The sequence below is a fragment of the Pseudomonas sp. D3 genome (genome assembly GCF_029320995.1).
GTDB lineage: Bacteria > Pseudomonadota > Gammaproteobacteria > Pseudomonadales > Pseudomonadaceae > Aquipseudomonas > Aquipseudomonas paraveronii.
In genome coordinates this window covers 5,427,970-5,482,352 of sequence record NZ_CP119772.1, presented here as the reverse complement: position 1 = coordinate 5,482,352, position 54,383 = coordinate 5,427,970, and the positions used below count along the sequence as shown (strand labels likewise).

At 61.0% G+C, this 54,383-nt stretch carries 61 protein-coding genes and 1 tRNA gene (1 of these 62 running past the window's edge); 34 read left to right on the top strand and 28 right to left on the bottom strand.

Annotated features, from left to right (window positions below; all coding sequences use genetic code 11):
- Window positions 1–79: 79 nt before the first annotated feature.
- The 12 genes from P3S72_RS25340 to fliE all read right to left on the bottom strand — a co-directional run bounded on the left by P3S72_RS25340 (window position 80) and on the right by fliE (window position 11,666).
- Window positions 80–502, bottom strand: a complete 423-nt coding sequence (locus P3S72_RS25340; protein ID WP_276194782.1) for a hypothetical protein — start codon at window positions 500–502, stop codon at window positions 80–82.
- A gap of 2 nt (window positions 503–504) precedes the next feature.
- On the bottom strand, window positions 505–2,325 hold the full coding sequence (locus tag P3S72_RS25335) for a flagellar biosynthesis protein FlhF (protein ID WP_276194781.1): 1,821 nt from the start codon (window positions 2,323–2,325) through the stop codon (window positions 505–507).
- Complete coding sequence (gene flhA, locus P3S72_RS25330; protein WP_247402813.1) at window positions 2,322–4,409, bottom strand: flagellar biosynthesis protein FlhA; 2,088 nt, start codon at window positions 4,407–4,409, stop codon at window positions 2,322–2,324. Before flhA ends, P3S72_RS25335 begins: the two co-directional genes overlap by 4 nt.
- A gap of 5 nt (window positions 4,410–4,414) precedes the next feature.
- The gene (gene flhB / locus P3S72_RS25325; RefSeq protein WP_247402816.1) at window positions 4,415–5,584 is read right to left on the bottom strand and encodes a flagellar biosynthesis protein FlhB; all 1,170 of its coding nucleotides are present in this window, start codon (window positions 5,582–5,584) and stop codon (window positions 4,415–4,417) included.
- Between the two features lie 102 nt (window positions 5,585–5,686).
- Window positions 5,687–6,541, bottom strand: a complete 855-nt coding sequence (gene motB, locus P3S72_RS25320) for a flagellar motor protein MotB (protein WP_247402819.1) — start codon at window positions 6,539–6,541, stop codon at window positions 5,687–5,689.
- Window positions 6,542–6,543: 2 nt separating this feature from the next.
- Window positions 6,544–7,416 carry a flagellar motor stator protein MotA gene (gene motA, locus P3S72_RS25315; RefSeq protein ID WP_276194780.1) on the bottom strand — a complete coding sequence of 291 codons (873 nt, stop codon included), beginning with the start codon at window positions 7,414–7,416 and terminating at the stop codon, window positions 6,544–6,546.
- 409 nt (window positions 7,417–7,825) lie between these two features.
- Entirely contained in the window at window positions 7,826–8,377 is a 552-nt protein-coding gene (flhC, locus tag P3S72_RS25310; RefSeq protein WP_247402826.1) for a flagellar transcriptional regulator FlhC, read from the bottom strand.
- Between the two features lie 3 nt (window positions 8,378–8,380).
- Window positions 8,381–8,716, bottom strand: coding sequence for a flagellar transcriptional regulator FlhD (gene flhD / locus P3S72_RS25305; RefSeq protein ID WP_247402829.1), 336 nt, complete (start codon window positions 8,714–8,716; stop codon window positions 8,381–8,383).
- 330 nt (window positions 8,717–9,046) lie between these two features.
- Window positions 9,047–9,418: a flagellar protein FliT gene (gene fliT / locus P3S72_RS25300; protein WP_247402832.1), complete on the bottom strand. Its 372-nt coding sequence runs from the start codon at window positions 9,416–9,418 to the stop codon at window positions 9,047–9,049.
- 2 nt (window positions 9,419–9,420) lie between these two features.
- Complete coding sequence (gene fliS / locus P3S72_RS25295) at window positions 9,421–9,822, bottom strand: flagellar export chaperone FliS (RefSeq protein WP_247402835.1); 402 nt, start codon at window positions 9,820–9,822, stop codon at window positions 9,421–9,423.
- 23 nt (window positions 9,823–9,845) lie between these two features.
- Window positions 9,846–11,252: a flagellar filament capping protein FliD gene (fliD, locus tag P3S72_RS25290; protein WP_276194779.1), complete on the bottom strand. Its 1,407-nt coding sequence runs from the start codon at window positions 11,250–11,252 to the stop codon at window positions 9,846–9,848.
- 99 nt (window positions 11,253–11,351) lie between these two features.
- Window positions 11,352–11,666: a flagellar hook-basal body complex protein FliE gene (gene fliE, locus P3S72_RS25285; protein ID WP_253398833.1), complete on the bottom strand. Its 315-nt coding sequence runs from the start codon at window positions 11,664–11,666 to the stop codon at window positions 11,352–11,354.
- A 235-nt stretch (window positions 11,667–11,901) separates the two neighbouring features.
- On the opposite strand from fliE, the gene fliF reads away from it, so the two are divergent.
- The 15 genes from fliF (at window position 11,902) to P3S72_RS25210 (ending at window position 23,168) form a co-directional block, all read left to right on the top strand.
- Window positions 11,902–13,629 carry a flagellar basal-body MS-ring/collar protein FliF gene (fliF, locus tag P3S72_RS25280; protein ID WP_276194778.1) on the top strand — a complete coding sequence of 576 codons (1,728 nt, stop codon included), beginning with the start codon at window positions 11,902–11,904 and terminating at the stop codon, window positions 13,627–13,629.
- Window positions 13,622–14,620, top strand: a complete 999-nt coding sequence (fliG, locus tag P3S72_RS25275; protein WP_247408537.1) for a flagellar motor switch protein FliG — start codon at window positions 13,622–13,624, stop codon at window positions 14,618–14,620. Before fliF ends, fliG begins: the two co-directional genes overlap by 8 nt.
- A complete protein-coding gene (locus tag P3S72_RS25270; protein ID WP_276194777.1) occupies window positions 14,613–15,287 on the top strand; it encodes a flagellar assembly protein FliH in 675 nt (224 codons plus the stop codon). Before fliG ends, P3S72_RS25270 begins: the two co-directional genes overlap by 8 nt.
- Window positions 15,284–16,651, top strand: a complete 1,368-nt coding sequence (fliI, locus tag P3S72_RS25265) for a flagellar protein export ATPase FliI (RefSeq protein WP_276194776.1) — start codon at window positions 15,284–15,286, stop codon at window positions 16,649–16,651. Before P3S72_RS25270 ends, fliI begins: the two co-directional genes overlap by 4 nt.
- Before the next feature lie 19 nt (window positions 16,652–16,670).
- The gene (gene fliJ / locus P3S72_RS25260) at window positions 16,671–17,141 is read left to right on the top strand and encodes a flagellar export protein FliJ (protein ID WP_276194775.1); all 471 of its coding nucleotides are present in this window, start codon (window positions 16,671–16,673) and stop codon (window positions 17,139–17,141) included.
- A gap of 8 nt (window positions 17,142–17,149) precedes the next feature.
- Entirely contained in the window at window positions 17,150–18,349 is a 1,200-nt protein-coding gene (locus tag P3S72_RS25255; RefSeq protein WP_276194774.1) for a flagellar hook-length control protein FliK, read from the top strand.
- A gap of 123 nt (window positions 18,350–18,472) precedes the next feature.
- Window positions 18,473–18,943 carry a flagellar basal body-associated protein FliL gene (gene fliL / locus P3S72_RS25250; protein ID WP_276194773.1) on the top strand — a complete coding sequence of 157 codons (471 nt, stop codon included), beginning with the start codon at window positions 18,473–18,475 and terminating at the stop codon, window positions 18,941–18,943.
- A 2-nt stretch (window positions 18,944–18,945) separates the two neighbouring features.
- Window positions 18,946–20,001 (top strand): flagellar motor switch protein FliM, encoded by a 1,056-nt coding sequence (gene fliM / locus P3S72_RS25245; RefSeq protein ID WP_253398805.1) that lies wholly within the window; start codon window positions 18,946–18,948, stop codon window positions 19,999–20,001.
- Window positions 19,994–20,464: a flagellar motor switch protein FliN gene (gene fliN / locus P3S72_RS25240; protein ID WP_253398799.1), complete on the top strand. Its 471-nt coding sequence runs from the start codon at window positions 19,994–19,996 to the stop codon at window positions 20,462–20,464. The genes fliM and fliN overlap by 8 nt, the downstream gene beginning before the upstream one ends.
- Window positions 20,461–20,865, top strand: a complete 405-nt coding sequence (gene fliO / locus P3S72_RS25235; RefSeq protein WP_276194771.1) for a flagellar biosynthetic protein FliO — start codon at window positions 20,461–20,463, stop codon at window positions 20,863–20,865. Before fliN ends, fliO begins: the two co-directional genes overlap by 4 nt.
- Window positions 20,862–21,554: a flagellar type III secretion system pore protein FliP gene (gene fliP, locus P3S72_RS25230; protein WP_247406253.1), complete on the top strand. Its 693-nt coding sequence runs from the start codon at window positions 20,862–20,864 to the stop codon at window positions 21,552–21,554. The genes fliO and fliP overlap by 4 nt, the downstream gene beginning before the upstream one ends.
- Window positions 21,555–21,568: 14 nt before the next feature.
- Window positions 21,569–21,838, top strand: coding sequence for a flagellar biosynthesis protein FliQ (gene fliQ, locus P3S72_RS25225; protein ID WP_247406249.1), 270 nt, complete (start codon window positions 21,569–21,571; stop codon window positions 21,836–21,838).
- A gap of 6 nt (window positions 21,839–21,844) precedes the next feature.
- Entirely contained in the window at window positions 21,845–22,633 is a 789-nt protein-coding gene (fliR, locus tag P3S72_RS25220) for a flagellar biosynthetic protein FliR (RefSeq protein WP_247406246.1), read from the top strand.
- Between the two features lie 135 nt (window positions 22,634–22,768).
- Complete coding sequence (locus P3S72_RS25215; RefSeq protein ID WP_276194770.1) at window positions 22,769–22,939, top strand: hypothetical protein; 171 nt, start codon at window positions 22,769–22,771, stop codon at window positions 22,937–22,939.
- Between the two features lie 58 nt (window positions 22,940–22,997).
- Window positions 22,998–23,168 carry a hypothetical protein gene (locus P3S72_RS25210; protein WP_276194769.1) on the top strand — a complete coding sequence of 57 codons (171 nt, stop codon included), beginning with the start codon at window positions 22,998–23,000 and terminating at the stop codon, window positions 23,166–23,168.
- Window positions 23,169–23,404: 236 nt separating this feature from the next.
- Here P3S72_RS25210 and flgL read toward each other — a convergent pair whose 3' ends face one another.
- The 11 genes from flgL to flgB form a co-directional block, all read right to left on the bottom strand.
- The gene (flgL, locus tag P3S72_RS25205; protein WP_276194768.1) at window positions 23,405–24,601 is read right to left on the bottom strand and encodes a flagellar hook-associated protein FlgL; all 1,197 of its coding nucleotides are present in this window, start codon (window positions 24,599–24,601) and stop codon (window positions 23,405–23,407) included.
- A gap of 24 nt (window positions 24,602–24,625) precedes the next feature.
- Window positions 24,626–26,236, bottom strand: a complete 1,611-nt coding sequence (flgK, locus tag P3S72_RS25200; RefSeq protein WP_276194767.1) for a flagellar hook-associated protein FlgK — start codon at window positions 26,234–26,236, stop codon at window positions 24,626–24,628.
- 65 nt (window positions 26,237–26,301) lie between these two features.
- The gene (gene flgJ / locus P3S72_RS25195; protein ID WP_276194765.1) at window positions 26,302–27,225 is read right to left on the bottom strand and encodes a flagellar assembly peptidoglycan hydrolase FlgJ; all 924 of its coding nucleotides are present in this window, start codon (window positions 27,223–27,225) and stop codon (window positions 26,302–26,304) included.
- The gene (locus P3S72_RS25190) at window positions 27,225–28,343 is read right to left on the bottom strand and encodes a flagellar basal body P-ring protein FlgI (RefSeq protein ID WP_276194763.1); all 1,119 of its coding nucleotides are present in this window, start codon (window positions 28,341–28,343) and stop codon (window positions 27,225–27,227) included. Before P3S72_RS25190 ends, flgJ begins: the two co-directional genes overlap by 1 nt.
- A gap of 11 nt (window positions 28,344–28,354) precedes the next feature.
- Complete coding sequence (locus tag P3S72_RS25185) at window positions 28,355–29,008, bottom strand: flagellar basal body L-ring protein FlgH (protein WP_276194762.1); 654 nt, start codon at window positions 29,006–29,008, stop codon at window positions 28,355–28,357.
- Between the two features lie 23 nt (window positions 29,009–29,031).
- Window positions 29,032–29,814: a flagellar basal-body rod protein FlgG gene (gene flgG / locus P3S72_RS25180; protein WP_276194760.1), complete on the bottom strand. Its 783-nt coding sequence runs from the start codon at window positions 29,812–29,814 to the stop codon at window positions 29,032–29,034.
- 31 nt (window positions 29,815–29,845) lie between these two features.
- Window positions 29,846–30,586, bottom strand: a complete 741-nt coding sequence (locus P3S72_RS25175; protein WP_276194759.1) for a flagellar basal body rod protein FlgF — start codon at window positions 30,584–30,586, stop codon at window positions 29,846–29,848.
- Window positions 30,587–30,590: 4 nt separating this feature from the next.
- Entirely contained in the window at window positions 30,591–31,739 is a 1,149-nt protein-coding gene (gene flgE / locus P3S72_RS25170; protein ID WP_276194758.1) for a flagellar hook protein FlgE, read from the bottom strand.
- A gap of 27 nt (window positions 31,740–31,766) precedes the next feature.
- A complete protein-coding gene (locus P3S72_RS25165; RefSeq protein ID WP_276194757.1) occupies window positions 31,767–32,444 on the bottom strand; it encodes a flagellar hook assembly protein FlgD in 678 nt (225 codons plus the stop codon).
- Between the two features lie 3 nt (window positions 32,445–32,447).
- Window positions 32,448–32,855 (bottom strand): flagellar basal body rod protein FlgC, encoded by a 408-nt coding sequence (gene flgC, locus P3S72_RS25160; RefSeq protein ID WP_101272877.1) that lies wholly within the window; start codon window positions 32,853–32,855, stop codon window positions 32,448–32,450.
- A 15-nt stretch (window positions 32,856–32,870) separates the two neighbouring features.
- Window positions 32,871–33,284: a flagellar basal body rod protein FlgB gene (gene flgB / locus P3S72_RS25155; RefSeq protein WP_247407945.1), complete on the bottom strand. Its 414-nt coding sequence runs from the start codon at window positions 33,282–33,284 to the stop codon at window positions 32,871–32,873.
- Window positions 33,285–33,446: 162 nt separating this feature from the next.
- Here flgB and flgA point away from each other — a divergent pair, with 162 nt between their 5' ends.
- The 3 genes from flgA (at window position 33,447) to P3S72_RS25140 (ending at window position 34,932) form a co-directional block, all read left to right on the top strand.
- Entirely contained in the window at window positions 33,447–34,106 is a 660-nt protein-coding gene (gene flgA, locus P3S72_RS25150) for a flagellar basal body P-ring formation chaperone FlgA (protein WP_276194756.1), read from the top strand.
- A gap of 88 nt (window positions 34,107–34,194) precedes the next feature.
- Window positions 34,195–34,473, top strand: a complete 279-nt coding sequence (gene flgM / locus P3S72_RS25145; protein ID WP_247399303.1) for a flagellar biosynthesis anti-sigma factor FlgM — start codon at window positions 34,195–34,197, stop codon at window positions 34,471–34,473.
- A 27-nt stretch (window positions 34,474–34,500) separates the two neighbouring features.
- Complete coding sequence (locus P3S72_RS25140; RefSeq protein WP_247399298.1) at window positions 34,501–34,932, top strand: flagellar protein FlgN; 432 nt, start codon at window positions 34,501–34,503, stop codon at window positions 34,930–34,932.
- An 82-nt stretch (window positions 34,933–35,014) separates the two neighbouring features.
- On the opposite strand, the gene P3S72_RS25135 is transcribed toward P3S72_RS25140, so the two are convergent.
- Window positions 35,015–37,345 carry a TonB-dependent receptor gene (locus P3S72_RS25135; protein ID WP_276194755.1) on the bottom strand — a complete coding sequence of 777 codons (2,331 nt, stop codon included), beginning with the start codon at window positions 37,343–37,345 and terminating at the stop codon, window positions 35,015–35,017.
- A gap of 426 nt (window positions 37,346–37,771) precedes the next feature.
- On the opposite strand from P3S72_RS25135, the gene P3S72_RS25130 reads away from it, so the two are divergent.
- A complete protein-coding gene (locus P3S72_RS25130; protein WP_276194754.1) occupies window positions 37,772–38,308 on the top strand; it encodes a dihydrofolate reductase family protein in 537 nt (178 codons plus the stop codon).
- Between the two features lie 545 nt (window positions 38,309–38,853).
- Here the strand turns inward: P3S72_RS25130 and P3S72_RS25125 are convergent.
- Together P3S72_RS25125 and P3S72_RS25120 are read right to left on the bottom strand one after the other, a co-directional pair.
- Window positions 38,854–39,834 carry a GyrI-like domain-containing protein gene (locus P3S72_RS25125; RefSeq protein ID WP_276194753.1) on the bottom strand — a complete coding sequence of 327 codons (981 nt, stop codon included), beginning with the start codon at window positions 39,832–39,834 and terminating at the stop codon, window positions 38,854–38,856.
- Window positions 39,835–40,043: 209 nt separating this feature from the next.
- Window positions 40,044–40,421: a c-type cytochrome gene (locus tag P3S72_RS25120; protein WP_276194752.1), complete on the bottom strand. Its 378-nt coding sequence runs from the start codon at window positions 40,419–40,421 to the stop codon at window positions 40,044–40,046.
- Between the two features lie 412 nt (window positions 40,422–40,833).
- Here P3S72_RS25120 and P3S72_RS25115 point away from each other — a divergent pair, with 412 nt between their 5' ends.
- Entirely contained in the window at window positions 40,834–41,142 is a 309-nt protein-coding gene (locus tag P3S72_RS25115; RefSeq protein ID WP_276194751.1) for a DUF3077 domain-containing protein, read from the top strand.
- A 163-nt stretch (window positions 41,143–41,305) separates the two neighbouring features.
- Here P3S72_RS25115 and P3S72_RS25110 read toward each other — a convergent pair.
- Window positions 41,306–41,390: transfer RNA gene (locus P3S72_RS25110), tRNA-Leu, on the bottom strand.
- A 108-nt stretch (window positions 41,391–41,498) separates the two neighbouring features.
- Here P3S72_RS25110 and queA point away from each other — a divergent pair.
- From queA to P3S72_RS25080, 6 genes are all read left to right on the top strand, one after another.
- Entirely contained in the window at window positions 41,499–42,563 is a 1,065-nt protein-coding gene (queA, locus tag P3S72_RS25105) for a tRNA preQ1(34) S-adenosylmethionine ribosyltransferase-isomerase QueA (RefSeq protein WP_276194750.1), read from the top strand.
- A gap of 5 nt (window positions 42,564–42,568) precedes the next feature.
- Window positions 42,569–43,684 (top strand): tRNA guanosine(34) transglycosylase Tgt, encoded by a 1,116-nt coding sequence (tgt, locus tag P3S72_RS25100; protein WP_276197995.1) that lies wholly within the window; start codon window positions 42,569–42,571, stop codon window positions 43,682–43,684.
- 43 nt (window positions 43,685–43,727) lie between these two features.
- Window positions 43,728–44,066, top strand: coding sequence for a preprotein translocase subunit YajC (gene yajC, locus P3S72_RS25095; RefSeq protein WP_076017553.1), 339 nt, complete (start codon window positions 43,728–43,730; stop codon window positions 44,064–44,066).
- Window positions 44,067–44,128: 62 nt separating this feature from the next.
- Window positions 44,129–45,997 carry a protein translocase subunit SecD gene (secD, locus tag P3S72_RS25090; protein WP_247399230.1) on the top strand — a complete coding sequence of 623 codons (1,869 nt, stop codon included), beginning with the start codon at window positions 44,129–44,131 and terminating at the stop codon, window positions 45,995–45,997.
- 9 nt (window positions 45,998–46,006) lie between these two features.
- Window positions 46,007–46,921, top strand: coding sequence for a protein translocase subunit SecF (secF, locus tag P3S72_RS25085; protein ID WP_247399227.1), 915 nt, complete (start codon window positions 46,007–46,009; stop codon window positions 46,919–46,921).
- Window positions 46,922–47,045: 124 nt separating this feature from the next.
- Window positions 47,046–47,588 carry a glycine zipper 2TM domain-containing protein gene (locus tag P3S72_RS25080; protein WP_276194748.1) on the top strand — a complete coding sequence of 181 codons (543 nt, stop codon included), beginning with the start codon at window positions 47,046–47,048 and terminating at the stop codon, window positions 47,586–47,588.
- 209 nt (window positions 47,589–47,797) lie between these two features.
- Here the strand turns inward: P3S72_RS25080 and suhB are convergent, their stop codons facing one another.
- Window positions 47,798–48,613 (bottom strand): inositol-phosphate phosphatase, encoded by an 816-nt coding sequence (gene suhB, locus P3S72_RS25075; protein WP_276194746.1) that lies wholly within the window; start codon window positions 48,611–48,613, stop codon window positions 47,798–47,800.
- 145 nt (window positions 48,614–48,758) lie between these two features.
- Here suhB and trmJ point away from each other — a divergent pair, with 145 nt between their 5' ends.
- The 8 genes from trmJ to hscA all read left to right on the top strand — a co-directional run.
- Window positions 48,759–49,529 carry a tRNA (cytosine(32)/uridine(32)-2'-O)-methyltransferase TrmJ gene (gene trmJ / locus P3S72_RS25070; RefSeq protein WP_276194745.1) on the top strand — a complete coding sequence of 257 codons (771 nt, stop codon included), beginning with the start codon at window positions 48,759–48,761 and terminating at the stop codon, window positions 49,527–49,529.
- 2 nt (window positions 49,530–49,531) lie between these two features.
- The gene (gene cysE / locus P3S72_RS25065) at window positions 49,532–50,314 is read left to right on the top strand and encodes a serine O-acetyltransferase (RefSeq protein WP_247399826.1); all 783 of its coding nucleotides are present in this window, start codon (window positions 49,532–49,534) and stop codon (window positions 50,312–50,314) included.
- A 304-nt stretch (window positions 50,315–50,618) separates the two neighbouring features.
- Window positions 50,619–51,110, top strand: coding sequence for a Fe-S cluster assembly transcriptional regulator IscR (gene iscR, locus P3S72_RS25060; RefSeq protein WP_003194020.1), 492 nt, complete (start codon window positions 50,619–50,621; stop codon window positions 51,108–51,110).
- Between the two features lie 50 nt (window positions 51,111–51,160).
- Window positions 51,161–52,375 (top strand): IscS subfamily cysteine desulfurase, encoded by a 1,215-nt coding sequence (locus P3S72_RS25055; RefSeq protein ID WP_276194736.1) that lies wholly within the window; start codon window positions 51,161–51,163, stop codon window positions 52,373–52,375.
- Between the two features lie 99 nt (window positions 52,376–52,474).
- Window positions 52,475–52,861, top strand: coding sequence for a Fe-S cluster assembly scaffold IscU (iscU, locus tag P3S72_RS25050; RefSeq protein WP_010565229.1), 387 nt, complete (start codon window positions 52,475–52,477; stop codon window positions 52,859–52,861).
- A gap of 28 nt (window positions 52,862–52,889) precedes the next feature.
- Window positions 52,890–53,213, top strand: coding sequence for an iron-sulfur cluster assembly protein IscA (iscA, locus tag P3S72_RS25045; RefSeq protein ID WP_276194733.1), 324 nt, complete (start codon window positions 52,890–52,892; stop codon window positions 53,211–53,213).
- Between the two features lie 8 nt (window positions 53,214–53,221).
- Window positions 53,222–53,743, top strand: a complete 522-nt coding sequence (gene hscB / locus P3S72_RS25040) for a co-chaperone HscB (RefSeq protein ID WP_276194731.1) — start codon at window positions 53,222–53,224, stop codon at window positions 53,741–53,743.
- Window positions 53,744–53,794: 51 nt separating this feature from the next.
- A protein-coding gene (gene hscA, locus P3S72_RS25035) for a Fe-S protein assembly chaperone HscA (RefSeq protein ID WP_276194729.1) crosses the window boundary here: on the top strand, window positions 53,795–54,383 show its beginning. It continues 1,274 nt past the right edge of the window; the window shows 589 of its 1,863 coding nt (coding positions 1–589); it begins with the start codon at window positions 53,795–53,797; its stop codon lies beyond the right edge, outside the window.

The window sequence follows — 54,383 nt, the reverse complement described above, 5'->3', positions numbered from 1 at the left end:
GCCAGGTGACGTATTCGCTGCTTAGCCCACGGTGAATGGAATGAAATGTGGTCGGCAGGACAACGCCGCTGCGGTGTTCTCAGGATTTGCGAGTCTCATCGATCACCAACAACCGCATCCCCAGATACCGCTGCGCGGCCTCGCGCAAATTGTTCAGCAGGCCCTGCTGGGAAAAACCGGTGTGCAGCGCCAATACCTGCGCGGGGCCACCCTGTTCGCGTAACAGGCTCAACGCGCTGAACGTGCGGCAGAAGGCACCCAGGTCGCTGTCGACCCACACACTCCAGCGCTCGGGCAGATCGCGGTGATAGTTATCCACCGCCTGAACGCGCCAGCGCGCGGGGTCGCCGACCCAGCGATGACCTTGGCAGTGCCAACGCTCCAGGGTTTTGTGCGCCTGGACGGTCGCTTGTGCCGAGCCGAATAGCATCAGGGTGCGATCCACGACCGGAGCCTGTTGTTGCCTGGCCCAGTGGCGCAGGCCGGTGGCCTGGTCGTGCATGCTCAGAGGCTGCCCGTGACGGCGGACAAGTGCAGCAAGCCTTCGAGGATTTCGCCGGTTTGGCCCCTGGTTTTTTTCGGCAGCAGGCCAAGCAGTTGCGTGCGGGCCTGGAAAGCCCAATCGTCACTGGCGTTGGCCAGGCGCATGGCGCTGGCGGCGAGCCCGGCGGCCAGGTACAGGCGCAGTTCGGCGTGCAGATGCGCAGACATGGCGAGTAACTGCGTCTTGCCGCGTGCAGTCAGGCTGGCCAGTTCATCGTGCTTCAACTGCAGCAGGAGGTTGGCGGCCTGTTCCTTCAACCCTTGCGACTCCACGCTCAGCCAGTAGCGTTGGCCCAAGTGTTGACCGCTGTGGCTGTCTTGCAAGGTGCCGAACCAGGCGCGCGCGGGGGCATTTTTGAGCACCACCGGCAGATGGCTTAAGGTCAGTCGCGCAGTGCGGTTGCGGTAGCGCAACTCGCGGATGCCGAAGGCTTCAGCGTGCCCGGCCAGGTTGCCCAGGCGTTGGCGTTCACCTCGATACACCACGCGCTGGCTGCTCTGGGTCGCGGTGACCCACACCGCTGCAACGGGCGCGCTGGGTTCTTGCGCGCGGATAAACGCGTCCCAGCGCGCAGGTTGCTGCGCCGCCGGTAACGCCATCAACGGCCAGGCGTCGAGCAACGGGCCGAAGCCGTCGACGTGCGCGATCAGGCTGTCGCGCAATGCCAACAGCGCCTTGCGCTGCCCCATCAACCCGCGCACCAGCGCATTCAAGCGTTGGCTCGCCGACGTGCCGGGGGCTGAGGCAAACCGCGAAGGCCGGGACGTATCCAGCGCTTGCTGCAAAAAGTTCGACGTGCTGGGCAATTGCAGGTCTTCCGGCACTTGCTGGCCCGTCGACAAATAGTTCAGCCGCAAGTCGTGTCGAATCAACGTATCCAGTACCGGTCCAAGCCGCGCAGCCTCATCGCACTTGCTGACGATGCAGTCGTCCAGGCGGCAACCGGCGGCGTGCGCGGCTTCGCGGTAGGTGTGCAGCACTTCATCGAGGGTATCGCCATGGCTGGCGGCGTTGAGCACCAGCATCAGGCGCACCGCGCGACCACTGCCGCCCAGTTGATGGATTTGCGTCACCAGGCGTGCGTCGCGCTGGCTCATGCCGACGGTGTCGATGAGCACCAGGCGCTTGTCGGCCAGCCCGCCCAGCAGCGGGCCAAGCGGCGCATCAGGCTCCAGGGTGTGCAACTCGACCCCCAGCAGTTGCGCATAAATGCGCAGTTGTTCGTGGGCACCGATCCGAAAACTGTCGGTGCTGACCAATGCCACCTGGTCGGGGCCATGGCGCATGACATAACGCGCCGCCAGCTTGGCGGTGGTGGTGGTCTTGCCCACGCCGGTGGGGCCGACCAGGGCAATCACGGTGGGCTCGTTGAATAACTCGGCTTCATCGGCCAGTTGGTTCAGTTGGCTGTCCAGTCGTTGCATCAGCCAGGTCTTGAGCCGTGCCGGTGTGGCATCGGGCAACGGCGGCGGGCTGTGGCCCAGCAACTCCTGGCTGAGGCTGGCGCTGAAGCCGGCGTCGAGCAGCCATTTGAGCAAGGGCGAGGGTTTCCCCCGGCTATCGATCAACTGGCGCATAGCCTGAATTTCACTCAGCAGGCGTTCACTCAACGCGGCGAAATCCGCAGAGGCCGGCGCGGGCAGCTCTTCGGCCAGCGCCAGGATTTCCACGCCGGCATCGGTCATGCGGCTCGACAGGATCAACGCGTCTTCACCCAGGGCCAGGCGTACCTGGTTCATGGCTTCGCGGCTGTTGGCGCCGATAAATCGTTGAGTGCTCACTTGGGTTTGCCTCCGATCACGTTAGTCATGCGCAGGGTGCGGTCGTCGGGTATTTCGCTCAGGGCAATCACCGTGAGCTGGCGCAGGCGCCGCCGCAGGAAGCGCGACAGCACCGGACGCAGCTTGTTGGGCACCACCAGCACCGGCGGCTCGCTACTGTTTTCCTGACGCTTGAGGGTCAAGGTGGTCTGCTGCATCAGGTTGTCCGCCAGGCTCGGCTCCAGCGCGCCGCCATTGCCCACCGCCTGCATCAAGACCTGCTCCAGGTTGAAGTCGAGGCCGATCACTTTCAGTTCGGTTTTGTTGCCAAACAGCTGATTGACGATGGAGCGTCCCAGGGCCACGCGCACTACCGCCGTCAGCTCCTGCACATCCGGCGGTTGTTGTACGCCACCGTGTTCAGCCAGGGCATCGAGGATGGTGCGCATGTCGCGGATCGAGACGTTTTCTTCGAGCAGGTTCTGCAGCACGCGCTGCAACACCGTCAGCGACACCAGCTTGGGCACCACTTCGTCGACCAGGCCTTTGCTGTCGGGGCCGAGCTTGTCCAGCAGCTTCTGCACTTCGCCACGGCCAAGCATGTCCTTGGCGTGCTGATGCAGCAGGTGGTTGAGGTGGGTGGCGGTCACGGTGCTGGCGTCGACCACGGTGTAGCCATAGATCTGCCCGTGCTCGCGCAGGTTCGATTCGATCCAGATCGCCGGCAGCCCGAACGCCGGGTCCACCGCCGGCGTGCCTTCCAGCTCATGGGTGACCTTGCCGGGGTTGATCGCCAGCCACTTGCCGGGGAACACTTCGCCGCGGCCGATTTCCACGCCCTTGAGGCTGATGATGTAAGTGTTGGCGGCCAGTTCCAACTTGTCGCGTACATGCACCACCGGCGGCAAAAAGCCCACGTCCTGGGCAAATTTTTTGCGCAGGCTTTTGATCCGGGTGATCAGCTCGCCTTGCTGGCGCGCATCCACCAACTGGATCAGGCGATGGCCGACGCGCAGGCTCAGGGTGTCGACCAACTGCACATCGTCCCAGGAGGCTTCGCTGCTTTGCGAGGCCGATTTGGGCAGCAGGGTCTGCACCGGGGAGCCTTCCGGGGCCAGTTCCTCCTGTTTGGAGAACCACCAGCCCAGCCCGGCCAGTAGCCCGGTAAGAATCAGGAACACCAAGTTGGGCATGCCCGGTACCAGCCCGAGCAGGCCCATCACGCCGGCGGTCATCATCAGCACTTTCGGGCGGCTGAACAGTTGGCCCATCATCTGTTGGCCAACGTCCTGTTCAGTGTTCACGCGCGACACCGTGACACCGGCGGCAATCGAAATCACCAGGCCGGGAATCTGCGCCACCAGCCCGTCGCCGATGGTCAGCATGGTGTAGGTGTGGGCGGCATCGGAGAAGGCCATGCCGTGCTGCAGGATACCGATGGCCAGGCCACCGATGATGCACACGCCCATGATCACCAGCCCGGCCACGGCGTCACCGCGCACGAACTTGCTGGCGCCGTCCATGGAACCGAAGAAGTCAGCTTCCTGAGCGACTTCCTTGCGCCGCTGGCGGGCTTGCGGTTCGCCGATCAAGCCGGCGTTGAGGTCGGCGTCGATCGCCATCTGCTTACCGGGCATCGAGTCGAGGGTGAAGCGCGCGCCGACTTCGGCGATACGCCCGGCACCCTTGGTGATCACCATGAAGTTGATGGTCACCAGGATCAGGAACAGCGCCAGGCCCACGGCGAAGTTGCCGCCCACCAGGAACTCGCCGAAGGCCTCGATCACCTTACCGGCCGCGTCGGGGCCGGTGTGGCCTTCCATCAGAATCACCCGCGTGGACGCCACGTTCAGCGACAGGCGCAGCAAGGTGGTGAACAGCAGCACCGAGGGAAACGCCGAGAAATCCAGGGGCTTTTCCGTGAGCATGCTGACCATCAGCACCATGATCGCCAGGGCGATATTGAAGGTGAACAGCAGGTCGAGGATGAACGTGGGCAGCGGCAGGATCATCATCGACAGGATGAGCACGATCAGCACCGGGCCGGTCATGATCTTGAGGTCGGTGGTGGCCAGCCAGGAGTCGGGGCCGAATAAATCGGTCATGCCTTTCATGCGTTCGGGTCATCCTCAGGTGTCGGGGTACGCGGACCACGCTGGTCCATGCCTGGCGGTACAGTCAGGTTCACCGGGGTCGGCGGCAGGTCGCCGCCGTGTTCGCTGACACGCTTGAGGCGAATGGCCCAGGCCACCACTTCAGCGACCACGGTGTACAGCTCGATGGGAATTTCGCGATCCAGGTCGACGTGGAAATACAGGGCCCGCGCCAGCGGCGGTGCTTCCAGCATCGGCAGATGATGTTCTGCGGCGATCTCGCGAATGCGCAGCGCCACGTCATCCGCGCCCTTGGCTACCACGCGCGGAGCGCCGTTCTTTTCTTTCTGGTACGACAAGGCCACCGCGAAGTGGCTGGGGTTGGTGACGATCACGTCGGCCTTGGGCACCTTGCTCATCATGCGGCGCCGCGCGCGGGCCTGTTGCATCTGGCGAATCCTCGCCTTGATATGCGGGTCGCCGTCGGCGTTCTTGTGTTCCTGGCGCTGCTCTTCCTTGGACATGCGCAGGTTCTTGGCGTAAGTCCATAATTGGTAAGGCACGTCCATGCCCACCACGATAATCAGTGCCGCGACACACATCGTGCAGGCGCTGGCGGTCAGGCTCAGCAGGGTGGCCAGGGCTTTTGGCGCGGGCATGTGCGGCAAGTTGAGCAACTGCTCGATGTGGCTGCGCAGAAAGAAGTAGATCACCGTGCCGATCAGGCTGGCCTTGGCGATGGCCTTCGCCAACTCCACCAGCACCTGCACTGAGAACAAGCGCGCCAGCCCGCTCATGGGGTTGACCCGGGAAAACTGCGGGCGCACGGCCTTCAGGGTGATCACCAGCCCACCCAGCAGGGCCGGCGCGGCGAGCGCGGCGAAGGTCGTCAGGGCGAAGAACGGGGCCAACGTCAGCAGCGCGATCTGGCTCAATGTCCACAGCGTACTGAGCATGCGCGCGGTGTCGAACAGCTGTGCGCGGTCGAACAGCAACGCCTGTTCCATCACCTGGCCAAGGTTGTCATAGAGGGTGCCGCCCATCAGCCACAGCCCGCCGATGCCGGCCAGCAGCATGACAAAGGTGTTCATCTCACGGGAACGTGCAACCTGGCCTTCTTCGCGGGCCTTTTCGATCCGTCGCGGCGTTGCCGCTTCGGTCTTGTCTTCTCTGCTGGTCTCGGCCATGGCTCTCCGGGCGCCTGCGGCAACCCGCGCGACCTGTCAAAGCCGCTATTGTGCGCAGGCGCCTCGGCCGCCGATCGCACGAACACCCCGCACAATCGCGCGCTAATGGGCGGATGGTTCCGCCGGACCGTATTCATCCTGGGACAGAATGCGTTCGGCCACACGGTTGTCGAGTACGGTGATTTCGATGCGGCGATTGGCGGCGTCATAAGGGCCTGCGCCATGGAAGCGGATGCGGTCGGCCATGCCGGAAACGCGCAGCAGCTTGTTGGAGTCCAGGCCGCCGCTCACCAGTTCCTGGCGCGAGGCCTTGGCGCGGTCGGCGGACAGGTCCCAATTGTTGTAGCCGGCATCGCCGCCAGGGTAGGGGTGGCTATCGGTATGCCCGCTGATTTGAATGCGGTTGGGCAACTCGTTGAGCACCGGGGCGAACGTCTTGAGCAGCTTGCTCAGGTACGGCGCGACGTTGGCACTGCCCAGCTCGAACATCGGGCGTTTGTCGGTATCCAGCAACTGCACGCGCAGGCCTTCGGGGCTCAGTTCTATTGCGATCTGCTGCTTGAGTTCGCGCAATTGCGGGTCGTGATCCACTGCACTGTCCAGGCGCTGCTTGAGGGCTTCCAGGTGGCGCCGTTCATCCCCGGAAAGACGCGAAGGGCGTGTGGTCTGGCGCGCGCGTTCGCCTTCGGAGAAGCGCTGGTCAGGCCCGCCGCCGGGGATCGCGCTGGTGCTGGAGGTGCTGCGATCGCCTTTGCTCATGGCCACCAGCAGCGGCGTGCTGAAGTACTCGGCAATTGCGTCCTTGTCGTTTTTGTTGGCGTTGGACAGCACCCACAGCACCAGGAACAGCGCCATCAGGGCGGTCATGAAGTCGGCGAAAGCAATCTTCCAGGCGCCGCCATGGTGGGCGTGCCGTGCGGCTTTTTTGCGCCGGATGATGATCGGTCGATCGCTCATGCTCAGTCGACTCCCGGTTGGCCGCCGCCACCCCGCACATAGGTTTCCAGTTCGAGGGCGCCAGGGCGTTCGCTGGTGTGCAGCGCCTTGCGGCCGAACTCCACGGCCAACTGCGGTGGCATGCCTTGCACGCTGGCCAGCAGCGTCACGCGGATGCATTGCAGCATCTTGGCGGACTCGGCGGCCTGCCGGTCGATACGGCTGGCCAGCGGTGCGACCAGCCCATAGGCCAGGTAAATGCCAAGGAAAGTGCCGACCAGTGCATGAGCGATCATCTGGCCCATCAAGTCCGGCCCGACGTTCACCGAGCTCAAGGCTTTGACCACGCCCATCACCGCCGCGACGATGCCGAAGGCCGGTAGGGCGTCGCTGACTTTGTAGAGGGCATCGGCAGGCAAGTGGGCTTCGTGTTCGAAGCCTTCGATCTCGTGCAGCATCAGCTCGTCAAGTTCATGGGCCTGCATGGCGCTGCTGATCAGCAGGCGCAGGTAATCGGTGATGAACAGGATGATCAGCGGGTCAGCTACCAGCCGTGGGTATTGGGAGAAAATCGGGCTTTGCTCGGGTTCTTCGATATCTCGTTCCAGAGCGAGCATGCCTTCGCGGCGGGCCTTGCTCAGCAAGGCATAGAGCATGGCCATCAACTCCAGGTACAAGGTTTTGTCGTATTTGGCGCTGCGCTTGAAACGTGACACGGCACTGAGCGTGGCCCTGATGGCCTTGCCGTTATTGGCGGCAATGAACGCACCGACGCCGGCCCCGGCAATCATCAGCAACTCGGTGGGTTGATACAGCGGGCCAAGGGCGCCACCGGACAGGACAAAGCCACCGAACACCGATAACAGTACAACGATAAGCCCGGATACGATGAGCACGTGGTCGTTCCTTAGATTCAAGCAATGGATGACTTGCTGAATATCGGCAACGGCGAGGGACGAATTGAGGAGGTTTTTGCAGACGGTGAAATTGAAAACGCCACAGATCAAATGTGGGAGGGGGCTTGCCCCCGATGGGGGTGGATCAGCCAAGCAATGACTGACTGACACTCCCTCATCGGGGGCAAGCCCCTTCCCACATTGGATTGGGTTTACAGCTCAAGGGCTGGGCAGGTTGTCGACCCGGTGGTGCATGAAGGGCAGGGCCCCTGTTCAAGTACCTCTAAAGAACAACCGGATCAAATGTGGGAGGGGGCTTGCCCCCGATGGGGGTGGATCAGCCAAACAATCACTGACTGACACTCCCTCATCAGGAGCAAGCCCCCTCCCACATTTGATCCGGTTCGACTTAAGCCTTGCGTATCAGCAGTTGTGCGTCGATATCCCTGCGCTTCAAGGTCTTGCCCGCCCGCGAAGGCGGCTGGCAAATCCCACACACATACTGCTGCGCCGGTGCGTGTGAATGGGCAACGAACTCGCCGGAGCAGCACGAGCAACGGATCAGCTCAAGCATGTCGCTTTCAAAAAAACGCACCAGGGTCCAGGCGCGGGTAAGCCCTAGCACCAGCTCTCCTTCCTGGTCGCCCACCTGTTCCAGGTACAGGCGATAGGCTTTGACGAAGGCATCGATGCGGTGCCCACCGATTTCCATCAGGCTGCGATAGATGCCGTAGAACAGCGACGAGTGAATGTTCGGCAGCCATGTCACGAACCAGTCGGTGGAGAAGGGCAACATGCCTTTGGGGGGTGAGGCGCCGCGCACTTCCTTGTAGAGACGGATCAATCGACCTCGGCTCAGCGACGTTTCCGTTTCCAGCACCTGCAGCCGTGCGCCCAGTTCAATCAGTTCGATTGCCAGTTGCACTTGCTGCATTTCGGTGACCAGGCTTTTGTCTGACATGGATCAGCCTTCCCCGATGCGCAAATCGCCCGTGCGCTCAGCGGCGGCCATTAGCAGTGCGGAGTGAATTTCCACCATGCCCAGTTCGCGGGCGTTACCCAGCACTCTGGACAAGCGGTCGGTCTCTTCGAACACCGGGCGACAAATCAACTGGTTGACTCGTGCCAGTTGGGTCATTTGCTTGCTGCTGAGTTTGGTCAGCAGGTCAGCCATTTGTTCGCTGAGTTTCAGGCGAAAAATCGCGATCTCACGGTCTTTGCGCAATAGGTTTTGGGCCAGTAATAAATACGAAAGATTCAGGTCCTGGATGTCTTCAAGCTCAGTGTTGGTATTTGGCAACTTTCCACCCCTCCCGTTGGGTACTACAGTTCGGCACACCTAATGGTGCGACCTCTGGCAGACAGTGCTGCAAATCGACAAGTACTAAAGTCAGGCTTTTATAGTTGTACAACGAATGCCTGGTTGTAGCGCTACTCGGTTATCCATGCTCCCGGCCATGTGCTCACAGGCCGTGAATACCGAATTTTTTAATTTTTTCTAAAGTATCAAGTAGTTTGTACGATAACAGACTGAGGAATGTTATTTCTTGTCTGTTTTCATTACTTTACTGTACATAATCGATGGTTTCATAATTATGTGTCTCGCGTAGATACAGCGTGTAAGTGTTTGTTATTTTTTTCGATACAAATAATGGCTTATTGGTATCACTTGATTGGATGAGGCTCGGTAAGCGGTGTTCAAATCGCTCTTCTTGCGGTTGATCTGCATCAGCTCGCCCAAGTCATTTTGTCGCGTATGCAAAAACCAATTTACTTGTTCTTCCAGCGCCAGGATCTGGCTGAGTAGTTCAAGCTTGTATTGCTGACCACTCGCATCAAGATCAACTTGGTCCTGCGCGCGGCGTAAGTAAGCAGCGTCGATCAGCCCCTGGGACTTCAATGCGAAGATGCCATCCCAATCGGCTTTTTTGGCGTATTCGAGCAGGCGTTGGGATTGTTCGAGCAGTTGTTCGTAAGCGGCGATCAGTTGTGCTTGCATCATGTCTACCGCTCTTCCTCGATGTGCGAACCAATGGCCAGCCAGGCGGCGGCGACGTTTTCCAGTAACGTCGCGGCCGTGGTCAGTGCGGTGTCATCATTGTTCAGGTTTGCGTGAAGCAGCACACGAACCACGTAGTCGTAGAGTTGGTCGAGTTGCACAGCGATGTCACCTCCTTGCTCAAGGTCCAGCGAGGCGCGTAAACCCTGGCTGACGATATTGATTGCCTTGGTGATGGCCTTGCCTTTTTCGGCGATATGGCCGGCCTGCATATGCAGGCGCGCGATACGAATCGACGCCTGGTAGCTGTCGAAGAGCATCACGATTCTTTGGTGAGGGGAGGCCGCCAAAATGCCGCTTTCCACGCCCACCCTGGCGTAGGCATTCGCGTCTCGAAGGGAACTCATCTGATTTGCTCCGGGTGTGGTCGTCAATCGTCGCTGTTAAGCGCATCGAACTGGGTCGTCAGGTAATCGGACGTGGAGTTGAGCGACGAGATCAAGGTGTCGAGTTGGGTGAACTCGTCGGTCCAGCGCGCCATCTCGGAGTCGATCAGCGCCTGCTTTTCGACATAGCGCTCTTCAAGTTGCACCAGTTTGGATTCCAGGCTGTCGGTCCTGGCGACGATCAGGCCGCTGTCTTCGTCCAGGTAGTTGTCGAGGTCGTCCGTCATTTGGCCAATGAAGCCGGAGGTGCCGTCGGTACCGATAAAGAACTCCGACACGGCGTCGATGTTGTCGGTGATGGCGCTGGTCAGGGTGTCTTCGTCAACCAGCAGAGTGCCATCGACTTCCAGGGAAATACCCAATTGCGACAGATAGCTGAAGGTGCCGCTGCCAATGGCGGTGTACAGGTCGCTGCTCAATTCTGTGCTGATGCGGCGGGTGGTCGAGTCGCCCAGCAACTCGCCTGCGGTGTCGGAATCGGCATTGTAGGCAGTGAGGGTATCTACGCTGGAAACGTAGCTGTTGTAGGCGGTGACGAATGTGGAGATGGCGTCGTAGATCGCGTCGGTGTCCTGGGAAATCGTCAGGGTCTGCGAGCTGCTGGTGGCGGACAGGTTCAGCGTGACGCCCTGCAGTGCGCCCTCCACGGTGTTGCTTTGGCTGGTGATCGAGATGCCGTTGAGGGTCAGCTCGGCGTCCAGCGCTTTCACGGTCTGGGTCATGTTGCCGCTGCTGCCGTCGTAGCCGAGCAGGCTGGACGCCTGGTCGGTGCTGTCGGTGCCGGTGTAGGTCACGGTCATTGCCGATTCGGTGCCGGTGCTGTCAGAGGTCAGCACCAGGCGGTACGGCGTGTCGCTGCCATCGTTGACGATCGAGGCGGTCACGCCGGCCCCCGAGGCATTGATGGCGGTACGAATGCCTTCAAGGGTGTTGTTGCTGCTGTCCAGGGTAATCGACACCGCGTCCGCCGTGCCCACTTGCAGGGTCAGGGTGCCGGTGCCCAGGGCGGTGGTCTTGCTGGCGACACCGCTGGTGCTCAGGCTTTGGGCCTGGGCCAGTTGGGTGACTTCCAGTTTATAGGTGCCGGCTTCGGCTTTGCTGGTGGTGGCGGCGGTGACACCGGTGCCGGACAGGCTGGTGGTCAACGATTCATACAAGCTCGAGTCGGCCAGTGCTTCTGCCGCCGTTTGCAGTTTGGTCAGGGCGCTGGTCAGGGTGCCGTAGGCGGATATTTCCGCATTGACCGAGGTTTCCTGGTTGGTGATGGGCGTCAGCAGGCTGGCTTCCTTGGATTCCTCCAGGCTGGTCAGGATGCTGTCCAGGTCCAGCCCGGAGCCGACCCCCAGGGAAGTGATGCTTGCAGTCGAGGTGGTAGAGGTCGTGGTTGCCATGTGAATGCCTGTCCTGGTTTGTGTTCACACACGATGGGGTGCGGTTGAACCCAACATCGGCAAACGGCTGACCCGTCTTTAGGCAAGCGCCGAAGTTTTTTACACCTGCATGGCCATCACGTCTTTATAGGCACTGAGCAGGCGGTTGCGCACCTGTACGCCCATCTGGAAGGCCACGCTGGCCTTTTGCGAATCGGCCATCACATCGCTCAGCGACACCGCCTCACTGCCGGCCTGGAAGGCGTTGGACTGGCGGGTGGCGGTCTGTTGCAACTGGTTGATGCGCTGCAATGACGACTGCAACTCGCCGGCAAACCCCGTGGCGGGGGCGAAACGTTGCGTGCCGGTGCCTTCGGCCTGTTCGGCCAGCAGCGACAGTTGTTGTAGGGCATTGGTCAGCGCAGACGAATTCATGCTGCAGGTTCCATGGGAAGCGATCAGGCCAGCAGATTAGCAAGCCTGGCGACCTGCACATTCGTCCAATTGAGCACAAAAGCGGTGGCTTTTCCGGCGTTTAGCTTTTGGCATTTTCGCCAGAATGAAGTCCTGCCAGCCATCCCTCTCTGCTAGGGGCGGCTGATCGACTACTACTGTTACCGGACTCTGCAATGTCTTTCGTACAGGCCCTACCCTCGCTATCGAGGTGTTCGTGAGTACCGCAGTCCTGGCCAAAGGCGCGCAAAAGAATCTGGCGACCCGTGCGCCAACCCGGCCGCTGGAGGCATTGACCACGCTGTTTCGCAACCAGCCCTTGTTGCCTCTGCTGCTGGCCGCCGCTGCCGCTGTTGCCGTTGTGGTGGCGCTGCTGCTGTGGGCGCGCGAGCCGGAATATCGCGTGTTGTTTTCCGGGCTTGGCGAAGCGGATGGCGGACAAATCATCGGTGAGCTGGACAGGCGTGCGATTCCTTACCGCCTGAGCGAAGGCGGCAACACCATCCTCGTGCCCGGCGACAAGATGAACGCCCTGCGCCTGCAACTGGCCGAGCAGGGCTTGCCCAAGGGCGGCAGCGTCGGCTTCGAATTGCTCGACAAGCAGGCCTTCGGCGTCAGCCAGTTTGCCGAACACCTTAACTACCAGCGCGGCCTCGAAGGCGAACTGGCGCGCACCATCGAGTCCCTGGGGCCGGTGGCCAAGGCGCGGGTGCATCTGGTGATGGCCAAGCAATCGGTATTTGTTCGCGACCGCGAGGCTGCGCGCGCCTCGGTGGTGCTGACCCTGCAACCCGGCCGTGAGTTGGGGCAAAGCCAGGCCAGCGCGATTGTGCACCTGGTCACTTCCAGCGTGCCGGAGCTGAGTGTCGATGCGGTGACGGTGGTCGACCAGAACGGGCGTCTGCTGTCCCAGGTGCGCGGCGATACAACCGGACCCGACGGCACGCAACTGGACTATGTGCATGAGATCGAGCGCTCCTATCAGCGGCGTATCGAAGACATCCTCACGCCGCTGCTCGGCAGCCAGAACGTGCATGCCCAGGTCGTCGCCCAAGTGGATTTCTCCACCCGTGAAAGCACCGCCGAACGCTACGCGCCCAACCAGGACAGCAATGAAGCGGCGGTGCGCAGCAAGCAAACCTCCGAACATGTGGTGGAAGGCGATGACGCCGGTCGCGGCGTGCCGGGTGCGCTGACCAACTCGCCGCCCAATACCCCGGCGCCGACCAAGGCCACCGCGCCGACGCCGACGCCGACTCCGGCGGGCGGCACTGCAAGTGCCACCGATGCCAAGGCCGGCAAGCCCGCCAATGCCACCCAAAGCGAGCGGATGATCAACTACGAGGTCGACCGCAACGTCGAGCACGTCAAGTCGAGCCTGGGCACGATCCAGCGCCTGACCACCGCCGTGGTCGTCAACTACCGCACGGTGCTCAAGGACGGCACGCCGACCTCGGAGCCGCTGAGCAAGGAAGAGCTGGAGAACATCAATAATCTGGTGCGCCAGGCCATGGGCTTCACCGAAAGTCGTGGCGATGCGTTGCAAGTGATCAACAGCCCGTTCGTGAGCGAAGACACCTCGGTCGCCGAGCAGCCGTGGTGGAAAACCCCCGAGGCCTACAACCTGCTGATCAGTGGTTTGCGTTACCTGCTGGTGGCCTTTGCCGCGCTGCTGCTGTGGTGGCTGGTGCTGCGGCCGATGCAACGGCGCAACGCCAGCCGAAATGCGCAGATGCTCGCGACCAGCGCCGAGCCGGGCACCGCGCTGGTGCCGGCCAGCACCGGCACCAGCGTGGTGGTCGCCGGCCAGGACAACACGCCGCACACCCTGCCGCGCAAGTCGGCGGTGTACGAGCAGAACATGCAGAGCCTGCAACAGATTGCCGCCGAAGACCCGCGGCTGGTCGCCATGATCGTGCGCGGATGGATGAAGAAAAATGACTAGCAAAATGAACGGCTCGCGCCGCAGTGCGATTTTGCTGCTGTCGCTGGATGCCGACAGCGCGGCGGAAGTGTTCAAGTTCCTGCCCAGCGGCGATGTGGAAGCCATCAGCATGGAAATGGCGCGCCTGAGCCAGGTCTCCCATGAAGAAATGCGCCAGGTGCTCGAAGAGTTCATGGACGAGACCGACCAATACGCGGCCATCAATATCCAGACCAGCGACCATATTCGCGCGGTGCTGACCAAGGCCCTGGGCAGCGAGCGGGCCGCCAGCCTGATCGACGACATCCTCGAAAGCACCAACACCGGCTCCGGCATCGACAAGCTGAACCTGATGGAAGCGTCGATGGTGGCCGAAATGATCCGCGACGAACACCCGCAGATCATCGCGACCATCCTGGTACACCTGGAGCGCCACCAGGCCTCCGACATCCTGCAATTGCTGCCCGACCGCCTGCGCAACGACATCATCCTGCGTATCGCCACCTTCAGTGGCGTGCAGCCGGTGGCATTGCAGGAACTGACCGAAGTACTCGGCGTGATGCTCGACGGCCAGAGCCTCAAGCGCAGCAAAATGGGCGGCGTGAGGACGGCGGCGGAGATCCTCAACCTGATGAGTTCCACCCACGAGGAACTGGCCATCAGCACGGTGCGCGAGCACAGCGAAGACCTGGCGCAGAAGATCCTCGACGAGATGTTCCTGTTCGAAAACCTTATCGACGTCGACGACCGGGGCATCCAGACCCTGCTGCAACAGGTGGAGCACAACTCCCTGGCGATCGCGCTCAAAGGCTCGCCGCCGGCGTTGCTCGAACGCTTCCTGCAGAACATGTCCCAGCGTGCCGGGCAGTTGTTCCGCGAAGACATGGAAGCGCGCGGCCCTATCCGTATGTCGCAGATCGAAACCGAACAGAAGACCATCCTCGCGGTGGTGCGGCGCTTGTCCGACAGCGGCGAAATCGTGACCGCACGCGGTAATGACACTTATGTCTGATTGGCAGCCCTGGCAGATGGACCCATTGGGCAGCCCTGCCTCGCCCGGCGATGACCCGCAGAGCAGCCACCGCGAGCGCGTGCGCAAGCAAGCCTTCCAGCGCAAGCTGGAGATGCAGGTGCTGCGTGAAAAGACCCTCGCCGAAGCCCAGCAGGTCGGCCATGCCCAAGGCCTGGAGCAGGGCTATGCGCAGGGCTTGAGCGAAGGGCGCCAGGCCGCCGCCGTGGAGTTGCAGCAGCAGGTGAAGCAGGCGTTGCAACCGCTGCTGGAGCTGTGCCGTCACTTCGACGAGGCGCTCAAGGCGATGGATACGCACATTGCCCACCAGTTGGTGCGCATTGCGCTGGAGGCCGCCCGACAATTGGCCGGCGATGCGCTGGCAGCCCAACCGGAGCAGGTGCTGGTGTTGGTTAAAAGCCTGCTCGACAGTGACCTGGAACTCACCGGCAAACCCAAGCTGTGGCTCAACCCGCAGGATCTGCAGCGCGTCCAGGACAGCCTCGGCGAACAGCTCGACGTGGCGGGGTGGGCCTTGCATGCCGACACCTCGATGCTGCCCGGCGGTTGCCGTGTGGTCAGCGCCGGCGGTGAGCTGGATGCCACGCGGCCTTCGCGGTTGGGCCTGCTCAATCGTAGCGTCGAGCGCACCCTGGATGAACAGCCATGAACGCGCACCTCGCGCGCTGGAGCCAGGTCCTGGCGACGGTGCAGGGCAAACCCTTGCAGGTCGCGCCGTACCTGCGCAGCGGGCGCATCACCCGTGCCACCGGCATGGTGCTGGAAGCGGTGGGCCTGCGCCTGCCGCTGGGCGGCGCCTGCCGTATTGAGCTGACGTCCCATGAGGGCGTATACGCCGAGGCCGAAGTGGTCGGTTTTGCCGGGGACACGTTGTACCTGATGCCCCTCGCGGAAATCCACGGCCTGCAACCGGGCGCGCGGGTGTTTGCCGCGGATGACGGCCAGACCGGCGCCGGGGGTAATCGCAACTTCCCCTTGGGCATGGCGCTGCTTGGCCGCGTGCTGGACAGCGGCGGCCAGCCCCTGGACGGTCGCGGCCCGCTGCTGGGTGCCCACCACGCCAGTCTGCATACCCAGCCGCTCAATCCGCTCAAGCGCGCGCCGATCGACCGCCAGATCGACGTGGGCATCCGCGCCATCAATGCCTTGTTGTGTGTCGGGCGTGGCCAGCGCCTGGGCCTGTTTGCCGGTTCCGGCGTGGGCAAGTCGGTACTGCTGGGCATGATGGCCCGCTACACGCAGGCCGATGTGATCGTGGTGGGGCTGATCGGCGAGCGGGGCCGCGAGGTGCAGGACTTTATCGACAACATCCTCGGCGAAGAGGGCCTGCGTCGCTCCGTGGTGGTCGCCGCGCCGGCCGATACCTCGCCGCTGCAACGGCTGCAAGGCGCGTTGTACGCCACGCGGGTGGCCGAGGACTTTCGCGACCAGGGCAAAGACGTGCTGCTGATCATGGATTCGCTGACCCGCTACGCCATGGCCCAGCGCGAAATCGCCCTGGCCGTGGGCGAGCCGCCGGCTACCAAGGGCTACCCGCCGTCGGTGTTCGCCAAGCTGCCCAAACTGGTGGAGCGCACCGGCAACGGGCCGCCCGGTGGCGGCTCGATCACCGCGTTTTACACGGTGCTCAGCGAGGGCGACGACCAGCAGGACCCGATTGCCGACTCGGCGCGGGCGATTCTGGACGGGCACATTGTGCTGTCCCGGCACCTGGCCGAAAGCGGGCACTACCCAGCCATCGATATCGAGGCGTCGATCAGCCGGGCGATGACCGCCATCGCCAGTGACGCCCAGCAACGCAAGGCGAATCAGCTCAAGCAGGCACTGTCGCGCTACCAGCGCAATCGCGACCTGATCAGCGTGGGCGCTTACACCCAGGGCCACGATGTGCAACTCGACCGCGCGGTGGGCTTGTACCCGCATATCGAGCGGTTCCTGCAGCAGCGCATTGACGACCGCGCCAGCGTTGACGAGACCCTGCACGGGCTCACCCTGTTGTTCCCTGGCAACTGACCTTTTTGAGTAATCATCGATGGCCGACCAATCGCTGCACCTGCTGATCGAACTGACCGCCAAGGCCCGCGACGTCGCGGCTCGCGCGCTGGCGCAAAGCCGTGCCGCCGAGCAACTGGTGATCAACCAGTTGCGCGCCCTGGACCAGTACCAACAGGAGTACCGCCAGAACCTGCAACTGGAACTGGCCAAAGATGGCATGAGCCCCTCGGCGCTGACCAACTACCGGGGCTTTTTGCAGTCGCTAGAAGAAGCCATGGAGCGTGCGCAAAAAAGCCTGGAGCGCCACCGCAAACAGGTGGCGCACCACCAGATCACCTGGATGGCGCAGTGGCGCAGGGTCAATGCGATTGAAGCGCTGTTGAGCCGGCGCGCCCAGCAGGCGCAAGTGCGCGCGGAGCGTGTCGAGCAGCGTCAGGCGGACGAACTGGCCAGCCAATTGCGGCGCCGGGCGGCAGCGTTTCCAACTTCCATCGACAGCAGCCTCTAAGGGACACCATGGACATTCTCGCGTCGTTAGTGCCATCGACCGCAGCGCCTGCGCCGGCCAGTGCTCCCGCTGAAGCGACGGTTGCGCCGAGTGAGTCGTTTGCTGCGGTATTAAGCCAGGTCAGTGCGCCAGTGGCTGACCCACTGCCGGTGGTTCAGCCGGAACCGGCATCGGCATCGGCAGTGGCGGCCGTGGACATCGCCCCGGTCACGCCAGAGCCGGCCCCGACCTCAGTGCCCACACCGGTGGCTGTACAACCGCTGCCGGTGGCTGAGCCAGAGACCCCAGGGGGGGTGGACGATGTGCTGAATGTCCTGCCCGATGACCCCGTGACGGCGGTTGCAGGACCTGAGCCGACAGCCAAGGGCGACAGCACTCTGGACGACATTCGCCAGCGCATGGCCCTGATCGAAAGCGCCGGCCAGTTGGATACCGCCGCGATGATCGTTGCACCACAGTCTCCTGTGAGCGTGCCGCTGCCGGTGGCGGTCAGTGCTGCGCCAGCCGAGTCCGCCCCCGTGATCGACAGTCGCGCACCGACCCAAGCGGCCAGCCTGCCTGCGGCGGATGAAGAACCGGACAGCGCAGAACCGATCGACCTACCGGACGCGATGCCGAGCCTGGTCGCTACCGTCGCCGACAGCGTGCCCAGCGTGCGCGCACAAACCCACGACAGCCAGCCGGACAGCCAGCCCGACCCGCAAAGTGTCTTCAGCCTTTCAGCGGCATCCTTCAACCCGGCGAACCTGGCCGTTACTGACACGGTTGCGAGCAATGGCCTGGGGCTCACGGCCGCCATCGGCAGCGCCGGTTGGCAGACTGACCTGGGCCAGCAGATGGTCGACATGGTTACGCGTGGCGAGCAGCAGGTGGACCTGCGCCTGCACCCGGCCGAACTCGGCCCGTTGTCCATCAGCCTCAACCTGAATGACGGCACCACCCAGGCGCAGTTCCAGGCCGCCCATGCCTCGGTGCGGGCGGCGGTGGAACAGGCATTGCCGCAGTTGCGCGAGGCGCTGGCCACCCAAGGCATCGCGTTGGGGCAGGCCTCGGTCAGCGACCAGTCTTCACGCCAGGCTGCGAGTGGCCAGACACCGCGTGATCCGCAGGCCCAGCCGTCCAGCGCAGCGGTCAGCCGCGACGAGGCGCTCCCTGCGCACGGCCAGCAGGTGCTGCTGCGCAGTTCGGGTGTGGACTTGTACGTCTGATTCCCAAATCAAAACAGCGAGATACCGCCGTTACCCTGGTCTTATCGCGCCATGGGCGGAGCAGGGCGATGGTCATACTTGAGCCCTGCCTAACCGTTTTCCTTCATCCCATGGTTCCAGCCAATGACCACCACCCGCAAAACCCCCTGGCTCTTGATTCTGCTGCTGGCGCTGGTCGTCGTTGCAGCCAGTTCCGGTGGCACCTACTTCTACCTCAGCCAACAGGCTGCGGCCGGTGAGACGGCGAAGGTCGAGCCCGCCCCGCAACTCCCCCAGGCGCGACGGTTGGTCACCATCGCACCGATGACGGTCAACCTGGTGAACGAACGTGATGAGCAAAGCCTGCTTTATGTAGGCTTTGCCCTGGAAGTGGCGGATGACGCGACCCAGGCGCTGCTGCAGCAATACATGCCGCAAGTACGCAGCCAGTTGCTGACCCTGTTGAGCGGGCAGAACAGCAGGCAGGTGATCACACCCCAGGGCAAGGCAGCGCTCGCCGACAAGGTCCTGGAAACCCTCAAGCAGCCGCTGGCGCCGCAGCAACCTGCACCGGCGGTGCTGCGGGTGCTGTACACCGACTTTATCGTGCAATAACCATGGCCATTGACGATTTGCTCTCCCAGGACGAGATCGACATGTTGCTGCGCGGGGGCGACGACGGCGACGCTCCAGCGGATGACGCCGACACCCTGGACGCCGCGCGGGTGCGCCCTTATGACCCGGCGACCCAGCACCGGGTGATCCATGAGCGCTTGCACGCCCTGGACATCATCAACGAGCGCTTCGCCCGTTACTTTCGCATGAGCCTGTTCAACCTGATCCGGCGCAGCATCGATATCACCGTCAAAAGCGTGCGCTACCAGAGCTACAGCGAATTCTCGATGCACATGCCGATGCCCACCAATATCAACCTGTTGGCCATGAAACCGCTGCGCGGCACGGCCCTGGTGGTGTTCCCACCCAGCGTGGTGTTCATGGTGGTGGATAACCTGTTTGGCGGCGACGGGCGTTTCGTGACCAAGTCCGAAGGCCGTGAGTTCACCCACACCGAGCAGCGCATCATCCGGCGTTTGCTGGGTTTGTCGGTGGACGCCTACAAGGACGCCTGGAAGTCGGTCTACCCGCTGGAAATCGAATACCTGCGTTCCGAGATGCAGGCCAAGTTCGCCAACATCACCAGTTCACCGAATGAAATCGTGGTGAATGCCACCTTCCACCTGGAGGTCGGCAACCTGTCCAGCGATTTCAACATCGTGATCCCGTACCTGATGATCGAGCCGATGCGCCAACTGCTCAACGGCCCGCTGACGGATACCAATCCCGAGGAAGAGCGCCACTGGAACAAGCGCATGGCCGGTGAGATCACCCATTCCGAGATTGAGCTGATCGCCGACTTTGTCGAACTGGATGCGCGGATGGGACAGGTCATGGCGCTCAAGGTCGGCGATGTGCTGCCTATCGAGCTGCCCGAGATCATCAGTGCGCGGGTCGATGGCGTGCCGGTCATGACCTGCGAATACGGCAGCCAGAACGGCGTGCGCGCGTTACTTGTGAAGGACCTGGTCGATCACTCCCTGAGCCTTTCCTCTTCTTCTACCAGCCGATTCGTGAAGGGCCACGTGTCCACTGCCAAGGAATCCGATCATGACTGATTCAAACACCGTCGAGCCCCAAGAGCCCGATGAATGGGCCGACGCCCTCGCCGAACAGGCCGCCGAAGCCGCTGACGACGACCCGTGGGCGGCCGCCTTGGCCGAACAGGAGCAGGTCGACGCGGCGGTTGCCGGACCGGCGCCAAGCGTAGGCTCGAGCCTGTTCAAACCGTTGCCTGCGCCAACGCCCGCGGCGGGCGCGCGTGAGCTGGAAATGATCATGGATATTCCGGTCAAGCTGAGTGTGGAACTGGGGCGCACCCGGATCACCATCAAGCAATTGCTGGAACTGGCCCAAGGCTCGGTGTTGGCCTTGGACGGCCTGGCGGGTGAACCGATGGACATCCTGATCAACAGCTACCTGATCGCCCAGGGCGAAGTGGTGGTGGTGGATGACAAATACGGCATTCGGATCACGGAAATCATCACCCCGTCCGAACGCGTACAAAAGCTCAACCGATGAGCCTGGTCAGCGCAACACCGGCGCCGCTTGGCGTGCCTTCGGACAACGTGATGAACCTGGCGTTGCTGGGCAAGACCGGCCTGGCGCTGCTGGTGGTGCTCGCCTGCGTGCTGGTGTGCGGCTGGCTCGCGCGGCGCATGGGTTCGCGGCCGCTGGCCCCGGGAAAGATGCTGCGGGTGGTCAGCAGCACCGGCCTGGGCCAGCGTGAAAAGGTGGTGATTGTGGAGGTGCGCGGCCAATGGCTGGTGCTGGGAGTGACCGCCCAGCACGTCACCGCCCTGGCGCAAATGGACGCGCCGGCGCCCGAGCCTGAGCCGGCAATGGTCGCACCGGGCGACAGTTTTGCCGAACGCCTGGCGCATGCCCTGAAGCACAACCTGCGCAAGGGGCGCGGCTCATGAATGGCCTGGAACCGGCGATGCAAGGCCTCAGCGCCTTCACCGGCCAGGCCGGCGGCCAGCAATGGTCGCTGAGCCTGCAAACCCTCCTTCTGCTCAGTGCCATGGCGTTCCTGCCAGCGGTGTTGCTGATGATGACCGGGTTCACCCGGATCATCATTGTGCTCGGCCTGCTGCGCACGGCCATCGGCACCACCTCGGCGCCGCCGAATCAGGTGCTGCTGGGGCTGGCGCTGTTTCTGACGTTTTTCGTCATGTCGCCAACCCTCGACCAGGCCTACGAAACCGCCTGGCAGCCATTCTCCCGGGACGAGATCACGGTGGAGCAGTTTCTCGACAAGGGCAGCCAGCCGTTTCGCACCTTCATGCTGGCCCAGACCCGCCAGGGCGACCTTGCGTTATTCGCGCGGTTGGCGCGCATCGACGACCTGCAAGGGCCGGAGGATGTGCCCATGCGCGTGTTGCTGCCGGCGTTTGTCACCAGCGAATTGAAGACCGCGTTCCAGGCCGGTTTCACCATTTTTATCCCGTTCCTGATTATCGACCTGGTGGTGGCGAGCGTGCTGATGGCGCTGGGCATGATGATGGTGCCGCCGTCCACCATCTCGCTGCCGTTCAAGCTGATGCTGTTTGTGCTGGTGGACGGCTGGCAGTTGCTGCTCGGTTCCCTGGCGCAGAGTTTTTATACCTGATGAGGACGTAGACGATGACGCCGGAAATGGTCATGGACCTGGCTTACAAAGGCATGCGCATGAGCATGATCGTGGCCGCGCCCGTGTTGTTCGTGACGCTGTTTGTCGGCTTGCTGGTGAGCCTGTTCCAGGCGGCCACGCAGATCAACGAATCGACCCTTTCGTTTATCCCCAAGATCATCGGCGTGTGCGTGGTGCTGGTGATCGCCGGGCCCTTGATCATGGAAATGCTGGTGGACTACACCCGGACGCTGTTCACCAGTTTGCCCACGCTGATTGGCTGACGCGCCTTGATCGAGGTCAGTTCGGCGCAACTGCAACTGTGGCTCACCAGCTTTTTCTGGCCGTTCTGCCGCGTGCTGGCGTACCTGATGAGCGACCCGATCCTGGGCCACAAAAATGTGTCGAGCCAGGTGAAGGTCGGCCTGGCGATGCTGCTGGCTTTCTTGCTGGCGCCCAATTTGCCGGCGCTGCCGGACGTAGCCCTGTTCTCCTGGGCCGGGCTGGGGGTGACGGTGGAGCAGGTGTTGATCGGCATGTCGCTGGGCATGGTGATGCGCGTGACGCTGGCGGTGGTGGAGATGACCGGCGATATCTGCGGTATGCAGATGGGGCTGGCGTTTGCCACGTTCTTTTCCGCCGACACCAGCACCAACAGCCTGGTGCTGTCGCGCTACCTGGGCATGATCACGATCCTGATGTTCCTCGCGCTGGATGGCCACCTCATGGTGCTTGAGCTGCTGGCGACCACGTTCAAGACGCTGCCCATCGGGCACCTGCGCTTTGACCCCAACGCCTGGAACCTGATCGCCCGCTACGGCAGCACGATCTTTCTCACGGGTCTGTTGCTGGCCTTGCCCATGGTTGCCACGCTGCTGATCATCAACCTGGCCATGGGCATTCTCAACCGGGTGTCGCCGCAGTTGACGGTATTTTCGGTGGGCTTCCCGCTGACCTTATCTGTGGGCCTGATCCTGCTGATGGTGGTGATGGGCGACCTGGGACCGTTTCTGGCCAGCCTGCTCACCAATACCCTGCACTTCATGCAGTACCTGGTCGACAACATGACCCTTGCTTGACTCATGTGCCACGGTCCAAGTGTGGGAGGGGGCTGGCTCCCGATGGCGGTGTTTCAGCCAAAGCATCTGGCGACTTCACTGCCGCCATCGGGGGCAAGCCCCCTCCCACATTTTTAGATGTGATCGAGCAGTGATGTGGGTGTCGCTGCGGTGTTTTCGGTGGGCTTCCTGCTGACCTTGTTCGTGGGCCTGATTCTGCTGATGGGCGACCTGGGGCCATTTCTGGCCGGTCTGTTGCCACGGTCCAAATGTGGGAGGGGGCTTGCCCCCGATGGCGGTGTTTCAGCCAATGCATCTGGCGACTGACCTGCCGCTATCGGGGGCAAGCCCCCTCCCACATTTTTAGATGTGATCGAGCAGTGATATGGGTGTTGTTGCGGTGTTTTCGGTGGGCTTCCTGCTGACCTTGTTCGTGGGCCTGATTCTGCTGATGGGCGACCTGGGCCCATTTCTGGCCGGTCTGTTGCCACGGTCCAAATGTGGGAGGGGGCTTGCCCCCGATGGCGGTGTTTCAGCCAATGCATCTGGCGACTGACTGCTGCTATCGGGGGCAAGCCCCCTCCCACATTTTTGGATGTGTTCGAACAGTGACATGGGGGGCGCCGCTGTTGATGGGCTTCTGTGGGCTTGATTCTGCAGATGGGACTATTTCGATCCAACCTGCTGCCACGGTCCAAATGTGGGAGGGGGCTTGCCCCCGATGGCGGTGTTTCAGCCAATGTATCTGGCGACTGATCCAGCGCAATCGGGGGCAAGCCCCCTCCCACTTTTTTAGATGTATTCGAACAACGACATCTTCTGCAGGCTGACGAAGGTCTGCTGCGCCGCCTGCAGTGCGACTTGCAACGCGGTGTACTCGGTGACCGATTCGGTGTAGTCGGCATCCACCAGCCCCGACAGGCGTTCGGTGTAGCTCAGTGCCAGGTCGTCGCCGATGGTGTCGAGTACCTCCAACTGGTTAAGCCGCGAGCCGACGGAGGTTTGCACCGTGAGCACGTTGTCCTGGGCGTTGCTCAGTTGGCGGCTGGCGGTGGACAGTGTGTTGTTCAGGTTGGCTTGGTCGGCGTCGGTTTCCACCGGGGTTTGCAGCACCGAGATCAGGTTTTTCAGGCTGGCGAACAGGTCCGGGTCGGCGTCGGCGGCCTTGCTTACGGTAATCGAGTCGCCGTCCACTGGGGTGCCGCTCAGGGTCAGGGACAGGCCGTTGACTTCCAGGGTATCGCCCGAGGTGTACGCCACCGGGGTGGCGCCGTCGAGGCTGTATTGCGCGGTGCCGTCGGCGGCGGTGCTGAAGGTCAGGCTGAAGCCGGTGCCGTAATTGGCGTCCTGGGTATCGGTAATGGTCGGGCCGCTGAAGGTCACGCTGCCGCTGTTGTCGCCGGCCTCGGCGATAAACCCCGCCGAACTGCTTACCGAGAGGAAAATCGTCGCCCCGGTATCGCCGCTGGCCATGCTCTGGGTGGAGCTGACCTGTTGTTTGATCGCGTTGTCGTCGCCCTGGTACACCAGATCGCCATTGGCATCGGCGGCAAACGCCGGGCTCTGGCTCTGATAACCGGAAAACAGATAGTTACCGTTACTGTCCGTGGCGTTGGCCAGTGTCACCAGGGTGTCGTACACCCCTTGCAGCGAGGTGGCGATGGACTCGCGGTCGGCGTCGCTCAAGGTGCCGTTGTTGGCTTGCACGATCAGCGCCTTGGCGCTGGTGATGGCATCGTTGATGCTGTCCAGGGTGCTTTCTTCCTGGGACAAGGACGTGCTGATGGTGCTGCGCGAGTCAGCATATTGCGTATTCGCGGCGATGGCCTGGCGCACGTTGACGGCCTGGGCGGCGGCCAGCGAATCATCCGAAGGGTTGACCACCCGGGTGCCGCTGGACACTTCCTGGGCGGAGTCCTGGTAGGCGCTTTCCTGGGCGAGCATCGAGTTCAGGCTTTGGTTGTAAATCGTCGCACTGCTGAGGCGCATGGCGTCGCTCCGCTCAGAAAGTTATCAGTTGATATCGAGGAGGGTGTCGAGCAGGGACGTACCCACTTCGACTACCTTCGCGCAGGCCTGGTAGTACTGTTGGTAGACGATCAGGTTGGCCGCCTCTTCATCCAGGTTTACCCCCGATTCCGACTGTTGCAGCGAGGTCAGTTGCTCGGTGAGGCCCGACTGGGTTTCCAGTTGCCCGGCGACCCTGCTGGCGGTACTGCCCACGTCGCTGACCAGTGCCGAGTAGGTCTGGCTGAGGGTCTTGCTGCCGCCGACGATGCTGTCGGTTTGCAGGTTGAGCATCGCCAGGGCGTTGCTGTTGTCGCTGCTGCCGGTGGAGGTGCCTGCCGCGATCAGGCTGCCGTCGCCGGTCAAGGTGCTGAAACTGCTGGCGGCGTTGCGCGTGGGCAGTACCAGGAAACTGTCGCCGTTATCGGCGGTGCCGCTGATGGCCACGTTCATGCCGGCGAAGGTCAGGGTGCCGTTGTTGGCGTCGTAGGTCGAGGTGACGCTGGCGCCGGTGTCGTTGCGGGTCACCGTGTAGCCGTCGGTGTCGGAATACTTGACGGTGTAGTCGGTAGCACTCAGGGCGCTGACATCGTCGGTAAAGGTCGCGCTTAGCGTGGCGTCGCCGGTGTTCTTGGTGTTGCCATAGATGCTCGGGTCATCCACCGAAAAGAATGCACTGCCGGTGTCGCCATTCAGGTCGATACCCGAGGCTTGCAAGCTGTTGAAGGCTTGGGTCAGGCTCACTGCCAGGATGCCCAACTGGTTTTGCGCGTCGTTCAGGCTGGTGTCGCGAAAATCCATCAGGCCGCCCAGGGAGCCGCCTTCGAAGGTGGAATCGTCGAGTACGGTGGTGTGGCCGGCGGCGTCGACGTAGGTGACTGCAGTTTGGGTCGGGTCGCTGGCTGAGACGGCGGTTTGCAGATCGAAGCTGTCATTGCCCGACACCAGCGCCAGGCCGTTGCTCAGCGCCACGTTGTAGCTGCCGTTGCTTTGGGTGGTGACGTCCACGTCCACCAGTTCACTGAGCTGGCTGACCAGCAGGTCGCGCTGGTCGAGCAGGGCGTTGGAGGTCGAACCCAGGGCGTCGGACAGGCTGATCTTTTTGTTGAGGCCGGCGATCTGTTCGGTGAGGTCGTTGACCTGGGTGACCTGGTCGCCGATCTGGCTGTTCACGTCGCTCGCCATGTCGTCCAGGTAGCTGCCCAACTGGGTGAACTGCGAAGTCAGGGTTTGTGCGGCGCCGACCACTTCTTCGCGCGCGGCGGTGTCGCTGGCGTCGGAGGTCAGGGTCTGGATCGATGAGAAGAAGCCTTGCATCAGGGTGTCGAGGCTGGCGTCGCCATCGGCCAGCAGGCTATCGATCTGGTCGACTTCGGTCTGGTAGGTCGACAGCGCGCTTTCGGTGCTGATAGAGCCATTGAGTTGGCTGGTGACGAATTGGTTGTACTGGCGGTCGACGCTGGCGATCTGCACGCCGCTGCCCGAGGTGGACTCGGAGAAGTTCGCCACCTGCAAGGTGTAGCCCGCCGTGTAGGCGTTGGTGGTGTTGCTGCTGCTGGTGCTGAGGGCGATCTGCGCGGCGGTCAGGCCGCTGACGCCAATGGAAATAATGCTCATCGAGAAGCTCCTGGGCTACATGGTTGGCACTATCGGCCCGGCGAAAGGGCAACTTGACCCCTGTTCTATAAATCGTTTTGCAACTGCGCCACTTCCGGCACGTTGCGCAGCGGACCGATGGTGGCCATCACCGAAATCAGCTTCTGCGCATAGCGCGGGTCGGTGGCGTAACCGCCCTGTTGCAACGCGACGGCGGCCTGGGGCGCATCAATGGCATTGCGCACGGCGGCATAACCGGGGCGGTTGCGCATCAGGCGCGCATAGTCGTTGAAGGCAGCGTCGTCGGAGGTATAGACACGAAACGCTTCCAGCTGTTTTTGCGCTTGGGCGTCGGTGTATTCGGTGGTCATCACCTGGGTTGTCGCGCCTTGCCACTGGCCGCCGGCCTTGATGCCGAACAGGTTGTGGCTGTCGGCACCCTGGGCGGTGGTGATGGTGCGTCGGCCCCAGTCGGTTTCCAGGGCGGCTTGGGCCAGGATCAGCTCGGCGGGCACGCCACTGGCGCGGGCGGCCTTTTGCGCCGGTTCGCTCAAGCGCGCGATAAATGCCTGTACATGCTCGGGCTGGTCCTTGTCGGCGCCGCTGACTTCGCGGCGTTTCCAGGCATCGAACGCCGGGCTCGCAAACGGCGAGGGGCGTGATGGCGGCAGGTCGAGGAAGGCCGCGGTGGCGCTGTCCAGTTCAGGCGCTTGCCGGGAGGTGTAGCCGCTCAGTTGTCGGGTCAACTGCTCGGCCAGGCCGATACCTTTGCCCGCCAGGCTCTGGGCCCACTGTTGGTCGAGCATCTCGGTGTACATCTCGGTCTGCGAGTTATTCGACATCTGCGATTTGGGCACCGCCGCGCGCATGCTTTTGAGCATCATCTGCAGGAACAGCGCCTCGAACTGCTTGCTGGCTTCCTTGAGCCCCGAATGCGGGTCCAGGTGCGCACTGTTGCGCAGCCGGTCCAGGCCCTGCACATCCAGGGCAAAGCCATCGGTGCTTTTCATCAGATGATCTCCAACTCCGCTCGCAACGAACCGGCGGCCTTGAGTGCCTGCAGAATCACCATCAAATCCTGCGGGGTGGCCCCCAGCGCATTCAGGCCCTTGATCACGTCCATCAGGTTCGCCGTGCCTTCGAGCAAGTGCAGCGAACCGCCTTGGGACTCGATGGAAATATTGCTCTGGGAGCTGGTCGCCGTCTGGCCGCCACTGAAGGCGCCGGGCTGGCTGACCGTGTTGGTGGTGTCGATGATCACCGACAAATTGCCGTGGGCCACGGCGGCGCGGTACAGCTTCACCGAGCTGTTGAGCACAATGGAGCCGGTGCGCGAATCGAGGATCACCTTGGGGCGCGCCTGGATCGGCAGTACTTCGATACTCTCGATGCGTGCCATGAAGTTGGTGCGCTCGTTGGGCGACCCCGGCGCCTGGATTTCGATCATCCCGCCGTCCACGGCCGACGCCACGGTACGGCGCATTTCCAGGTTGATCGCATACACCACGCGCTGCGCCGTGGCCGAGTCCGGTTCATGCAGGGACAAACCGAGCAGGCCGTGGTCGTTATTCAAATTCAGCGCCACCGTGCGCTCGATAATCGCGCCACGGCTGATGCGCCCGCCGGCCAACTGGTTGACTGTCACGCTGCTGCCGTTGGCCGAGGCGCCAGCGCCGCCCACCAACAGGTTGCCCTGTGCCATGGCGTACACCTCGCCGTCGGCGCCCTTCATCGGGGTCATCAGCAGGGTGCCGCCGCGCAGGCTTTTCGCGTTGCCGATGGACGACACCACCACATCGATCTGCTGCCCCGGGCGCGATAGGGCCGGCAGGCTGGCGGTGACGATCACCGCTGCGATATTGCGCATCTGCATGTTTGCACCGGCCGGCAGGGTCACGCCCAGTTGCGACAGCATGTTGGTCAGGCCCTGTTCGGTGAACGGGCTCTGGGTGGTCTGGTCGCCGCTGCCATCCAGGCCGACCACCAGGCCATAGCCCACCAGGTTGTTGGGGCGGATGCCGGCGAAGTCGGCGATGTCGCGAATCTGCTCGGCGTGAACCGTGGCCCCCAGCCACAACGGGCAGCTCAGCAGCAGGTTGCGCAACGTTCGGGCGGCTCTAGTGAACATGGCGTGGGTACTCAGAAAGGGGAAACGTTGAGGAGGATGCGATGGAGCCAGCCCATCCGCTGCGCTTCGTTGATGTAACCATCGCCCACGTACTCGATGCGCGCCTGGGACACCTGGGTCGATGACACGGTGTTCTCGCCGGTGATGCTGCGCGGGTTGACCAGCCCGGAAAAGCGGATGAACTCGGTGCCCTGGTTGATCGCGATCTGTTTGTCACCGCGCACGCGCAAATGCCCGTTGGGCATCACCTGCATCACTGTCACGGAAATCGTGCCGGTGAACGAGTTGTTCGCCTGGGAACCGCCGGCGCCCAGGAAGTCATGCGTCGTCGAAGCATCCAGCCCAAAGGAGCCGACCTGGCTGGCCCGGCTGGAGGTGGTCGCCAGGCTCAGCCCCGTGGAACCGGCGCGGCTGGCATTGGAGGATGAGTTCTTGCTGGCGCTGACCTGTTCTTCCAACTGGATGGTCAGGGTGTCGCCGACCATGCGCGGGCGGCGGTCTTCGAACAGCGGCTGCGAGCGGCTGCTCTGGTAGATCGAGCCGTTGGCCAGGCGTGCGGGGTAGCCCTGCGCCTGGACTTCTTCGTCGGGCACCACCGGCTTGTGGGGCAGTTGATCGCAGCCGGCGAGGGCCAGCAGACCGACCAGAAGATACTTGTGAGCCATAAAGTGAGTCTCGAACCGGGCGCTCAGAGCTGGGTCAGACGCTGGAGCATCTCGTCCGAGCTTTCGACGGCCTTACTGTTGATTTCATAGGCACGCTGGGTCTGGATCATGCCGACCATTTCTTCCACCACGTTGACGTTGGAGGTTTCCACGTAGCCTTGGGACAGCGTGCCGCCGCCGTTGAGGCCCGGCGTGGTTTCGGTGGGCGAGCCCGAGGCGTCGGTTTCCAGGTAGAGGTTCTGGCCGATGCTTTCCAGGCCGGCCGGGTTGATGAACAGCGCCAGGTTCAATTGGCCGACCTGGGTCGAGGCCGAGGCGGCGGGCGTGGTCACCGAGACGATGCCGTCGCTGCTGATCGTGATGGCTGTGGCGTTGGCCGGGATGGTCACGCCGGCCGACAGCTTGTAGCCGTTGGAGGTGACCATCTCGCCATTGGCATCGAGCTGGAAGCTGCCGTCACGGGTGTAGCCGGTGCTGCCGTCGGGCATATCCACCTGAAAGAAGCCCAGGCCGTTGATCGCCAGGTCCTTGGAGTTGCTGGTCTGCTCCAGGTTGCCCTGGGTGTGCAAGCGCTCGGTGGCGACTTCGCGCACGCCGGTGCCCACCTGCAAGCCGGAGGGCAGGCGCGTGTCGGTGCTGCTCTGCGCGCCGGGCTGGCGCACGTTCTGGTACACCAGGTCTTCGAACACTGCCCGCGAGCGCTTGAAGCCGTTGGTGCTGACGTTCGCCAGGTTGTTGGCGATCACGTCCATTTGCCCTTGCTGGGCTTCCAGTCCGGTTTTCGCGGTCCACAGTGATCGGATCATCGTTCGGTTCCTTGTCTATTCAACCGGGAGGTCAGCCCTGCAGGGAAAGCAGGTTGTTGGCGCTCTTGGCGTTTTCGTCGGCGGTGCTGATGGCTTTCATCTGCATGTCGTAGCGCCGTGAGTTGTCGATCATCGCGACCATGGCGTTGGTCGGGCTGACGTTGCTGCCTTCCAGCGCACCGGGGGCCACGCGCAGGCTGTCGTCGGCCGGCAGCGGCTGGGCGTTTGCGGTGCGGAACAAACCGTCGGTGCCGGCCTGCAAGGTGCCGGGCAACGCCGACACCAGCTTCAACTTGCCCACCGGGCTCAGGCCGCGGGGTTCCATGCCCAGCTCACGCACGCTGATGGTGCCGTCGCTGCCCAGGGTGACCTCGCTGCCCAGCGGCACGGTGACCGGTCCGCCGTCGCCGATCACCGGACGCCCGCCCACGGTCATGGCGCCGGTGCCGTCGACCTGCAGGTCACCGCGCCGGGTGTAGGCTTCCTGGCCGTCGCCGGTCTGCACCGCGAGCATCACGTTTGTGCCAAGGGCCACGTCCAGCGAGCGGTCGGTATGCACGATCGGCCCTTCGCTCCAGTCCACGCCCACGCCGTTGGCGGCCACCGACACGCGGGTCGGCGAGCCTTCGCCCGCCACCGGCGAAGACTGCATCTGCACCAGTTGCGCACGAAAGCCCGGGGTGACGATATTGGCCAGGTTGTTGGCCACGACGGCCTGCTGTTCGAGCGCCTGATTGGCCCCGCTCATGGCCGTGAAGAGCATGCGATCCATAGGGTCAGGAACCGATATTCACGGCTTGCTGCAGCACTTCGCTTTGCGCCGTTACCGACTTGGCGTTCGCCTGGAAGTTGCGCTGGGCAATGATCAGGTTGACCAGTTCGGCGGTCAGGTCAACGTTGGAGTCTTCAGTGGTGCCGCTCAGAATCGAACCCATCGAACCGCTGCTGGCCACGCCGAGCAGAGCCTGGCCGGAGGAGGAGGTGGCCAGCCAGGTGTTGTCACCGTTGGCTTTGAGGCCGTTTTCATTGCTGAAGGTGGCCAGCTGGATCTGGTCGATGTTTTTGGTCTGGTCGTTGGAGTAGGTGGCGACCACCGTGCCGGTCTCGTCGATGCTGAAGCTCACCAGGCTGCCGGAGGTGTAGCCGTTCTGGGTAATGTCGGACACCGCCGAGTCGTTGCCGAACTGAGTGGTGCCGGTCAGGTCCAGGGTCACCGACAGGCTGGCCGCGCCGTTGGCCGGGTCGTAGGTATAGGTGCCGGTTTCGCCGCTGGTGATCAGGCCGCTGGAACTGAAGCTGACGGTCTGGGAGTCGGTCAGCAGGTTGCCGTCGATCGCGGTGTGTACGTCCCAAGTGTTGTCGGCGGTTTTGCTGAAGTACAGGGTGCTGGTGTGGCTGATGCCCAGGGAGTCGTAGAGCGGCGTGCTGGTGGAATAGGAGTAGGTCGACGAGTCGGTCTGGTCGAACGTGGCGGTGATGACGTCTTCGCTGGCGTCCAGGTTCAGCTCGGCGTCCAGCTCGGTGCTGGCGCTGGCTTGCATGCCGGTGGTGGGGATCTGGATCACGCCGTTGACCCCCAGCAGTTGATCGCCGGCAGCGTTTTCCAGGTAGCCGTCGGCAGTCAGGGTCAGCTGGCCGTTGCGCGAGTACACGGTTTGCGTGCCGTCGGAGAAGGTGAAGAAGCCATCACCGTTGATCGCAAGGTCCAGGGCGTTATCGGTGGTGGTCAGGCTGCCGGATTCGAAGTTCTGCACCACGCCCGAGACCTGGGTGCCCAGGCCGACGTCGGCGCCGGAGTACACATCGGCGAACTGCGTGGTCGAGCTTTTGAAGCCCACGGTCTGGGAGTTGGAAATGTTGTTGCTGACCACGTTGAGGTCGGTGGACGCTGCCGACAGACCACTGAGTGCTTGGGAAAACGCCATGGTGTTTCTCCTTCGTTAGGTAGAGGGTCAGAGGACAAGACTGATGTCGCTGAGGGCGACGTTGTCGTTGACGCCTCCTAGGTCCAGTGCGACTTGGTTGCTGCTGTCGGTGGTCACGCCGGTGACCAGCGCGTATTTGAGGGCGGTGTTGGCCACGGCGACGTCGTCGGTGGTAGCGCTGATGGAGAAGGTGTAGGCGCCGTCGGCGGCGGTGGTGCCGTCGTCTTGCAGGCCGTCCCACGACAACGACTGGGTGCCGGCGCTCATGCTGCCTTCGTCCAGGGTGCGCACGACGGTGCCGGTGCTGTTTTTGATGGTGACGCTGACGCTGTCTGCATCGCCGTCCAGGGTGACGCCAAACGTAGTCGCCACGCCGCTGTCGACCTGAATCACGTTGCCGTCGATCAGCACGCCATTGCCCACCAGGGCCGAGGCTTGCAGGGTTTCGGCGGCGCTGATCTGGCCGGAGATGCCTTCCAGAGTGCTGGTGACTTCTTCGATGCTGCTGATGGTGCTGATCTGCGCCAGTTGGGTGACCATCTCGCTGTTGTCCATCGGGTCGGTGGGGTCCTGGTTCTGCAACTCGGTGGTCAGCAGCGTGAGGAACTGGTCTTGCAGATCGTCCGCCGCCGAGGTGCTGCTTTCGGCGGTGGTGCTGGTGCTGTTCATGGTCGACAGCACTGAGCTGGCAATCGTACTGGTCATGGTTTACGCCTCACCTAGGGTCAAAGTTTTCAGCATCATTTCCTTGCTGGTGGACATGACTTCGACGTTGGCCTGGTAAGAGCGCGACGCGGAAATCATGTTGACCATTTCGCCCACCGGCTCGACGTTGGGCATGGTCACGTAGCCCGACTCGTCGGCCAGCGGATCGCCGGGGCGGTATTCCTGGCGCATCGGCGAGCCGTCTTCGACCACCTGGCTGACGCGCACTCCACCGATGCTGCTGCCCGCCTGGTATTGCGACTCGAACACCACCTGCCGCGCCCGGTAGGCTTCGTTGTCCGGGCCGCTGGTGGTGTCGGCGTTGGCCAGGTTGCTGGCGGTTACGTTCATGCGCTGGGACTGGGCGCTCAGCGCGGAGCCGGCGATATCGAAAATGCTGAACATCGACATGGTGGTTTCCCTGGGTTATTCGGACTGCATGGCGGTCTTGAGCGACTGCAGGCGACTGCTCAGAAAGGTCAGGCTGGCCTGGTACCGCACGGCGTTATCGGTGAACTGCGCGCGCTCGCGGTCCATGTCCACGGTGTTGCCGTCCAGGCTTGGCTGGTCGGGCACGCGGTAGAGCAGGTCGCGGCTGGAGACGCTGCTGGAGTCGGCGTGCAGGTGGCGGTCCGAGGTGGTGGCCAGGGTCATGCCGCGGCCCTGGGTGTGCGATTTTTGCAGGGAGCTGGCCAGTTCGGCGCTGAAGTCAAAATCCCGCGCGCGGAAGTTGGGTGTGTCGGCGTTGGCGATGTTATTGGCCAATACCTGCTGGCGCTCAGCCCGCAAACTCATTGCGTCCTGCTGAAAGCGCAGCTCGTTATCGAGCTTGTCGATCATGGTTGCGGACCTGTGCATCAAATAAATGAACGGCTCGCAGGTTAGTCCCAAGGCCGGCTAGGCAAAGGCCGAAACAGGCGGCTATTTGACGACCAATTCAGGCCTTGCCTTGTCGGCGGGGCGACTAGAATTCTGCGCTGGGTAGCGCGGAGGGCGGGATCGATGACAAGACGGATGTGGGGCTTGATGGGCCTGTTGTGCTGCACCCTGGCCCAGGCGGATGGCCTGCAGGACCAGGTGCGCGAGGTGATTGCGCCACGCTTGCCCGCGCGCTCCCAGTTGGTCGCGGTGGACATCGGCCAGCCGGCAGCGCGCATCGCGGCCTGCGCACATCCACGGCCATATCTGGTGCGCCCGGAGCAAAGCGTGATCGGTCGAGTGGCCGTGGGCGTGCGCTGCCTGGACGAGGTCGCGGGTTACCTGCAAGTCAGCGTGCGGGTGGTCGGCGACTATGTGGTCAGCCGTCAGCGCATCGCCGCGGGCGAGGTGATCAAGGCCCCGATGCTGGAACTCAAGCGCGGCCCGCTGGAACGCCTGCCCAAAGGCAGTGTGTTCGAGCCATCGCAGATCATCGGCCGCCAGGCCAGCCGCAACCTAAGCCGGGGCATGGTGATCACCACAAATCACGTGCGCGAGCGTTGGTTGGTCGAGCGGAACGCCCGCGTGGTCCTGCAGGCCCAGGGCGCTGGCTTCAGCATCAGCCGCGAAGGCAAGGCACTGGATAACGGCGGCCTGGGCAGCACCGTAAGGGTCGTGGGCAACGATGGCAAAATGCTCAACGCCCAGGTGGTAGGCCAGAATGAATTGCTGCTGCGTTACTGATTTTTTCAGCGAAACCCGATTACCGGTCAAAGTTTGCCGTCGCGATTGCCGATAGTTGACCCAACCACAGCCAATTGAAGCCTCTAACGTGAAAATCATAAGTGCAAACCTGACCAACACCCTGGCGCCCGCTGACAGCAAAGCAGGCGGTAATCAACGCGTTGAAGTGCAACCCCTCGAAGCCACCCTCGACGACGGTGTGCAAGTCTCCAGCAGCACCGCCAGCTCGCAGGTCGCGACGTCGGCGGACGTGGACATGGAGAAGGTCGCGGCGCTGCGCCAGGCCATCGACAGTGGCACCTACCAGGTCAGCGCGGATTCGATCTTCGACGGCCTGGCCGCAAGCGTGCGCGAAACCCTCCCATGAGCGTTGGTCGATGAGCAGCAGGTGCCTATGAGTCTGGCTAAACACTTGGCGTTGCAGCAGCAGGCGATTGTCGAGCTGGTTGACTGGCTGGAACTGGAACGGCGTGCATTGGCCCAGGCCAAGGTCGACGGTGAAAAACTGCAGGAACTGACCGCGTGCAAGCAGGCGGCGTTGCAGAAGCTGGAGCAGTTGGAAGCGATTCGGTCTGGGGCGCAGTTGAAGCTCGGCTATGGGGCAGGGCGGCAAGGGGCGCAGAGGGCGGCGCAGGATGCTGATTGCCTGGCGGCTTGGCGGGAAGTGCAGGCGCTGGCGCGGCGGGCGCGGGAGGTCAATGTTGCCAATGGTGAGGCGCTGAGGCAGCGGATGGCGTGTAACCAGCGGATTGTTGGGTTTCTTAATCGTATTGGCGGTAACAAGTTGTATGGGCCGGATGGGCGGACGCAGCGAAGTGATGGGTGAGCTGGACGCGGGTGGTTTTTCTCCCGCGCCGCGCCCGCTGATCAGCCCGGCTTCTCAATACGAGCTCGCCGTGTTGAGGGACTCAGAATTTTACATTGAAGCCGGCATACATCGATCGAGGCGCCGCAGGGGTGGTTGTTTGCGGATTTGATAGCCCAAGCGACGGGATGTCGCCCACGGCCGCGAAAGTACCGTAGGTGGCATATTTGCGATCAAGGGCATTGTCCAGTTTTGCGAACAGTTTGATTGTTTTGGTGAGCTGATAATCGCTGTGGACATTGAACACCGCGTATCCGGCCAACTTGGCATTCTGGTTTGAATCGTCGCCAACATAATACTGGCTGCTGTTGGTGATCATGTCTGCGCCCACGGTCAAGGCAGGTGTCAATTTATAATCCCCGCCCATCTTCAATTGCCATGGCGAAATACCGGGGATTTTTTCGCCTCGGGCGACAGCAATATTGCCGTTGGCATCGGCTTGAGGATTGTTGGCCGACGTCAGGCTCAGGTTGGATTGGTAGGTTGCATCGACATAGGCCAGCGTCGTGTAGGCAGACCAGTCGGAAGTTCGGTACTGGACGTAGGCATCGATACCCTGGCGACGGGTTTTGCCCGCATTCACATAGTAGCCATAGCCTGGGACCAGGCTGCTGGGCTGGCTGACGATGTCATCGGTGTTGTTAGTCCGGAAAGCGCCGAGTTTCCAGTCAATCGTCGAGTCGGCGCCCACCGTGCTGTGACCACGAAGACCTGCCTCGTATGTTTTTGAGACCACCTGTTTCAGGGTTGGGTCTGACACCAGGAAGCCTTCGAGCAAGCAGGGTTTCGCCGGGTTTGCGCAACCCAGTTCGAGCGGTGTGGGGGCACGGTTGGCTTCGGAGTAGCCGCCGTACACGGTCAGGTCTGGCGTCAGCTTGTAGGTGAGGCCGGTGAGCGGGTTCAAGCGAGCGTAGCGATGATCACCGGTGAGTTCGGGGGAGTTCCCCAGCGCGTCATTCAGGTTGATCTGAGCGATATTCAGCCGCGCACCGAGCGTGGCCGACAGGCGATCGGTGATGTCGAGCGTATCGGAGGAAAACAGCCCCTGATACGTATTCTTCGCTCTCAGCCTGACCGGTTGAATCAAGCCGTCGCTGGTTTGATACGTGATTCCGGAGCCGATTACGTAAGGATCTATTGTGGTGTCCGGTATCGTCCCGAGCTCATTGCTTCCGGAAAACGACAGGCTGGAGTAGTCGATGTTGGCGCCTGCCACGAAATGATTGTTCAGCTTCAGGAGCGAGCCGTCATACGTGGTCTGGAGAGAGGCGCCGACGGTGTCGGAGTCGACGTGAGTGCGGTCTATTGACCCGGCGATCCCCTGGTTCAATCCGGAGCCAGGCAGCAAGTTCGATGATAGGTTTTCTCCGCTCCTGGCGTTCTGCGTGGCCGCGTCGCCAAGGCATAACTGCGTTGGGTCGCCCGCACATGCAGCCACATCGGAGGTGTTGCCATCGACATGTTTCTGGTCGAAATGGCGCACGTAGATATTGCTTTGCACCGCCCAGTCGTCATTGATCGAAACCTTGCCGTTAAGGCCGATCATCAACATGTTGTTTTCGGTTGTCTGGGGAAACGTGTAGACGCTCGAGTATTTTCGGGCCAGTTCCTCGACTGGGGTCGGGCCAATGACCCCCAGCGTGTTCGACGCGCCCGAGAGGCTTAGATGGAACTCACGTTCGTCGTCCTTGTAGCCAAGGTCGGTGTAGAACCGCTTGATCCTCGAAGAGGAGTGATCGCGCCAGCCGTCTTCATGGATTTCTTCACCGGAGGTGTAGAAGGCCCAGTTGTCTTTTTGGGCGCCGTATTGCAGAGAGCTGCCGATGCGTCCGAATGATCCTCCTGTGACCTCGGCTTCCAGTCCGTCATAGGTGAAGCCGTTCTTCAGTTGCAGATTGATCGCCCCGCCGAGGGCGTTGAGTCCGAAGACCGGATTGCTGGTCCATACGTCAGCACGGTCAATGGCCACGGTGGGCACCAGGTCAAAATTCACGGTATCGCCAAACGCTTCGTTGATACGCACGCCGTTCAGATAAACGGCCAGCCCCTGCGGGGTTCCTTGCATAGCGGAGGCTCTGAAGCCACGCAAATTGATGTCCTGCGAGAACGGGTTGCCCTGGACATCGGAGATCTGAAGGCCTGGGGTCTGTTGAGAGAGCGTGTCTAATACTGAGGCTGATTTATTGCGGTCGAAATCGTCGGCAATCAGCGATTGAGTATCGGTCGGCACTTTATCCCGATCGATTGAGTCGCCGGCGACGGGCGAACTGCCGATGACTTGGATCGTCGGCAATTCCGTTTCTTGCGCGTGCGCGAAAATGGGGACGTAAATGCAGGCCGAGCAGAGGAGCATACGTTTTAACGTCTGGTGCATGGTCGGCCTGCGTATTTGTTTTTATTTTTTTCGCAATTTACCAATACGTATAACCCCGGACTTCGGGGGACACTTGATAAAGCGCGAGGGGGTATGAAAACCATATTCCTGACGTGACAAATACGTCAACGCCTCTTTGCAAAATCACGACCTATTAATAGGGGAGTTAAGACTTTTGGATGAGGCGATGTGTTGTTTTCGGTATTGCGGTAATAAGCATGAACAGGTTAGTTGGCTAACTATAACCGCCAACGTTTTCCTCCTTATGCCCATGGCAGGTGTAAGTGCCGGTGCGGTCTACATTGCAGTGCCGTTGACGGGGAGTGATACACGCCTGTTATCAGGCGCAGAGATTGGGATAGGGCGAGCCTTTTATTCGGCTTATGATCATGGATGAATAAACGGCGTTTCTATAGGGAGGCCCTGATGGCCACTGCACATGTTTTCATCGCCGTCAGCCTGGACGGCTTCATCGCCCGGCCAGATGGCGACATTGACTGGCTTTTGCAGCGTGATGATCCGAATGAAGATCACGGCTACTGCGCCTTCATTGCCGACAAGGATGTAATCGTGATGGGGCGAGGCAGCTATGAGAAGGTGCGGACCTTCGACACATGGTTCTACGACCGGCCCGTAGTGGTTCTGTCTGAACAACTGGCCGCTACGCCCGTGCCCGAGGCGCTGAAGGGCACGCTGCGTTTCTCAAACCTCGCACCAGGGGAGCTGATGGCCGAACTGACGAGGCAAGGCGTGCATCGTGTCTATGTCGACGGCGGGCAGTTGGTGCAATCCTTCCTGCGCGATGGGTTAGTCGCCGATATGGTGATTACCACTGTTCCCGTACTGATCGGATCGGGAAGGCGATTGTTTGGGGCCCTGAAGAAGGACATTGGCTTGGAACTGGTATCCAGTTGCAGCTTTCCTTCGGGGTTGGTGCAGTCTACCTATCGGTTGACTGTATGACCGGTTCGCGAGGATGTTCGATCTAGAGCAATGAGGGAAAAGGGGGGGCGGATTTATTTGCCGAGGCCGATTCTCGTGGACGTTGGCTTTTCTTCTGGCTGGCAGTGAGTTAAGGGGCGACTTCTGCCGGATATGACCGGCAGAAATCGACCGATTCTGTTGAAAAAGTCGGCTTCGAATTCCACGGCAGAAAAGTACGCGCCTGAGATTGAAATCTGAGTTTTTGGCAGAAGGTTCAGGACTCGGATTTAACGTAGCAGCGTGCAACAGAGGTGTTTTCATCCATCAATTTCGAGTGTTTTGGGAAAACCGACTTTTTCAACACAATCGGCCGTAAACCATTTCGAGTGAAGAGAATTAACTCGTCTGATTTTCACCTGTGCAGCTAGATCAATGATGGACTTTAACGAATGCTGCGTTAGGGATATGGGCTCTTATCGCTTGCTCGATTTTGCGTCATGCCATGCAGCTGCATGGCATAACGATAGTGGCTGGTGAATGCGATGCGCTCACGCCCCTAAACAATGCGGCACGCGGGAGTTGAGTTACAGCGCTCGCACTGGAATGCAGATGTCGCAGCTAAACTCACCGGTGTGTGGGTCAAGTGCCGTGGTCGCAGAAAACATCTCGAAGCAAGGCCTATCGTCGCATTGTAGTCCGCTGGACGGCATCCATTCACGCGTCAGCCATATCCAGGCGTTACCTAAAACCTTAGCTTTCCCTTTGAAACTCGCTACGGCATAACGGCCGCCCGGCAGAGCTAGAATATCGACCTGGCCGCTAGCAACAAAATGTGCCGGTACTTCGACGCAAGCGTCGTAGCGGCACTTGTTGGCTGGAGTGAGAGACGGGTCGTCATGACCTATGCCATAACACGTTTCATCACTGAGGCCATTTGAGTGCATCCACGGCGCAATGGTACCGCGCCAAAATTCGCCGATGGCGGGCCCATATGGACCGATCAATCGTTGATACGCGACGCGTGCTTTTGGTAAATCAATGATACGTACATCCATGGCACAAGTTTCCGTTAGCCGATAAGAGACGTCAGATTCACCGAGCGCGGGCTCGCCTTCCTGATGGATATTGCTGAAGACCTGATCAGGATTGCTCTCTTGGTTGCCTGGTTGCTGTCCGATCGCGGACGCCTGCATTTTCAGCCGCTGAAGAGTCGTGGAGCGCCAGGTCGATGGCGTGCAGCCGAACTTGAGTTTGAAGGCTCGCGCAAACGCTTCGCCCGAGTGGAAGCCGGTGGCCAACGCTGTTTCAAGTACTGTTTCATGGCTACCACAGGACAGCCGGAAGGCCGCCTTCTCGAGCCGTCGACGCTGTGCGTAACTGCCAAGCGTTTCGCCCATCCATGCGGCGAAAATTCGATGAAAATGGAAGCGCGAGAAATTGGCGATGTCGGCTAACTGCGCGCCATCTAACGGCTGATCGAGGTGAGCATCGATGTAGTTGAGTACACGATTTATCCGTCGCGCGTACTCAGCGCGGGATACTTGCGCAGAAGGCTTGGTCGTCATGTTAGCTATTCTAAAAATCACCGTTCATGTGGCTGTTGAGCCGTTGAGCTCCTGCGATAACCGCAGCGCGTTCTTCGTTTCTTTCTCGGCAGCCTGCTGTTCCAGCGTAGGCCAATCCGTAGCAAATGTATCGAGTTTGAACTGTTGGCAGAGCGCTTAAAGCGGCATGTCAATCCAAGGAGACAGCATAGGACCAGGCACTTCAACGGTCATCGGGTTTGTGAAATAACGCCACCCATGTATTGATTTAAATCGCGAAAATCCTTAACGCTCCATGAGTGCGGCGATAGCTTTACTCCATTCTCTCGCAAGGTTCTTGGAATTAAGTCGCCATTTGGGCGAAGTATTATCGAAGACACTATCACGCCCGGATAATCATTTAATCGTTTTTTGAAAGCGAGCGTTGTTAGATCAGGAGTCGGCGGATTACTTTTTTTAGCCAGCGGTCCTGTTGCTTTGAGATCCATTCCATGGCACATGCTGCATCGCTGTAGATAGAGATTTTTTCCATTAGCATTATCCGCGAAGGATAGTGATGTTTGAGTCAGCGACAAAATTCCTAGCGAAGCGATGAGCAATACTTTCATTGTTTTTATCTTCCTTGATTGGATCGGCGTTGATTGGACGCGATTGGGCGCGCGGGAAAGATATCAGCCATCGCGTCTGCGCACACTGTCATTTCTGATGCCCATTAAACCAATACGTTTTCCCGGAAGTAATCGGGGGCAGACCCCGGTTGTTTCCTGCATCTGGGGGGGAATCGGCGTGGTTCGCTAACCCCGAGCGACCTAATGGAAACTTTTCGCCACAGATACTGACTTTCAACCCCAATCGCTCCTGCGCTAACTTCCTCCCCGTCGCTTCCAACCCAGCGACCAGACTTGAGAATCCGAGAAACAATAGGCTCACTATATTAGGAGCTTAAGCCATGAGTATTTCTGACAGGCCATACCCCCGCAATCCCAAAACCCACACCTCCGCCCATCCAGGAGGTGTCCAATGATCAACCTACCCCTCAACAAAACCCTAGGTGTCATCACCTTTTCCACCTGTGGCAAACTGCCCAACCTTCACCGGCTATTCCGCGTCAATTCCGGCGTGCCCATCCGCGATGCCCTGGAGCATGCCTCCGAGTTGCTGCGCTGTTCAAAACTGCTGGCGTTGGATGCCGCCATGGACACGGGCGCGGATCGTTATGCCTGGGCGGCGCATTATTTGGGGGAGATGGCAAAGGCGGTGGTGGATGATTTGGCGAATGGGGTGTTGCCCAATGGGGTGATGGAGGAGGGAGACGTGGCGGGTATTTAGTCTGGTGGTTTGAGGGCGTTGCGGCTGACGCTATCGCAGGCAAGCCAGCTCCCACAGCGGGCCGTGTTTCAAGTTGAGGGAGCGGTGGCCAGGGATTTTGTCGGTTGCCCACTTTTCGACAGGCGAAAAAAAAGACCTTGAATTTCAAGGTCTTTTTTTAAGATGGTGCCCCGAGGGAGAATCGAACTCCCACTTCTTTCGAAAACGGATTTTGAATCCGCCGCGTCTACCAATTCCGCCATCAGGGCTCAATGGCGGCGAAGTATAGAGATGAGATTACCGTTGGTCAATCACGTTTCATGGTCAATTTTGACTATTTCCGCTAGACTTCCCGGCCCTGCTAGACGAACCCCATCATGCGCGTTGCTGACTTTACTTTTGAGCTCCCTGATTCGCTGATCGCTCGCCACCCTTTGGCCGAGCGTCGCGCCAGTCGACTGCTGACCCTGGACGGGGTGAGTGGTGCCCTCGCACACCGTCAATTCACTGATTTGCTTGAGCATTTACGCCCAGGCGATTTGATGGTGTTCAACAATACCCGTGTGATTCCGGCGCGGCTGTTTGGCCAGAAAGCCTCCGGCGGCAAGCTGGAAATTCTGGTGGAGCGGGTGTTGGACAGTCATCGCGTGCTGGCCCATGTGCGTTCCAGCAAGTCGCCGAAACCGGGTTCGACCCTGCTGATCGATGGCGGTGGCGAAGCCGAGATGGTGGCGCGCCATGATGCGTTGTTCGAGCTCAAGTTTGCCGAGGAAGTGTTGCCGCTGCTGGAACGCGTCGGCCATATGCCGTTACCTCCTTATATAGACCGCCCCGACGAAGACTCGGACCGCGAGCGCTATCAGACGGTCTACTCCCAGCGCCTCGGCGCCGTGGCCGCGCCGACGGCCGGGCTGCATTTTGACCAGCCGTTGCTGGATGCGATCACCGCCAAGGGCGTCGAGACTGCGTATGTGACCCTGCACGTGGGGGCCGGGACGTTTCAGCCGGTGCGTGTGGATAACATCGAAGACCACCATATGCACAGCGAATGGCTGGAAGTCAGCCAGGACGTCGTGGACGCGGTCAACGCGTGCAAGGCGCGCGGCGGACGGGTTATTGCCGTGGGCACCACCAGCGTGCGTTCCCTGGAAAGCGCGGCGCGTGATGGCGTGCTCAAGCCGTTCAGTGGCGACACCGATATCTTTATTTACCCTGGCCGGCCGTTTCATGTGGTCGATGCCCTGGTGACCAACTTCCATTTGCCGGAATCCACGCTGTTGATGCTGGTGTCGGCATTTGCCGGTTATCCGGAAACCATGGCTGCTTATCAGGCCGCCATCGACAATGGATACCGTTTTTTCAGCTACGGTGATGCGATGTTTATCACCCGTAATCCGGCGCCGACTGCCCCTAAAGAAGCGGGCCCCGAGGAACAACTATGAGCCGTATGTCGTTTGAATTGCTGGCCACTGACGGCAAAGCCCGTCGCGGTCGCCTGACGTTCCCGCGCGGCACCGTCGAGACCCCGGCATTCATGCCTGTGGGCACCTACGGCACCGTCAAAGGCATGATGCCGCGCGACATCGTCGCCACCGGCGCCGAGATCATCCTCGGCAACACCTTCCACCTGTGGCTGCGCCCGGGCACGGAAGTGATCAAGAAGCACGGCGACCTGCATGACTTCATGAAGTGGCAAGGCCCGATCCTCACTGACTCGGGTGGTTTCCAGGTGTTCAGCCTGGGCGCGATGCGCAAGATCAAGGAGGAGGGCGTGACCTTCGCCTCGCCGGTCGACGGTTCCAAAGTGTTCATGGGCCCGGAAGAGTCGATGCAGGTCCAGCGCGACCTGGGCTCCGACATTGTGATGATTTTTGACGAATGCACGCCGTACCCGGCTGATGAAGACGTCGCGCGGGTTTCCATGGAGTTGTCGCTGCGTTGGGCCCAGCGCTCGAAGAACGCCCACGGCGACAACACCGCGGCGCTGTTCGGTATCGTCCAGGGCGGCATGCATGAAAGCCTGCGTAAACGCTCGCTGGAAGGCTTGGACAAGATCGGCTTCGACGGCCTGGCCATCGGCGGTCTGTCGGTAGGTGAGCCCAAGCACGAGATGATCAAGGTGCTGGATTACCTGCCGGGCCTGATGCCGGCTGACAAACCTCGTTACCTTATGGGCGTTGGCAAACCGGAAGATCTCGTAGAGGGTGTGCGCCGCGGTGTGGACATGTTCGATTGCGTGATGCCAACCCGTAATGCCCGCAATGGGCATCTGTTCATCGATACAGGCGTGCTGAAGATCCGTAACGCGTTCCATCGCCATGATGATTCGCCGCTCGATCCCACCTGTGACTGCTACACCTGCCAGAACTTCTCCCGTGCTTATCTGCACCATCTGGACAAGTGCGGGGAAATGCTGGGTAGCATGTTGAATACCATCCACAATTTGCGTCACTACCAAGTCCTGATGGCTGGTTTGCGCGAGGCTATTCAACAGGGTACATTGGCCGCCTTCGTCGATGCCTTCTATGCCAAGCGCGGGCTCCCTGTGCCGCCCTTGGACTGAGTTTTCCGACCCTAAGATTCACTATTTGCAACTGGAGTGCTAAATGAGCTTTTTTATCTCTAACGCCATGGCTGATGCCGCTGCGCCTGCTGCTGCCGGCCCCCTGGGCGGTGGTTTCGAGTGGATTTTCCTGGTCGGCTTCCTGGTCATCTTCTACCTGATGATCTGGCGTCCACAGGCCAAGCGCGCCAAAGAGCAGAAAAACCTGCTCGGCAGCCTGCAAAAAGGTGACGAAGTTGTGACGACCGGCGGTATCGCGGGCAAGATCACCAAGGTTTCCGACGCTTTCGTGGTTCTGGAAGTCTCCGACACCGTAGAAATGAAGTTCCAGAAGGGCGCCATCGCCGCCACGTTGCCTAAAGGCACGCTCAAAGCGATCTAAGTTCCAACCTTTACCAATCGACGGGGCGCGCAAGGCGCCCCGCGTTATAAGCGGGCGGCGTGATGCTGAACAAATACCCTCTGTGGAAATACCTACTGATCCTGGCGGTGCTGGCGATCGGTTTTATTTATTCCGCTCCCAATCTCTATCCTGATGACCCTGCGATCCAGATCTCTGGCGCCAGCACTTCGCTGAAGGTCAATCAGGCTGACCTGGAACGCGCGAGCAAAGCGCTCACCGATGCGGGTATCCAGGTTAAAGCGGCAACCTTGGCAGCTGATGCGAAGGGCGGCTTGTTGCGCCTGACCAAGCAAGAAGACCAGTTGCCGGCCAAAGATGTCGTGCGCAAGGCCATGGGTGACGACTATGTTGTCGCGCTCAACCTGGCACAGACCACGCCAAAATGGCTGCGCAGCATTGGTGCGCACCCGATGAAGCTGGGTCTGGACTTGTCCGGTGGTGTTCACTTCCTGCTGGAAGTCGACATGGACAAGGCCCTCGACGCGCGCCTGAAAGTCTACGAAGGCGACGTGAAGAGCCTGCTGCGTAAAGAGAAGTTGCGTTATCGCAGCCTGCCGCAGCTCAACGGTGCCATCCAGCTGGGCTTCTCTGACGAGGCCGCGCGCGAACAGGCCCGTGCGCTGATCCGCAAGAACTTCAACGATTTCGACATCGTACCGGCCGACCTCAACGGTCAACCTGTACTGCGTCTGGCGATGACCCCGGCCAAGCTGGCGGAAATCCGCGAATACTCCATCAAGCAGAACTTGACCACGGTACGTAACCGCGTCAACGAACTGGGTGTGGCCGAGCCGATCGTTCAGCGCCAGGGTGCCAACCGCATCGTGGTTGAGCTGCCGGGCGTGCAGGACACCGCTGAAGCCAAGCGCATCCTCGGTAAGACAGCCAACCTGGAATTCCGTCTGGCCGCCGAGCCGGGTGCTTCCAAAGCCACTTCCGAGACCTTCGAGTTCCGTGAAGGCAACCGCCCTGCGGCGCAGATCGAGCGTGGCTTGATCATCACCGGCGACCAGGTGACTGACGCCAAGGCCGGTTTCGGCGAGCACGGTACGCCTGAAGTGAACATCCGCCTGGATGGCCACGGCGGCGAACTGATGAGCCGCGCCACGCGCAGCAACGTCGGTCGCAGCATGGCGGTGATCTTCATCGAGCAACGCCCGATCACCACCTACACCAAGCAAATGGTCAACGGCGTCGAGAAAGACGTGCCGGTGCAGACCTTCAAGGAAGAGAAGAAGATCATCAGCCTGGCGACCATCCAGTCGCCGCTGGGTGCTCAATTCCGCATCACCGGCCTGAACGGCCAGGGCGAATCGTCCGAGCTGGCCCTGCTGCTGCGTGCCGGTGGCCTGGCTGCGCCGATGTACTTCGCTGAAGAGCGCACCATCGGCCCGAGCCTGGGTGCCGACAACATCACCAAGGGTGTCGATGCGGCCTTGTGGGGCATGCTGTTCGTGTCGCTGTTCATCATCGCCATCTACCGCTTCTTCGGCATCATCGCTACCGTGGCCCTGGCGGGCAACATGGTGATGCTGCTGGCCTTGATGTCGCTGCTGGGTGCTACGCTGACCCTGCCAGGTATCGCCGGTATCGTGCTGACCATGGGTATGGCGGTGGACGCCAACGTGCTGATCTTCTCGCGGATTCGTGAAGAGATCGCCGCTGGCATGACCGTTCAGCGTGCAATCAACGAAGGCTTCGGCCGGGCATTTACCGCGATTCTCGACTCCAACCTGACCACATTGCTGGTCGGCGGGATTCTCTTTGCCATGGGTACCGGCCCGGTCAAAGGTTTTGCGGTGACCATGTCCCTCGGTATCTTTACCTCGATGTTCACGGCCATCATGGTGACCCGCGCAATGGTCAACCTGATCTTTGGCGGGCGTGACTTCAAGAAGTTGTGGATTTAAGGGGCTGCCATGTTACGTACAATCAACTTCATGGGCGTTCGCAATATTGCGTTCGGCGTCACTGTGCTCCTTACCGTTCTGGCGTTGTTCAGCTGGTTCCATAAGGGCCTTAACTACGGTCTGGACTTCACCGGCGGTACGCTCATCGAGCTGACCTACGAGAAGCCAGCCGACGTTAGCCAGGTGCGCAGCGAGCTGGTCAAGGCCGGCTATCACGAAGCCATCGTGCAGAGCTTCGGTGCGACCACCGACCTGCTGGTGCGCATGCCGGGCGAAGACCCGCAACTGGGTCATCAGGTCGCCGAGGCCTTGCAGAAGGTCGGCGGTGATAACCCAGCGTCGGTCAAGCGCGTCGAGTTCGTCGGCCCGCAAGTGGGTGAAGAGCTGCGCGACCAGGGTGGTCTCGGCATGCTGATGGCGCTCGGCGGCATCATGATCTACCTGGCTTTCCGCTTTCAGTGGAAGTTCGGGGTTGGCGCCATTGTGTCGCTGATCCATGACGTGGTGGTAACCGTGGGTATCCTGGCGTACTTCCAGATCACCTTCGACCTGACCGTACTGGCTGCCGTGCTGGCGATCATTGGTTACTCCCTCAACGACACCATCGTGGTATTCGACCGGGTTCGAGAGAACTTCCGCGTACTGCGCAAGGCGACGCTGATCGAGAACATCAACATCTCCACCACTCAGACCCTGTTGCGGACCATGGCGACGTCGATCTCCACCTTGCTGGCGATCGCGGCACTGATGATCTTTGGTGGTGACAACCTGTGGGGCTTCTCCCTGGCGCTGTTTATCGGCGTTCTGGCGGGCACCTACTCGTCGATCTACATCGCCAACGTGGTACTGATCTGGCTGAACCTCAACAGCGAAGACCTGATCCCTCCGGCCGCGACTGGCAAGGAGGTCGACGACCGCCCTTGATGGGTGAGCGTTGATTTGTTGTTACAAAGAAGGCGCGAGTATTGAACTCGCGCCTTTTTTTTTGCTCCAAGGCTGGGTATAGCGCGGATCTTTCGGTCCGTTTGTGATGGTCAGGAGGTTCAACGTGAACAAGTCGTTGCTGGTTGGTGCGGTATTGGGTGCTGTCGGTGTGACTGCCGGGGGTGCTGTTGCCACCTATAGCCTGGTAAAAAGCGGCCCTGAGTATGCGCAAGTGCTGGCGGTGCAGCCGGTGAACACCCAGATTAAGACGCCTCGCGAGGTCTGCAAGGACGTCGCAGTGACCCGGCAGAAGCCGGTGCAGGATCAACACCAGATCGTTGGTACGGTGGTCGGTGCGCTGGCGGGTGGCCTGTTGGGTAACCAGGTCGGTGGCGGTAACGGTAAGAAACTGGCCACCGTAGCCGGTGCGGTCGGTGGCGGCTACGCCGGTAACAAGGTTCAGGAAGGCATGCAGAACCGCGATACCTACACCACCACGCAAACCCGTTGTAACACCGTCAACGACATCAGCGACAAGGTTGTCGGCTATGACGTGCGTTACACCTTGGGTGGCAAGGAAGGTACGGTGCGCATGGATCGTGATCCAGGCGGTCAGATCCCGGTCGATAAAGAGGGGCGTTTGATTCTCGGTCAGAACCAGCCGTAATTCCGGGCCTGGCGCAGTTCACAATGTGGGGAGGGGGCTTGCCCCCGATGGCGGTGTGTCAGTCAGTCTATCTGTAGCTGAAACTCCGATATCCGGGGCAAGCCCCCTTCCACGGTTGGCTTGTGGTGTTGCTGGTATTTAAGTTAACGCCAAATTCCAGGCATAAAAAAAGCACCCCGAGGGGTGCTTTTTTGTGCTCGCTCGCTCGCTTAGCGCTTCAGCGAAGCCGGCAGGTGCGGCTGGATCGCCGTCAATACTGCCTTGAAGCATTTGGTGTTACCGGCAACCACGTGGCCCTTTTCTAGGAAGTCGTGACCACCAGTGAAGTCGCTCACCAGGCCGCCGGCTTCTTGGATCAGCAGCGCGCCCGCCGCCATGTCCCACTCGGACAGGCCCGATTCCCAGAATGCATCAAAACGACCGGCGGCCACGTAGGCCAGGTCCAGGCTGGCTGCACCGGCGCGGCGGATGCCGGCGGTCTGGCCAACCAGGGCGCGGAACATGCCCAGGTAGTTGTCCAGGTTGTCCATCTGGTCGTCACGGAATGGGAAGCCGGTGCCCAGCAGGGCGCCGTCCAGGCTGGTGCGGCCGCTGACGCGCAGGCGACGACCGTTCAACTGGGCTCCACGGCCACGGCTGGCGGTGAATTCTTCCTGGCGAACCGGGTCCAGCACAACGGCGTGTTCCAGGCGGCCACGGTATTTGCAGGCGATGCTCACGGCAAAGTGCGGGATGCCGCGCAGGAAGTTGGTGGTGCCATCCAGTGGGTCGATGATCCACAGGTAGTCTTCGCCTTCGCCGCTGCCTTTATGCATGCCGGTTTCTTCGCCGAGAATGCTGTGGGTAGGGTAGGCCTTGCGCAGGGCGTCGATGATTTTCTGCTCGGCGGCGCGATCCACCTCGGATACATAATCCTTGGCGTCTTTTTCGTCGACCTTGATGGTATCCAGGCGCTCGATGGAGCGGAAGATCAATTCACTGGCGCTGCGGGCGGCGCGCAGCGCGATATTCAGCATGGGCTGCATGGATGTGTCACCTAAGGTTGTTAAAGAAAGCCGAGCATTCTAGCAGAAACTTTCTTCAGGTGAAGGACGACGTGAGCTTTCATGGCATAACCTTAGGCTGTTCTGTAAGATTTGCTCCCCTTTCCCGTGTCCGAGAGCGCCTCCCTTGCTGCAAAACATTCGTGTCGTCTTGGTCAATACCAGTCATCCCGGCAATATCGGCGGGGTGGCGCGAGCCATGAAAAACATGGGGCTGACGCGCCTGGTGCTGGTCGAGCCGCGCGTGTTCCCGCACCACGAGGCCGATGCCCGTGCCTCTGGCGCCAATGACATCCTTGAAAATGCCCAGGTCGTCGCCACCCTGGAAGATGCATTGGTCGGCTGCAACCTGGTGCTTGGCACCAGCGCCCGCGACCGTCGAATCCCTTGGCCATTGCTCGATCCGCGTGAGTGCGGGACCAAAGTGGTGGAGGAAGCCGCCGGCGGCGCTGAAATCGCCCTGGTGTTCGGTCGTGAAGACTCCGGCCTGACCAACGAAGAGCTGCAGCGATGTCATTATCACGTGCATATTCCATCAGACCCCGAGTTCAGCTCGCTGAACCTCGGGGCGGCGGTGCAGGTGTTGAGTTACGAAGTGCGCATGGCCTGGCTGGCCGCTGAAGGGCAGCCGAGCAAGGTCGAGAAGGATGAAGTGGCATCGACCAAAAGTGGCGAATTGGCCACCATGGACGAGCTGGAGCGGTTCTATGAGCACCTGGAGCAAACCCTGGTGGCCATCGAATTTCTCGATCCGGAAAAACCCCGGCACTTGATGGCGCGCCTGCGTCGCCTGTACGGACGCAGCTCGGTCAGCCGAGCGGAAATGAATATATTGCGTGGCATCCTCACGGAAACCCAGAAAGCGGCCCGTGGCGAGCTTCTTAAGCGGAAGGATTAAAAATGTTCGAGCGTTTGCGAGAAGATATCCAGAGTGTTTTCCACCGGGACCCGGCGGCGCGCAATGCCTTTGAAGTGCTGACTTGCTACCCGGGCATGCATGCGATCTGGATTCATCGGCTGTCCGGTGCCTTGTGGGGCATGGGTTGGAAATGGCTGGCGCGGGTGGTGTCCAACTTTGGGCGTTGGTTGACCGGCATCGAGATTCACCCGGGCGCCAAGGTCGGCCGCCGCTTCTTCATCGACCACGGCATGGGCATCGTCATTGGCGAGACCGCCGAAATTGGTGATGACGTGACCCTGTACCAGGGCGTGACCCTGGGCGGCACCAGTTGGAATAAAGGTAAGCGCCACCCGACCCTGGAAAACGGCGTGGTGGTAGGGGCGGGCGCCAAGGTGCTTGGTCCGTTCACTGTGGGGGCTGGGGCCAAGGTCGGCTCCAATGCAGTGGTGACCAAAGCCGTGCCGCCGGGGGCAACCGTGGTTGGTATTCCAGGGCGGATCATCGTCAAGCCTGAGGTCGGTGATGAGCAGGAAGCCAAGCGTAAAGCCATGGCCGAGAAGATTGGCTTCGATGCCTACGGCGTCAGCGAAGACATGCCCGACCCGGTGGCCCGTGCCATCGGCCAGTTGCTTGACCACCTGCAAGCGGTAGACGGCAAGCTGGACGGCATGTGCGGCGCGCTGAAGGAATTGGGCAGCAGCTATTGTGCGAAAGACCTGCCTGAGCTGCGCGAAGAGGATTTCGCCGAGATCAAAGACGAAGCCGCCACCAAGGCTGGCTGAAGTCCCACGATCAGCCGAAATACCCTGTGGGAGGGGGGCTTGCTCCCGAGAGCGGTGGGTCAGTCAGCCAATACATTGACTGATCCGTCGCCATCGGGAGCAAGCCCCCTTCCGCATGTTGATCTCCATTGGTCTCTGAATTCCTGCTCGGCCCTGTTCCTGCTGTTCGTCCCCACCCCATCCTGATATTATTTGCGCGCCCTTTTTACGGCTAATCCTGACTAAAGTACTAGGTCTTATAGTTGACTTAAATACTCGGGAATCGCATACTTGCTCCCATTCTGAAACACCTTGGTACTTGTCCATGAGACTGACTACAAAAGGCCGATACGCGGTGACCGCCATGCTTGATTTGGCTTTGCACGCGCAAACTGGGCCGGTGTCCCTGGCCGATATCTCCGAGCGCCAAGGCATTTCCCTGTCCTACCTCGAACAGCTGTTCGCCAAATTGCGCCGCAGCAATCTGGTCTCCAGCGTGCGTGGGCCGGGTGGCGGCTATCAACTGTCCCGCGATATGCAGGGTATCCAGGTGGCCCAGGTGATCGACGCGGTCAACGAATCCGTCGATGCCACCAAATGCCAGGGTTTGGGTGATTGCCACGCCGGCGACACCTGCCTGACCCACCACTTGTGGTGTGACTTGAGCCTGCAGATCCATGAGTTTTTGAGTGGTATCAGCTTGGCTGATCTTGTGACTCGCCGTGAGGTGCAAGAAGTAGCCCAGCGTCAGGACCAGCGCCGTTGCAACACCAAGGCGCCGCGTCTGGACAAGATTGAAGCGTCCGCCGTCGAGTGACAGCCGAAGAGCTAACGGCACGCCAGCCAGCCTGATTTAGGAGAAAGTCCATGAAATTGCCGATTTACCTTGATTACTCAGCGACCACCCCAGTTGATCCACGTGTCGCGCAAAAGATGAGCGAATGCCTGCTGGTTGACGGAAACTTCGGCAACCCGGCGTCCCGTTCCCACGTATTTGGCTGGAAAGCCGAAGAAGCGGTTGAAAACGCTCGTCGTCAAGTCGCTGACCTGGTGGGTGCCGACCCACGCGAAATCGTCTGGACCTCCGGAGCTACCGAATCCGACAACCTGGCAATCAAGGGCGCCGCGCATTTCTACGCGACCAAAGGCAAGCACCTGATCACCACCAAGATCGAGCACAAGGCGGTCCTCGACACCATGCGCCAATTGGAGCGTGAAGGGTTCGAAGTCACCTACCTCGAGCCGACCACCGACGGTATCGTGACGCCGGCGATGATCGAAGCGGCGATGCGTGATGACACCATCCTGGTTTCCGTGATCCACGTGAACAACGAAATCGGCACCATCAACGACATCGTGGCCATCGGCGAGCTGACCCGCTCCAAAGGTGTGTTGCTGCACGTCGACGCTGCTCAGTCCACCGGCAAGGTCGACATCGACCTGTCGAAGCTGAAAGTCGACCTGATGTCGTTCTCGGCGCACAAAACCTACGGTCCTAAAGGCATCGGTGCCCTGTACGTGAGCCGCAAACCTCGCGTGCGCATCGAAGCCACCATGCACGGTGGCGGTCACGAGCGCGGCATGCGTTCGGGCACCCTGGCGACCCACCAGATCGTTGGTATGGGCGAAGCATTCCGCGTAGCCAAGGAAGACATGGCTGCCGAAAACGTGCGCATCAAGGCTCTGAGCGATCGCTTCTACAAGCAGGTCGAAAACCTTGAAGAGCTGTACATCAATGGCAGCATGACTGCCCGTGTACCGCACAACCTGAATTTGAGCTTCAACTACGTCGAAGGCGAGTCGCTGATCATGGCGCTCAAGGACCTGGCGGTTTCGTCCGGTTCGGCCTGCACCTCGGCCTCCCTTGAGCCGTCCTACGTGCTGCGCGCCCTTGGCCGCAACGACGAACTGGCGCACAGCTCGATCCGCTTTACGTTTGGCCGTTTCACCACCGAAGAAGAAGTCGACTACGCCGCGCAGAAAGTCTGCGAGGCCGTCACCAAGCTGCGCACCTTGTCGCCGCTCTGGGATATGTACAAAGACGGCATCGATATTTCCAAGATCGAGTGGGCGGCACACTAACTATAGAAGCCGCCACCCCGGCTCTGTAGGAACGTGGCGGAAAACGCAGGCGTTTTTACAGGGCTCCAGAGCGGCCCTGATGAGTGAGGATTCAGTACCATGGCTTACAGCGAAAAGGTCATTGACCACTACGAAAACCCGCGCAACGTCGGCAAGATGGATGCGGAAGACCCTGATGTCGGCACCGGCATGGTCGGCGCTCCGGCGTGCGGCGATGTGATGCGCCTGCAGATCAAAGTCAATGAGGCGGGCGTTATCGAAGACGCCAAGTTCAAGACTTACGGCTGCGGTTCGGCTATCGCCTCCAGCTCCCTGGCGACCGAATGGATGAAAGGCAAGACCCTGGATGAGGCTGTGACTATCAGCAACACCCAACTGGCCGAAGAACTGGCTCTGCCGCCAGTGAAAATCCACTGCTCCGTGCTCGCAGAAGACGCCATCAAGGCCGCCGTTCGTGACTACAAGCAGAAGAAAGGCTTGATCTAAGCATTTGGCGACGAGTAAGGAGTCAACGATGGCTATCAGCATGACAGAAGCGGCTGCGCGGCACGTGCGACGCTCCCTGGATGGGCGCGGTAAAGGTGAGGGGATTCGTCTGGGTGTTCGCACCACGGGCTGTTCCGGCCTTGCCTATGTGCTGGAGTTTGTCGACGAGGTGGTGGGGGAAGATCAGGTGTTCGAAAGTCACGGCGAGAAAGTGATCATCGACCCGAAAAGCCTGACCTACCTGGACGGCACCGAACTCGATTTCGTCAAGGAAGGGTTGAACGAAGGCTTCAAGTTCAACAACCCCAACGTGCGCGGTGAATGTGGCTGCGGCGAAAGCTTCAACATCTGAGGCTACTTGTGGGCAATCCTTGTCATTTCGCTTTATTCGAGCTGCAGCCGAGCTTTCGGCTGGACCTCGAGCAGCTTGCCACGCGCTACCGTGAATTGGCGCGTGGCGTGCATCCGGACCGCTTCGCTGACGCTTCCGAGCGCGAGCAACGCCTGGCGCTGGAGCAATCGGCCAGCCTCAACGAAGCCTATCAGACGCTCAAAAGCCCCCCCAAGCGCGCGCGTTACCTGCTCGCGATGAATGGTGGTGAGTTGCCGCTGGAAGTCACGGTGCACGATCCGGACTTTCTGATGCAGCAGATGCAGTTGCGCGAAGAGCTCGAAGACTTGCAGGACGAAGCCGATCTGGCGGGTGTCGCGGTCTTCAAGCGGCGTCTGAAAGTGGCTCAGGATGCGCTCTACGAAAGCTTCGCAGCCTGTTGGGATGATGCAGCGCAACGTGAGCAGGCAGAACGCCTGATGCGGCGCATGCAGTTCCTCGACAAGCTCACCTACGAAGTGCGCCAGTTAGAAGAGCGCCTCGACGATTAACCCAGCGCTGCCCATGTTGCACGCCTGAAAGACAGATAAGACCTGATTACCATGGCCCTACTGCAGATCGCCGAACCCGGCCAAAGTCCTCAACCGCACCAGCGTCGCCTGGCGGTCGGAATCGACTTGGGCACCACCAATTCCCTGGTCGCCGCCTTGCGCAGCGGCCTGTCCGAGCCGCTGCCCGATGCTGATGGCCAGGTGATCCTGCCGTCGGCAGTGCGCTATCACGCTGATCACACCGAAGTCGGTGAGTCGGCCAAGCGGGCAGCCTCTACCGATCCATTGAACACCGTGCTGTCGGTCAAGCGCTTGATGGGTCGTGGGTTGTCCGACGTCAAGCAATTGGGTGACCAGTTGCCGTACCGCTTTGTTGGCGGTGAGTCGCACATGCCGTTCATCGACACCGTCCAGGGCCCGAAAAGCCCGGTGGAAGTGTCGGCCGATATCCTCAAGGTGCTGCGCCAGCGCGCGGAAACCACCTTGGGCGGCGAACTGGTCGGCGCGGTAATTACGGTTCCAGCCTACTTTGATGACGCTCAGCGCCAAGCCACCAAGGATGCGGCGAAGCTCGCCGGCCTGAACGTGCTGCGTCTGCTCAATGAGCCGACCGCTGCTGCCGTGGCTTACGGCTTGGATC

Excerpts from the sequence above, each read along its gene's own strand:
- P3S72_RS25340 (WP_276194782.1), bottom strand. The coding sequence starts at position 502 with ATGCACGACCAGGCCACCGGCCTGCGCCACTGGGCCAGGCAACAACAG.
- flhA (WP_247402813.1), bottom strand. The coding sequence starts at position 4,409 with ATGACCGATTTATTCGGCCCCGACTCCTGGCTGGCCACCACCGACCTC.
- flhB (WP_247402816.1), bottom strand. The coding sequence starts at position 5,584 with ATGGCCGAGACCAGCAGAGAAGACAAGACCGAAGCGGCAACGCCGCGA.
- motB (WP_247402819.1), bottom strand. The coding sequence starts at position 6,541 with ATGAGCGATCGACCGATCATCATCCGGCGCAAAAAAGCCGCACGGCAC.
- flhC (WP_247402826.1), bottom strand. The coding sequence starts at position 8,377 with ATGTCAGACAAAAGCCTGGTCACCGAAATGCAGCAAGTGCAACTGGCA.
- fliT (WP_247402832.1), bottom strand. The coding sequence starts at position 9,418 with ATGATGCAAGCACAACTGATCGCCGCTTACGAACAACTGCTCGAACAA.
- fliS (WP_247402835.1), bottom strand. The coding sequence starts at position 9,822 with ATGAGTTCCCTTCGAGACGCGAATGCCTACGCCAGGGTGGGCGTGGAA.
- fliD (WP_276194779.1), bottom strand. The coding sequence starts at position 11,252 with ATGGCAACCACGACCTCTACCACCTCGACTGCAAGCATCACTTCCCTG.
- fliE (WP_253398833.1), bottom strand. The coding sequence starts at position 11,666 with ATGAATTCGTCTGCGCTGACCAATGCCCTACAACAACTGTCGCTGCTG.
- fliG (WP_247408537.1), top strand. The coding sequence starts at position 13,622 with ATGACTAGCAAAATGAACGGCTCGCGCCGCAGTGCGATTTTGCTGCTG.
- P3S72_RS25270 (WP_276194777.1), top strand. The coding sequence starts at position 14,613 with ATGTCTGATTGGCAGCCCTGGCAGATGGACCCATTGGGCAGCCCTGCC.
- fliI (WP_276194776.1), top strand. The coding sequence starts at position 15,284 with ATGAACGCGCACCTCGCGCGCTGGAGCCAGGTCCTGGCGACGGTGCAG.
- fliJ (WP_276194775.1), top strand. The coding sequence starts at position 16,671 with ATGGCCGACCAATCGCTGCACCTGCTGATCGAACTGACCGCCAAGGCC.
- P3S72_RS25255 (WP_276194774.1), top strand. The coding sequence starts at position 17,150 with ATGGACATTCTCGCGTCGTTAGTGCCATCGACCGCAGCGCCTGCGCCG.
- fliL (WP_276194773.1), top strand. The coding sequence starts at position 18,473 with ATGACCACCACCCGCAAAACCCCCTGGCTCTTGATTCTGCTGCTGGCG.
- fliM (WP_253398805.1), top strand. The coding sequence starts at position 18,946 with ATGGCCATTGACGATTTGCTCTCCCAGGACGAGATCGACATGTTGCTG.
- fliN (WP_253398799.1), top strand. The coding sequence starts at position 19,994 with ATGACTGATTCAAACACCGTCGAGCCCCAAGAGCCCGATGAATGGGCC.
- fliO (WP_276194771.1), top strand. The coding sequence starts at position 20,461 with ATGAGCCTGGTCAGCGCAACACCGGCGCCGCTTGGCGTGCCTTCGGAC.
- fliP (WP_247406253.1), top strand. The coding sequence starts at position 20,862 with ATGAATGGCCTGGAACCGGCGATGCAAGGCCTCAGCGCCTTCACCGGC.
- fliQ (WP_247406249.1), top strand. The coding sequence starts at position 21,569 with ATGACGCCGGAAATGGTCATGGACCTGGCTTACAAAGGCATGCGCATG.
- P3S72_RS25210 (WP_276194769.1), top strand. The coding sequence starts at position 22,998 with ATGGGTGTTGTTGCGGTGTTTTCGGTGGGCTTCCTGCTGACCTTGTTC.
- flgL (WP_276194768.1), bottom strand. The coding sequence starts at position 24,601 with ATGCGCCTCAGCAGTGCGACGATTTACAACCAAAGCCTGAACTCGATG.
- flgK (WP_276194767.1), bottom strand. The coding sequence starts at position 26,236 with ATGAGCATTATTTCCATTGGCGTCAGCGGCCTGACCGCCGCGCAGATC.
- flgJ (WP_276194765.1), bottom strand. The coding sequence starts at position 27,225 with ATGAAAAGCACCGATGGCTTTGCCCTGGATGTGCAGGGCCTGGACCGG.
- P3S72_RS25190 (WP_276194763.1), bottom strand. The coding sequence starts at position 28,343 with ATGTTCACTAGAGCCGCCCGAACGTTGCGCAACCTGCTGCTGAGCTGC.
- P3S72_RS25185 (WP_276194762.1), bottom strand. The coding sequence starts at position 29,008 with ATGGCTCACAAGTATCTTCTGGTCGGTCTGCTGGCCCTCGCCGGCTGC.
- flgG (WP_276194760.1), bottom strand. The coding sequence starts at position 29,814 with ATGATCCGATCACTGTGGACCGCGAAAACCGGACTGGAAGCCCAGCAA.
- P3S72_RS25175 (WP_276194759.1), bottom strand. The coding sequence starts at position 30,586 with ATGGATCGCATGCTCTTCACGGCCATGAGCGGGGCCAATCAGGCGCTC.
- flgE (WP_276194758.1), bottom strand. The coding sequence starts at position 31,739 with ATGGCGTTTTCCCAAGCACTCAGTGGTCTGTCGGCAGCGTCCACCGAC.
- P3S72_RS25165 (WP_276194757.1), bottom strand. The coding sequence starts at position 32,444 with ATGACCAGTACGATTGCCAGCTCAGTGCTGTCGACCATGAACAGCACC.
- flgC (WP_101272877.1), bottom strand. The coding sequence starts at position 32,855 with ATGTCGATGTTCAGCATTTTCGATATCGCCGGCTCCGCGCTGAGCGCC.
- flgB (WP_247407945.1), bottom strand. The coding sequence starts at position 33,284 with ATGATCGACAAGCTCGATAACGAGCTGCGCTTTCAGCAGGACGCAATG.
- flgA (WP_276194756.1), top strand. The coding sequence starts at position 33,447 with ATGACAAGACGGATGTGGGGCTTGATGGGCCTGTTGTGCTGCACCCTG.
- P3S72_RS25140 (WP_247399298.1), top strand. The coding sequence starts at position 34,501 with ATGAGTCTGGCTAAACACTTGGCGTTGCAGCAGCAGGCGATTGTCGAG.
- P3S72_RS25135 (WP_276194755.1), bottom strand. The coding sequence starts at position 37,345 with ATGCACCAGACGTTAAAACGTATGCTCCTCTGCTCGGCCTGCATTTAC.
- P3S72_RS25130 (WP_276194754.1), top strand. The coding sequence starts at position 37,772 with ATGGCCACTGCACATGTTTTCATCGCCGTCAGCCTGGACGGCTTCATC.
- P3S72_RS25125 (WP_276194753.1), bottom strand. The coding sequence starts at position 39,834 with ATGACGACCAAGCCTTCTGCGCAAGTATCCCGCGCTGAGTACGCGCGA.
- P3S72_RS25120 (WP_276194752.1), bottom strand. The coding sequence starts at position 40,421 with ATGAAAGTATTGCTCATCGCTTCGCTAGGAATTTTGTCGCTGACTCAA.
- P3S72_RS25115 (WP_276194751.1), top strand. The coding sequence starts at position 40,834 with ATGATCAACCTACCCCTCAACAAAACCCTAGGTGTCATCACCTTTTCC.
- queA (WP_276194750.1), top strand. The coding sequence starts at position 41,499 with ATGCGCGTTGCTGACTTTACTTTTGAGCTCCCTGATTCGCTGATCGCT.
- tgt (WP_276197995.1), top strand. The coding sequence starts at position 42,569 with ATGTCGTTTGAATTGCTGGCCACTGACGGCAAAGCCCGTCGCGGTCGC.
- yajC (WP_076017553.1), top strand. The coding sequence starts at position 43,728 with ATGAGCTTTTTTATCTCTAACGCCATGGCTGATGCCGCTGCGCCTGCT.
- secD (WP_247399230.1), top strand. The coding sequence starts at position 44,129 with ATGCTGAACAAATACCCTCTGTGGAAATACCTACTGATCCTGGCGGTG.
- secF (WP_247399227.1), top strand. The coding sequence starts at position 46,007 with ATGTTACGTACAATCAACTTCATGGGCGTTCGCAATATTGCGTTCGGC.
- suhB (WP_276194746.1), bottom strand. The coding sequence starts at position 48,613 with ATGCAGCCCATGCTGAATATCGCGCTGCGCGCCGCCCGCAGCGCCAGT.
- cysE (WP_247399826.1), top strand. The coding sequence starts at position 49,532 with ATGTTCGAGCGTTTGCGAGAAGATATCCAGAGTGTTTTCCACCGGGAC.
- iscR (WP_003194020.1), top strand. The coding sequence starts at position 50,619 with ATGAGACTGACTACAAAAGGCCGATACGCGGTGACCGCCATGCTTGAT.
- P3S72_RS25055 (WP_276194736.1), top strand. The coding sequence starts at position 51,161 with ATGAAATTGCCGATTTACCTTGATTACTCAGCGACCACCCCAGTTGAT.
- iscU (WP_010565229.1), top strand. The coding sequence starts at position 52,475 with ATGGCTTACAGCGAAAAGGTCATTGACCACTACGAAAACCCGCGCAAC.
- iscA (WP_276194733.1), top strand. The coding sequence starts at position 52,890 with ATGGCTATCAGCATGACAGAAGCGGCTGCGCGGCACGTGCGACGCTCC.